Origin of the sequence: Micromonospora sp. C97, assembly GCF_018070385.1 — a bacterium.
Classification (GTDB): domain Bacteria; phylum Actinomycetota; class Actinomycetes; order Mycobacteriales; family Micromonosporaceae; genus Micromonospora; species Micromonospora parva.
In genome coordinates, this window is record NZ_JAGPXU010000013.1 from 1 (window position 1) to 57,671 (window position 57,671).

General features: G+C 71.3%; 47 protein-coding genes and 1 pseudogene. 25 read left to right on the forward strand and 23 right to left on the reverse strand.

Features of this window, described 5'->3' with window-relative positions:
• Positions 1 to 164: 164 nt before the first annotated feature.
• Positions 165 to 638, reverse strand: coding sequence for a methylmalonyl-CoA epimerase (gene mce, locus KBX26_RS18410; protein ID WP_030333235.1), 474 nt, complete (start codon positions 636 to 638; stop codon positions 165 to 167).
• Between the two features lie 62 nt (positions 639 to 700).
• Between mce and KBX26_RS18415 the strand changes: the two genes are divergently transcribed.
• From KBX26_RS18415 to KBX26_RS18445, 7 genes and pseudogenes are all read left to right on the forward strand, one after another.
• Positions 701 to 1,885: an acetyl-CoA C-acetyltransferase gene (locus KBX26_RS18415; RefSeq protein WP_030333237.1), complete on the forward strand. Its 1,185-nt coding sequence runs from the start codon at positions 701 to 703 to the stop codon at positions 1,883 to 1,885.
• Positions 1,882 to 2,886: a methylmalonyl Co-A mutase-associated GTPase MeaB gene (gene meaB / locus KBX26_RS18420; RefSeq protein WP_210865980.1), complete on the forward strand. Its 1,005-nt coding sequence runs from the start codon at positions 1,882 to 1,884 to the stop codon at positions 2,884 to 2,886. The genes KBX26_RS18415 and meaB overlap by 4 nt, the downstream gene beginning before the upstream one ends.
• A 148-nt stretch (positions 2,887 to 3,034) precedes the next feature.
• Positions 3,035 to 3,454 carry an Asp23/Gls24 family envelope stress response protein gene (locus tag KBX26_RS18425; RefSeq protein WP_030333240.1) on the forward strand — a complete coding sequence of 140 codons (420 nt, stop codon included), beginning with the start codon at positions 3,035 to 3,037 and terminating at the stop codon, positions 3,452 to 3,454.
• A gap of 162 nt (positions 3,455 to 3,616) precedes the next feature.
• Entirely contained in the window at positions 3,617 to 4,030 is a 414-nt protein-coding gene (locus KBX26_RS18430) for an Asp23/Gls24 family envelope stress response protein (RefSeq protein ID WP_030333243.1), read from the forward strand.
• Between the two features lie 122 nt (positions 4,031 to 4,152).
• Positions 4,153 to 5,841, forward strand: a complete 1,689-nt coding sequence (locus KBX26_RS18435) for a methylmalonyl-CoA mutase (protein ID WP_030333245.1) — start codon at positions 4,153 to 4,155, stop codon at positions 5,839 to 5,841.
• 192 nt (positions 5,842 to 6,033) lie between these two features.
• Entirely contained in the window at positions 6,034 to 6,957 is a 924-nt protein-coding gene (locus tag KBX26_RS18440; protein WP_030333248.1) for a tetratricopeptide repeat protein, read from the forward strand.
• Positions 6,958 to 7,023: 66 nt separating this feature from the next.
• Positions 7,024 to 8,049: pseudogene (locus KBX26_RS18445) on the forward strand (arginase family protein); the annotation flags it as partial.
• Positions 8,050 to 8,744: 695 nt separating this feature from the next.
• Here KBX26_RS18445 and KBX26_RS18450 read toward each other — a convergent pair.
• A complete protein-coding gene (locus tag KBX26_RS18450) occupies positions 8,745 to 10,709 on the reverse strand; it encodes a penicillin-binding transpeptidase domain-containing protein (RefSeq protein ID WP_210865982.1) in 1,965 nt (654 codons plus the stop codon).
• A 289-nt stretch (positions 10,710 to 10,998) separates the two neighbouring features.
• Between KBX26_RS18450 and KBX26_RS18455 the strand changes: the two genes are divergently transcribed.
• Positions 10,999 to 16,068, forward strand: a complete 5,070-nt coding sequence (locus KBX26_RS18455; protein ID WP_030333254.1) for an NAD-glutamate dehydrogenase — start codon at positions 10,999 to 11,001, stop codon at positions 16,066 to 16,068.
• Between the two features lie 74 nt (positions 16,069 to 16,142).
• Here KBX26_RS18455 and KBX26_RS18460 read toward each other — a convergent pair whose 3' ends face one another.
• Both KBX26_RS18460 and KBX26_RS18465 read right to left on the reverse strand, forming a co-directional pair.
• A complete protein-coding gene (locus tag KBX26_RS18460; protein WP_210865983.1) occupies positions 16,143 to 16,841 on the reverse strand; it encodes a class F sortase in 699 nt (232 codons plus the stop codon).
• Position 16,842: 1 nt separating this feature from the next.
• On the reverse strand, positions 16,843 to 18,075 hold the full coding sequence (locus KBX26_RS18465; RefSeq protein ID WP_210865984.1) for a hypothetical protein: 1,233 nt from the start codon (positions 18,073 to 18,075) through the stop codon (positions 16,843 to 16,845).
• Between the two features lie 592 nt (positions 18,076 to 18,667).
• Between KBX26_RS18465 and KBX26_RS18470 the strand changes: the two genes are divergently transcribed.
• Positions 18,668 to 20,446 (forward strand): glycoside hydrolase family 6 protein, encoded by a 1,779-nt coding sequence (locus KBX26_RS18470; RefSeq protein WP_210865985.1) that lies wholly within the window; start codon positions 18,668 to 18,670, stop codon positions 20,444 to 20,446.
• Between the two features lie 120 nt (positions 20,447 to 20,566).
• Here KBX26_RS18470 and KBX26_RS18475 read toward each other — a convergent pair whose 3' ends face one another.
• From KBX26_RS18475 to KBX26_RS18495, 5 genes are all read right to left on the reverse strand, one after another.
• Positions 20,567 to 20,953 carry a hypothetical protein gene (locus tag KBX26_RS18475; protein ID WP_030333260.1) on the reverse strand — a complete coding sequence of 129 codons (387 nt, stop codon included), beginning with the start codon at positions 20,951 to 20,953 and terminating at the stop codon, positions 20,567 to 20,569.
• A 118-nt stretch (positions 20,954 to 21,071) separates the two neighbouring features.
• Complete coding sequence (locus KBX26_RS18480; RefSeq protein ID WP_210865986.1) at positions 21,072 to 21,380, reverse strand: hypothetical protein; 309 nt, start codon at positions 21,378 to 21,380, stop codon at positions 21,072 to 21,074.
• 16 nt (positions 21,381 to 21,396) lie between these two features.
• Positions 21,397 to 23,055 carry a sodium:solute symporter family protein gene (locus KBX26_RS18485; RefSeq protein WP_210862199.1) on the reverse strand — a complete coding sequence of 553 codons (1,659 nt, stop codon included), beginning with the start codon at positions 23,053 to 23,055 and terminating at the stop codon, positions 21,397 to 21,399.
• Positions 23,056 to 23,252: 197 nt separating this feature from the next.
• Complete coding sequence (locus tag KBX26_RS33245; RefSeq protein ID WP_210865987.1) at positions 23,253 to 24,353, reverse strand: hypothetical protein; 1,101 nt, start codon at positions 24,351 to 24,353, stop codon at positions 23,253 to 23,255.
• Positions 24,354 to 24,364: 11 nt separating this feature from the next.
• The gene (locus KBX26_RS18495; RefSeq protein ID WP_030333264.1) at positions 24,365 to 24,958 is read right to left on the reverse strand and encodes a hypothetical protein; all 594 of its coding nucleotides are present in this window, start codon (positions 24,956 to 24,958) and stop codon (positions 24,365 to 24,367) included.
• Positions 24,959 to 25,275: 317 nt separating this feature from the next.
• On the opposite strand from KBX26_RS18495, the gene KBX26_RS18500 reads away from it, so the two are divergent.
• The 7 genes from KBX26_RS18500 to KBX26_RS18530 all read left to right on the forward strand — a co-directional run bounded on the left by KBX26_RS18500 (position 25,276) and on the right by KBX26_RS18530 (position 33,783).
• Positions 25,276 to 27,666 carry a nitrate- and nitrite sensing domain-containing protein gene (locus KBX26_RS18500; protein WP_210865988.1) on the forward strand — a complete coding sequence of 797 codons (2,391 nt, stop codon included), beginning with the start codon at positions 25,276 to 25,278 and terminating at the stop codon, positions 27,664 to 27,666.
• A complete protein-coding gene (locus tag KBX26_RS18505) occupies positions 27,666 to 28,088 on the forward strand; it encodes a roadblock/LC7 domain-containing protein (RefSeq protein ID WP_030333266.1) in 423 nt (140 codons plus the stop codon). Before KBX26_RS18500 ends, KBX26_RS18505 begins: the two co-directional genes overlap by 1 nt.
• The gene (locus KBX26_RS18510; protein ID WP_210862248.1) at positions 28,078 to 28,464 is read left to right on the forward strand and encodes a DUF742 domain-containing protein; all 387 of its coding nucleotides are present in this window, start codon (positions 28,078 to 28,080) and stop codon (positions 28,462 to 28,464) included. The genes KBX26_RS18505 and KBX26_RS18510 overlap by 11 nt, the downstream gene beginning before the upstream one ends.
• A complete protein-coding gene (locus KBX26_RS18515) occupies positions 28,445 to 29,047 on the forward strand; it encodes an ATP/GTP-binding protein (RefSeq protein ID WP_030333268.1) in 603 nt (200 codons plus the stop codon). The genes KBX26_RS18510 and KBX26_RS18515 overlap by 20 nt, the downstream gene beginning before the upstream one ends.
• 87 nt (positions 29,048 to 29,134) lie before the next feature.
• The gene (locus KBX26_RS18520) at positions 29,135 to 30,172 is read left to right on the forward strand and encodes a lactonase family protein (RefSeq protein WP_210862249.1); all 1,038 of its coding nucleotides are present in this window, start codon (positions 29,135 to 29,137) and stop codon (positions 30,170 to 30,172) included.
• Between the two features lie 157 nt (positions 30,173 to 30,329).
• Positions 30,330 to 32,084 carry a substrate-binding domain-containing protein gene (locus tag KBX26_RS18525; RefSeq protein WP_210865989.1) on the forward strand — a complete coding sequence of 585 codons (1,755 nt, stop codon included), beginning with the start codon at positions 30,330 to 30,332 and terminating at the stop codon, positions 32,082 to 32,084.
• 217 nt (positions 32,085 to 32,301) lie between these two features.
• The gene (locus tag KBX26_RS18530; protein ID WP_030333273.1) at positions 32,302 to 33,783 is read left to right on the forward strand and encodes a sugar transferase; all 1,482 of its coding nucleotides are present in this window, start codon (positions 32,302 to 32,304) and stop codon (positions 33,781 to 33,783) included.
• 7 nt (positions 33,784 to 33,790) lie between these two features.
• Here KBX26_RS18530 and KBX26_RS18535 read toward each other — a convergent pair whose 3' ends face one another.
• Positions 33,791 to 34,921: a PP2C family protein-serine/threonine phosphatase gene (locus KBX26_RS18535; RefSeq protein WP_030333275.1), complete on the reverse strand. Its 1,131-nt coding sequence runs from the start codon at positions 34,919 to 34,921 to the stop codon at positions 33,791 to 33,793.
• 58 nt (positions 34,922 to 34,979) lie between these two features.
• Here KBX26_RS18535 and KBX26_RS18540 point away from each other — a divergent pair, with 58 nt between their 5' ends.
• Positions 34,980 to 35,645: a MarR family winged helix-turn-helix transcriptional regulator gene (locus KBX26_RS18540; RefSeq protein ID WP_245233658.1), complete on the forward strand. Its 666-nt coding sequence runs from the start codon at positions 34,980 to 34,982 to the stop codon at positions 35,643 to 35,645.
• Between the two features lie 46 nt (positions 35,646 to 35,691).
• Here KBX26_RS18540 and KBX26_RS18545 read toward each other — a convergent pair whose 3' ends face one another.
• Entirely contained in the window at positions 35,692 to 37,302 is a 1,611-nt protein-coding gene (locus KBX26_RS18545) for a PP2C family protein-serine/threonine phosphatase (protein ID WP_307857849.1), read from the reverse strand.
• 120 nt (positions 37,303 to 37,422) lie between these two features.
• Entirely contained in the window at positions 37,423 to 38,661 is a 1,239-nt protein-coding gene (locus tag KBX26_RS18550) for an ROK family transcriptional regulator (protein WP_210865990.1), read from the reverse strand.
• 78 nt (positions 38,662 to 38,739) lie between these two features.
• Between KBX26_RS18550 and xylA the strand changes: the two genes are divergently transcribed.
• The 3 genes from xylA (at position 38,740) to KBX26_RS18565 (ending at position 42,891) form a co-directional block, all read left to right on the forward strand.
• On the forward strand, positions 38,740 to 39,927 hold the full coding sequence (gene xylA / locus KBX26_RS18555; RefSeq protein ID WP_030333283.1) for a xylose isomerase: 1,188 nt from the start codon (positions 38,740 to 38,742) through the stop codon (positions 39,925 to 39,927).
• A gap of 9 nt (positions 39,928 to 39,936) precedes the next feature.
• Positions 39,937 to 41,364, forward strand: a complete 1,428-nt coding sequence (xylB, locus tag KBX26_RS18560) for a xylulokinase (RefSeq protein ID WP_210865991.1) — start codon at positions 39,937 to 39,939, stop codon at positions 41,362 to 41,364.
• 93 nt (positions 41,365 to 41,457) lie between these two features.
• Positions 41,458 to 42,891, forward strand: a complete 1,434-nt coding sequence (locus KBX26_RS18565) for an MFS transporter (RefSeq protein ID WP_030333287.1) — start codon at positions 41,458 to 41,460, stop codon at positions 42,889 to 42,891.
• Between the two features lie 240 nt (positions 42,892 to 43,131).
• Here the strand turns inward: KBX26_RS18565 and KBX26_RS18570 are convergent, their stop codons facing one another.
• The 5 genes from KBX26_RS18570 to KBX26_RS18590 form a co-directional block, all read right to left on the reverse strand.
• On the reverse strand, positions 43,132 to 44,805 hold the full coding sequence (locus KBX26_RS18570) for a glycoside hydrolase family 13 protein (RefSeq protein WP_210866038.1): 1,674 nt from the start codon (positions 44,803 to 44,805) through the stop codon (positions 43,132 to 43,134).
• 30 nt (positions 44,806 to 44,835) lie between these two features.
• Positions 44,836 to 45,882, reverse strand: a complete 1,047-nt coding sequence (locus KBX26_RS18575) for a LacI family DNA-binding transcriptional regulator (RefSeq protein ID WP_030333290.1) — start codon at positions 45,880 to 45,882, stop codon at positions 44,836 to 44,838.
• Between the two features lie 66 nt (positions 45,883 to 45,948).
• Positions 45,949 to 46,917 (reverse strand): carbohydrate ABC transporter permease, encoded by a 969-nt coding sequence (locus KBX26_RS18580; RefSeq protein ID WP_210858888.1) that lies wholly within the window; start codon positions 46,915 to 46,917, stop codon positions 45,949 to 45,951.
• A 1-nt stretch (position 46,918) separates the two neighbouring features.
• Positions 46,919 to 47,965, reverse strand: coding sequence for a carbohydrate ABC transporter permease (locus KBX26_RS18585; protein ID WP_030333294.1), 1,047 nt, complete (start codon positions 47,963 to 47,965; stop codon positions 46,919 to 46,921).
• A 66-nt stretch (positions 47,966 to 48,031) separates the two neighbouring features.
• Positions 48,032 to 49,375, reverse strand: a complete 1,344-nt coding sequence (locus KBX26_RS18590; protein ID WP_030333296.1) for an ABC transporter substrate-binding protein — start codon at positions 49,373 to 49,375, stop codon at positions 48,032 to 48,034.
• Positions 49,376 to 49,625: 250 nt separating this feature from the next.
• Between KBX26_RS18590 and KBX26_RS18595 the strand changes: the two genes are divergently transcribed.
• Entirely contained in the window at positions 49,626 to 50,399 is a 774-nt protein-coding gene (locus KBX26_RS18595) for a M23 family metallopeptidase (protein ID WP_210858889.1), read from the forward strand.
• Positions 50,400 to 50,451: 52 nt separating this feature from the next.
• On the opposite strand, the gene KBX26_RS18600 is transcribed toward KBX26_RS18595, so the two are convergent.
• The 5 genes from KBX26_RS18600 to KBX26_RS18620 form a co-directional block, all read right to left on the reverse strand.
• The gene (locus KBX26_RS18600; RefSeq protein ID WP_210858890.1) at positions 50,452 to 50,946 is read right to left on the reverse strand and encodes a TspO/MBR family protein; all 495 of its coding nucleotides are present in this window, start codon (positions 50,944 to 50,946) and stop codon (positions 50,452 to 50,454) included.
• A gap of 142 nt (positions 50,947 to 51,088) precedes the next feature.
• Entirely contained in the window at positions 51,089 to 51,232 is a 144-nt protein-coding gene (locus KBX26_RS18605) for a GPGG-motif small membrane protein (protein WP_007464364.1), read from the reverse strand.
• Positions 51,223 to 51,999 carry a metallophosphoesterase gene (locus KBX26_RS18610; protein ID WP_030333302.1) on the reverse strand — a complete coding sequence of 259 codons (777 nt, stop codon included), beginning with the start codon at positions 51,997 to 51,999 and terminating at the stop codon, positions 51,223 to 51,225. Before KBX26_RS18610 ends, KBX26_RS18605 begins: the two co-directional genes overlap by 10 nt.
• Before the next feature lie 10 nt (positions 52,000 to 52,009).
• Complete coding sequence (locus KBX26_RS18615) at positions 52,010 to 52,285, reverse strand: hypothetical protein (RefSeq protein ID WP_030333304.1); 276 nt, start codon at positions 52,283 to 52,285, stop codon at positions 52,010 to 52,012.
• Positions 52,282 to 52,866: a nucleotidyltransferase family protein gene (locus KBX26_RS18620; protein ID WP_030333306.1), complete on the reverse strand. Its 585-nt coding sequence runs from the start codon at positions 52,864 to 52,866 to the stop codon at positions 52,282 to 52,284. The genes KBX26_RS18615 and KBX26_RS18620 overlap by 4 nt, the downstream gene beginning before the upstream one ends.
• A 182-nt stretch (positions 52,867 to 53,048) precedes the next feature.
• Here KBX26_RS18620 and KBX26_RS18625 point away from each other — a divergent pair, with 182 nt between their 5' ends.
• Complete coding sequence (locus KBX26_RS18625) at positions 53,049 to 53,717, forward strand: thymidylate kinase (RefSeq protein WP_156057602.1); 669 nt, start codon at positions 53,049 to 53,051, stop codon at positions 53,715 to 53,717.
• Here KBX26_RS18625 and KBX26_RS18630 read toward each other — a convergent pair.
• A complete protein-coding gene (locus KBX26_RS18630) occupies positions 53,702 to 54,394 on the reverse strand; it encodes an SDR family NAD(P)-dependent oxidoreductase (protein ID WP_210865992.1) in 693 nt (230 codons plus the stop codon). The two genes, KBX26_RS18625 and KBX26_RS18630, sit on opposite strands and share 16 nt — an antisense overlap.
• Before the next feature lie 178 nt (positions 54,395 to 54,572).
• Between KBX26_RS18630 and KBX26_RS18635 the strand changes: the two genes are divergently transcribed.
• The 3 genes from KBX26_RS18635 to KBX26_RS18645 all read left to right on the forward strand — a co-directional run bounded on the left by KBX26_RS18635 (position 54,573) and on the right by KBX26_RS18645 (position 57,516).
• A complete protein-coding gene (locus KBX26_RS18635) occupies positions 54,573 to 55,589 on the forward strand; it encodes an NAD-dependent epimerase/dehydratase family protein (protein ID WP_210865993.1) in 1,017 nt (338 codons plus the stop codon).
• A 74-nt stretch (positions 55,590 to 55,663) separates the two neighbouring features.
• A complete protein-coding gene (locus KBX26_RS18640) occupies positions 55,664 to 56,578 on the forward strand; it encodes a MurR/RpiR family transcriptional regulator (protein ID WP_030333314.1) in 915 nt (304 codons plus the stop codon).
• Positions 56,575 to 57,516 carry an N-acetylmuramic acid 6-phosphate etherase gene (locus KBX26_RS18645; RefSeq protein ID WP_081883877.1) on the forward strand — a complete coding sequence of 314 codons (942 nt, stop codon included), beginning with the start codon at positions 56,575 to 56,577 and terminating at the stop codon, positions 57,514 to 57,516. The genes KBX26_RS18640 and KBX26_RS18645 overlap by 4 nt, the downstream gene beginning before the upstream one ends.
• The last annotated feature ends 155 nt before the right edge of the window (positions 57,517 to 57,671 follow it).

Consider the following 57,671-nt stretch of genomic DNA (forward strand, 5'->3'; position numbering starts at 1 on the left):
GATCGTGCTCGATCCTTGATGTAGTGGTGTCACGGCGGTGGGAGACCACTAGATCCCTGTTGCAGCGCGATCACGGCGTGCGGCGTGCGGTGTCGCCGTGTCGCACGTGGTGCGCAGCAGTGCGGCGCGGGGTGGGGCGGCAGGGGGCGGGGCGGGGCGCAGGGCTAGTGGGCTGCGGCGGGCTCGACCAGTTCGACGAGGACGCCGCCGGCGTCCTTCGGGTGGACGAAGTTGATCCGGCTGTCCGCAGTGCCGCGCCTCGGGGCATCGTAGAGAAGCCGCATGCCGCGCTCGCGCAGTGCCGCGCAGGCCGCGTCGATGTCCACCACGGTGTACGCGACCTGCTGCACGCCCGGCCCGTTGCGGTCCAGGAACTTCGCGATCGTCGACTCCGGGGTGAGCGGGGCGAGCAACTGCACGCAGCCGCCCTCGGTGGTCGGCCCGACGGCCAGCATCGCTTCCCGGACGCCCTGCTCGGCGTTGGTCTCCACGTGTACGCAGCGCATCCCGAACGTCCGCTGGTAGAAGTCGATCGCGGCGTCCAGGTCGGCCACGGCGATCCCGACGTGGTCAATCTTGCGAAGCCCGATGTCTGTGACGTAGTCCGCACCGGGCTCGACGGGGGAGTTCTCTGCCATGGCGCTAGTCTGGCCGAACAATCGTTAAGGCGTACAGCTCGGCACCCCCCTCGGAGGCAGGCATGGCTTCGGTGATCGTCAGCGGCGCGCGGACCCCGATGGGCCGGCTGCTGGGCAACCTCAAGGACCTTCCCGCCACCAAGCTCGGCGGGATCGCCATCAAGGCGGCGCTGGAGCGGGCCGGCGTCAGCCCGGACCAGGTCCAGTACGTGATCATGGGGCAGGTGTTGCAGGCCGGCGCCGGTCAGATCCCGGCCCGGCAGGCGGCGGTCGAGGCCGGCGTACCGATGTCGGTGCCGGCGCTGACCATCAACAAGGTCTGCCTTTCCGGCCTGGACGCGATCGCCCTGGCCGACCAGCTGATCCGGGCTGGCGAGTTCGACATCGTGGTGGCCGGCGGCATGGAGTCGATGACCAACGCCCCGCACCTGCTGATGGGCCAGCGCACCGGCTACAAGTACGGCGACGTGGTGGTCAAGGACCACATGGCGCACGACGGGCTCAGCGACGCCTGGGACTGCTGCTCGATGGGCGAGTCGACCGAGCGGCTCGGCGTCAAGCACGGCATCTCCCGCACGGAGCAGGACGCCTTCGCCGCCGCCAGCCACCAGCGGGCCGCCGCCGCGCAGAAGAACGGCCACTTCGCCGACGAGATCACCCCGGTGGTCATCCCGCAGCGCAAGGGTGACCCGCTGGTGATCAGCGAGGACGAGGGCATCCGCCCGGACACCACCGTCGAGTCGCTGGCCAAGCTGCGCCCCGCCTTCGCGAAGGACGGCACCATCACCGCGGGCAGCTCGTCGCCGATCTCCGACGGCGCCGCCGCGGTGCTCGTCATGAGCAAGGCCAAGGCGAAGGAGCTGGGGCTGACCTGGCTGGCCGAGATCGGCGCGCACGGCAACGTGGCGGGCCCGGACAACTCCCTGCACTCGCAGCCGTCCAATGCGATCAACCACGCCCTGAAGAAGGGCGGCCTGAGCGTCGCGGACCTGGACCTCATCGAGATCAACGAGGCGTTCGCCCAGGTCGGCATCCAGTCCACCCGGGACCTCGGGATCAGCCCGGACAAGGTGAACGTCAACGGTGGCGCGATCGCGCTCGGCCACCCGATCGGCATGTCCGGCGCGCGTCTCGTCCTCACCCTCGCCCTGGAGCTGAAGCGCCGCGGTGGTGGCACCGGCGCGGCGGCGCTCTGCGGCGGCGGTGGGCAGGGCGACGCGCTGATCATCCACGTGCCGGGCCAGTGAGCGGAGAGGCCGAGCCCGTCCCGGCGGCGGGCAGCACGTCGGTGCGCCGTAGTCGGGACGTACCGCTGCTGGTCGAGCGGGCCCGCGCGGGTGACCCCCGCGCGGTGGCCCGCCTGATCACCCTGGTGGAGAACGGCGACGAGCTGCTCCCGGCGATCGCCGCGGCGCTGGCGCCGTACGCGGGGCAGGCGCAGGTGGTCGGGCTGACCGGTTCACCCGGGGTGGGCAAGTCGACCACCACGAACGAGCTGGTCCGGGCGCTGCGGGCGCAGGGGCACCGGGTCGGTGTGCTGGCGGTCGACCCGTCCAGCCCGTTCACGGGTGGGGCGATCCTCGGTGACCGGGTGCGGATGCAGGACCACGCCACCGATCCGGGCGTCTACATCCGGTCGATGTCCAGCCGGGGGCACCTCGGCGGGTTGGCAGCGGCGACGCCGCAGGCGGTCCGGGTGCTGGAGGGCGCCGGCTGCGACGTGGTGCTGGTGGAGACCGTCGGCGTCGGGCAGGCCGAGGTGGAGGTCGCCTCGCTGGCCGACACGACGCTGGTGCTGCTCGCCCCCGGGATGGGTGACGCGATCCAGGCGGTCAAGGCCGGCATCCTGGAGATCGCCGACGTGTTCGTGGTCAACAAGGCGGACCGGGACGGCGTCGACGCCACCGTCCGGGACATCCAGGGCATGATCGCTCTCGGTGAGCGCGGCCCGGGGCAGTGGCGGCCGCAGGTGGTCCGGTCGGTCGCCGCGCGCGGCGAGGGCATCGACGACATCGCCGCCGCCATCGACAAGCACCGGGGCTGGCTGGTCGAGCACGGCGAGCTGCGCCGCCGCCAGGAGGCGCGGGCCGCCGCCGAGATCGAGGCGATCGCGCTCGGCACCCTCCGCGCCCGGATCGGGTCCCTTCGCGACGGTACGCAGTTGTCCACTCTCGCCGCCCGGGTGGCCGAGGGCGCGACCGACCCGTACACGGCGGCGGACGAGTTGCTCGCCCAGCTCGCCCGCTGACCGGAAGGCGCGCCGGCACCGAGCGCCCGGACGCGAAGCTGGCTCCGGTTTTAGTAGGCTCGCGGCGCGTGGCCGGCGGTCGGCCGTCGCGCGGCGGGCTGACGAGACGGTCGGCCCACATCGCACCGGGACCAGGGGAGATGTGATCATGACGGACGCGGTGGAGAACGCCGGTGCGGTGTCGCCCGCGACGGGCGCGGCCCGGGGTGCCACGTCGGTTTCCGACGAGGTCGTGGAGAAGATCGCCGGTGCGGCCGCTCGTACCGTGCCCGGTGTCGCCGATCTCGGTGGTGACGTGTCCCGGTTCTTCAACAGCGTGTTGGACAAGGTCGGCCTGGACCAGGTGGGCGACGCTCGGCGGGGCGTGTCGGCCGACGTGAAGGGCGGCTCCGTCGTCATCAACGTGGTCCTGGTGATCGACGCCGGGCACGTCGTGACCGACGTGACCGAGGCGGTGCGGGCCGCGGTGATCGAGGCGGTGGAGAAGTACGGCCTCACTGTCACCCAGGTCAACGTCACTGTGGACGACATCGAGCTGAACCAGCCCGGGGCGACTGCCGGGGCCTGAGGCGTACCTGCCCGGCGGCCGGTGACGGCTGGTGGGCCGTCCGTTGACCATCCACCGGGGACAGCCCGGGGCCGCACCGTCGCAGTAGGCTCGCACCGCCCACCGTCGTCGGAGGGCAGGACGTGCCCCCAGACACGGTGGTGCGAGGAGCAGGGAGCGACTGTGGACCTGGAAGCAACGCAGAAGCTGACCAGGGCGTCGGTGCCGGCCGGTGGCACGACCCAGGTCGCGGACGAGGTGATCGAGAAGATCGCCGTCGCGGCTGCCCGCGCGGTGCCCGGCGTGGCCGACCTGGGCGGGGACGTCGCCCGGTTCTTCAACGCGGTTCTCGACCGGGTCGGGCTGGACCAGGTGGGTGACGCCCGGCGGGGTTGCTCGGCCCATGTGACAGGGGACGCCGCCGTGGTCAACCTGGTGTTGGTGATCGAGGCAGGTCGGCCGGTGCCGGAGATCACCGGTCAGGTACGCGCCCAGGTGACCGAGGCGGTCGAGGCGTACGGGCTGCGGGTGGACGAGGTCAACATCCGGGTCGACGACGTGGCGATGGGCGGGTCCGTGGGGTCGCCGACGGTCTGAGTCGGGTTGCGGCCGTCCCGTGCGGCGGGGTGTTACTTGCCGGTACGACACGACTTAGCGATCGTTCAGGTGGGGGCCTTACACTCGACGTGCAGTCGAGGACCCGAGGAGGAGCCCTGCTCATGGACGCCGACGAGATCGACGCCGGCCGGGCGCGCTGGCAGGCCCGGTACGACGCCGCGCGCAAGCGGGACGCGGACTTCACCACGCTCTCCGGGATGCCGGTGGAGCCCGTCTACGGGCCACCCGAGGGCAGCGCGTACCCGGGCTTCGAACGGATCGGCTGGCCGGGCGAGTACCCGTACACCAGGGGTCTGTATCCGACCGGCTACCGCGGGCGGACCTGGACGATCCGGCAGTTCGCCGGCTTCGGCAACGCCCAGCAGACCAACGAGCGTTACAAGATGATCCTGGGCGCCGGTGGCGGCGGCCTGTCGGTCGCGTTCGACATGCCGACGCTGATGGGCCGCGACTCGGACGACCCGCAGGCGCTCGGCGAGGTCGGCCACTGCGGCGTGGCCATCGACACCGCCACCGACATGCAGGCACTCTTCGACGGCATCGACCTGTCCGGCGTCACCACCTCGATGACCATCTCCGGCCCGGCCGTGCCGGTGTTCTGCATGTACCTGGTCGCCGCCGAGCGGCAGGGCGCCGATCTGTCCAAGCTGGACGGCACCCTGCAGACGGACATCTTCAAGGAGTACATCGCGCAGAAGGAGTGGCTCTTCGACCCGGAGCCGCACCTGCGCCTGATCGGCGACCTGATGGAGTACTGCGCCCGGGAGATCCCGCGCTACAAGCCGCTGTCGGTTTCCGGCTACCACATCCGCGAGGCCGGCTCGACCGCCGCGCAGGAGTTGGCGTACACCCTGGCGGACGGCTTCGGCTACGTCGAGCTGGGTCTGTCGCGCGGGCTGGACGTGAACGTCTTCGCCCCGGGGCTGAGCTTCTTCTTCGATTCGCACCTCGACTTCTTCGAGGAGATCGCCAAGTTCCGGGCCGCCCGCCGGATCTGGGCCCGCTGGCTGCGTGACGTGTACGGCGCGACCAGTGAGAAGGCCCTGTGGCTGCGGTTCCACACGCAGACCGCCGGGGTGTCGCTGACCGCCCAGCAGCCGGTCAACAACGTGGTACGCACCGCCGTCGAGGCGCTCGCGGCGGTGCTCGGCGGCACGAACTCGCTGCACACCAACGCGCTGGACGAGACCCTGGCGCTGCCCACCGACGAGTCCGCCGAGATCGCCCTGCGTACCCAGCAGGTGCTGATGGAGGAGACCGGTGTGGTCAACGTGGCCGACCCGCTCGGCGGCTCCTGGTACGTCGAGGCGCTGACCGACAAGATCGAGGCCGAGGCGGAGGAGATCTTCGCCCGGATCCGGCAGCTCGGCGGGGACGGGCCGCACCAGATCGGTCCGATGACCTCGGGCATCCTGCGCGGCATCGAGGACGGCTGGTTCACCGGGCACATCGCCGAGTCGGCCTTCGTCTACCAGCAGGCCCTCGAAAAGGGCGACAAGAAGATCGTCGGGGTCAACTGCCACACCGGCACCGTCGCCAAGGAGCTGGAGATCCTGCGCATCTCGCACGAGGTGGAGCTGGAGCAGCGTCGGGTGCTCGCCGAGCGCAAGAGCGCGCGGGACGAGTCGGCGGTCCGCGCGGCGGTGACCCGGATGATCGAGGCGAGCCGTACCGACGAGAACATGATCCCCGCCATGCTCGACGCGGTCCGCGCCGAGGCGACGTTGGGCGAGATCTGCGACGCCCTGCGCGCCGAGTGGGGCACCTACCGAGAGCCAGCACGCTTCTAACCCTCCCTCCCTCCCTCACCCGCGTCGATCTTGCGGTTTCGGTGCCGTCATAAGGCGTGAATGTGGCGTATCGGCGACAGAATGTGCAAGATCGCGGGGGTGAGGGCGGGGTGCGGGTGGGGGCGTGAGAGTTGCAACGTCGGGGTTGCGGGTGAGCTGAGATCGGGGGCTCACGTGCGAGACTAGGTAACCATGAGCGACCCACGGATCACCTCGTCGATCTTCACCCGCGGCGCGGTCGACCTCAGCACGCTGCGTGGCCCCGCACCAGCAGGTACCCGCCCCGGCACGCCCCCTCAGGGCGGCCCGTCCAACGGCACACCCGGTGCGCCCTCCGCTGGCGGTGACACCGCCATCGTGGACGTCACCGAGGCGACCATCCAGTCCGACGTGCTCGAACGCTCGATGACCACGCCCGTCGTCGTGTTCTTCGGCGCGGCCGGCTTCCCGGAGAGCGACGAGTTCGCCCCGGTCCTGGAGCGGCTGAACGCCGAGGGTGGCGGCGCCTGGGTGCTGGCCCGGGTCGACGTGCAGGAAAATCCCCGAATCGCCCAGATGTTCCGGGTGCAGGGCATTCCCATGGTCTACGCGGTCGTCGGTGGTCAGCCGGTCGACGCCTTCTCCGGAGTGGTGCCCGAGCCGCAGTTGCGGCAGTGGATCCAGGCCGTGCTCAAGGCCGGCGGCGTGACAGTCGCCGAGCCGGAGGACCCGCGCCTCGACGAGGCCGACGACGCGTTGATGAGCGGCGATCTGGACGCCGCCGAGCAGGCGTACCGCAAGATCCTCGCCGACGCCCCGGCGGACGCCGCCGCCACCGCGGGACTGGCCCAGGTCGGGGTGGCCCGGCGGGTGGCCGGCGCCGACCCGTCCGCCGCGCTGGCCGCCGCCGAGAGCGCCCCCGACGATGTCGCCGCCCAACTGCTGGCCGCCGACATCGAGGTGCTCAGCGGCCTGGCCGAGCAGGCGTACGCGCGGCTCGTCGCCCTGGTCCGGCGCACCGCCGGTGAGGATCGTGAGACGGCCCGCCAGCACCTGGTCTCGCTCTTCTCGATCGCCGGCCCGGACGACCCGGCGGTCGCCTCGGCGCGTCGGGCCCTCGCCAGCGCCCTGTTCTGAGTTCGTAGCACGCCAGCGCGGGCCGGCGTTCCGGCCGGCCCGCCCGACCACCGAGGACGGGAGCTCATGATGCGCCGGATCGCCGTCCTCGACGCGCCGACAAATCTCGGTCTACGGCCGCCGACGCCCACGTCGGTCCCGGGTTGCGCCAAGGCGCCCGGGGCGCTGCGCGACCACGACCTGCTGGCCCGGCTCCGGGCCCGCGACGCCGGCTGCGTCACCCCCGCCCGGTACGACCCGGGCGACTGGCGGCCCGGCGACGGGGTGTGTCACGCCCGCGAGATCGCCGACTACTCGCTGGCCCTCGCCGAACGCATCGGCTCGATCATCGACCGGGGCGAGTTCCCGGTGGTGCTGGGCGGCGACTGCTCCGTGCTGCTCGGCTCGGCCCTGGCCATGCACCGCCTCGGTGAGGCCGTCGGCGGGCGGATCGGGTTGGTCTTCGTCGACGGGCACTCCGACTTCCGGCACCCCGGCAACGCTTCCTACGTCGGTGCCGCCGCCGGTGAGGACCTGGCCCTGGTCACTGGGCGGGGGCAGGCGGACCTGGCCGCGCTGGAGGGTCGTCGGCCCTACTTCCGCGACATCGACGTGGTGGTGCTCGGCATCCGCGCCCAGGACGAGTACCGGCTCGACCTCCAGGCCGCCGGGATCACCACCCGACCGGTGCCGGCACTGCGGGCCGAAGGCGCCGCCCGGACGGCCCAGTGGGCGCACGAGCAGCTCGCCGACTGCGCGGGCTACTGGGTGCACATCGACGTGGACGTGCTCGACCCGGCGGTGATGCCCGCCGTGGACGCCCCCGACCCGGGTGGGATCGCCTTCGCCGAACTGGAGATCCTGCTCGCCGGCCTGGTCGACACCCCGCACTGCCTCGGCGTGGAGCTGACCGTCTTCGACCCGGACTACGACCCGGACGGCTCGTACGCGGCCGAGATCGTCAACACGGTGGTCGCCGGTCTGGCGCCGGTGACAGCCCCGGAAGCGGTGCCGCCCCGACTGCTGTCGGCCCGGCCGACGCCCAGCCCTCGGCGCACCAGCGACCGGGTGGAGCGGGTTGGCGGCATGGAGCGGCGGGACGGTGCCGAGCGGCTTGGCGGCGTGGCGCGGCTGGATGATGCCAAGCGGCTTGATGGCGTGGCGCGGCTGGATGGTGACGGACGGTCCGGTGCAGCGGGGCGGCTGGACGGTGCTGCGCGGCTGGACGGGCTTGACGCCGTGGATCTTGCCGGCGGCGATGGCCCCGGTGGGGGACTGGCTGATGCCGACCGCGACGGCGCTGTCGATTCGGCGCAACCGGGCCTGCTCGGGCACCCGAAGGCCGAGCCGTCGGGAGTAGTGCCGGCGATGATCCCGGCTGCGGTCGAGCGCGAGCCGGTCGGCCCGCCCGCATCGGCGGGTCCGGGCCTGCTCCGGCGACCCGCTCAGCCCGCCGAGGACGCTCCGCGTCCGAGCTCAGCTACCGAGAACAGCGAAGATCTGCACAAAGCCGATACTGCTTGACCCGAACGCGGGTCGTGGGCGGATGATCGACTCGGGTTTCTTGAAGTTGGGGCATCCGGCCGCGCCGGATAGCGCGCTTTCCTGAAACCCGAGTGGATCAAGGCTGGCGGGCCCGCCCGAAGGCACGGTGTCCGGGCGCTTCGCCGCCCCGGGGCTTGGTCGGCTCTGCGCCGCGCCCGCAGGCGTGGTCGGCCTTGCGTCGCGCCCCGAGGCTTGGTCGGCTCTGCGCCGCGCCCGCAGGCGTGGTCGGCCTTGCGTCGCGCCCCGGGGCGTGGCGGTCCGGGTCAGTTGGTGGGCAGGGCGCGGAGGAAGCGCTCGGCGATCGGGACGGCCGAAGCGGTGCTGGCCCCGCCCTTCTCCACGAAGACGGCGAACGCCACGTCACCCCGCCAGCCGACGAACCAGGCGTGGGTGTGGGCCGGGTTGTCGTCGTACTCGGCGGTGCCGGTCTTGCCGTACACCTCGCCCGGCACATCCTTGAGCGCGCTGCCGGTGCCGGTGGTGACCACCTCGCGCATCATCGTGCGCAGCGCCGCGACGGACTCTGACTTGAGTTGCTCACCCGCCGGAGCCGGCTTGGCCGGCGCCGGGTCGATCAGCAGCTTCGGTTGCTCGAAGTGGCCGCGGGCGACGGCGGCGGTGGCGCCGGCCATGGCCAGCGGGCTGACCAACGTGGTGCCCTGCCCGAACGACGCCGCGGCCTGCTCGGCCGGGCTGCCGCCCGTGGAGACCTTGCCGGTGAAGGCGTCCGTGCCGAGGTCCCACTGACCCTCCAGGCCCAGCGTGCGGCCGGCGGCGGCCAGCCCGTCGCCGCCGAGCTTCGGCGCCAGCGCGGCGAACGCCGTGTTGCAGGACTTGGCGAAGTCGGTGCGGAACGGCACCGAGCCCAGCTCGAAGTTGTCGGAGTTCTTGAAGGACCGACCGTCAACGGTGAAGGTCTTCGGGCAGGCCACCGGACCGTCCAGGGTGACCGCGCCCCGGTCCAGCAGGCCCAGCGTGCTGACCATCTTGAACGTGGAACCCGGCGGCACCTGGGCGTTGAAGGCCAGGTTCTCCCCGGCCGGGCCGGGGCCGTTCGCCGCGGCGAGCACGGCACCGTCGCTGACCCGGAGCGCCACCAGGGCGGACCGGCGTGCTTCGCCGCGCAGCGCCCCGTCGGCCGCGTTCTGGACGGCGACGTCCAACGTGGTCTTCAGCGCCTGCCCGGGCTGCGGCTCCCGGCGGAACAGTTCGGTGCCGGTGGGTTCGAGTTTGCCGCCCTCAGCCGGACGCTCGACCATCACTGTCAGCCCGGGGCCGCCGCGCAGTCGTTCGTCGTAGCGGCCCTGCAGCCCGCCGTGCCCCACCAGGTCGCCGACGACGTACCGGTCGGGGTGCGCGGCGATATCGTCGGCCTGCGCCGGGTCGACGGTGCCGAGCAGCGCGCGGGCGAACTCGCGGGTGGGCGCCAGGTCGATCTTGTCGGAGATGAACTTGGTGCCGGGCAGGTCGTAGATCCGGGGCTTGATCTGCCGGTACGCCTCCTCGCGAAGCGACACCACCTCGACGAAGGCACCCGGCTCCGCCTCGGCCACCCGGTTGGGCAGGTCGGTCAGGTCGACGCCGGGGACCAGCGCCGGACGGATGGCCTTGAAGGCCGCGTCGAGGTCCTTGACGAGCTTCTTGATGTCGGCGACCCCGTTGGGCTGCACACCCACCCGGACCACCGGGCGCGGGGTAACGAGCGGCTGCCCGGCATTGTCCAGCACGGCGGCGCGGGCACCGGTGTCGCGGCGCAGCGCCAACCGGTCACCCTTGGCGAGCCGCTCGTGCACCACGGTCGGCTCCCAGATCACCTGCCACTGGTCGTCACCGCCGTGGGCGAGCCGCACCTCCCGGTCGTACGCCCAGCGGGTCTGGCCGGGCAGGGTCCACTCCACCTGCACCGTCGTGGTGGCGATGTCCTTCGTGATCTTCGGCTCGCCGCGTCGCGTCAGGGTGGGCGGGGTGGCCGCCAGCTCGCCGGAGAGGTCCTTGATCTCGCGGGCCACGTCGGCCGACGGCAGTTTCGAGCCCAGCGGGTCGATCATGCCGACCGACTGGAGGTCGCCGCTGCGCCAGCCCGCGAGGAAGGCGTCAACGGTGCGCTGCGGCCCGTCGTCACCGGAGCAACCGACCAGGACGCCCGCCGCGAGCAGCGCCGTGCTGACCGCAGTGGCCAGGCGGCGAGCGTGGTTCGGCCGGTGGGGCCGGGGGTACGACAAGGTCATGAAGCTGGTCCTTCCGATCTCGGACTGCCCTCGCACGGTAGTACGTGAACGACGTCCCCAACGTCCCCCAGGTGTTCGGCCGCGCTCAAAGATGGGCCGCACCCGTGTGATGAACATCGCGTGGCGGGGTATCCCGCAGCCGGCCAACCTCGGACCCGCAACGGGTGAAAGGACAAAGTCCCGATCCGGACGTCTGGCCAGTGGTCCGCCGACGAAGGCGCAGAACGGCAGGGCCTAGGCTGGGCGGCAGAGTGACCCACAACGCGGTGGGTCGAGGGGAGTGGCACCGATGGACCGGCGTCCGGCGATCAAACCGGAACCCGACCTCCGGCAGGATGACTCCGGCCGGGACGATGACAGCTTCGATTCGGCGACCGACGGGGACGGCTACGGCCGGCTCGACACGGGCGTCACCGGGCTGACCGGGTCGAGCATCGACACCATCTACGATCTGGGCCTGCCGACCGAGGCGTTGGCCGACGACGTGGAGGACGCGGAGCTCGACGAACCCGTTCCCAACGCGGAGCGCCTGGTGGCCCAGGCCGTCGCGCTCGCGGGGGACGATCACGACGCGGCGACACTTGTCGGCCGTTTCTGGCGGTTCGCCCCGGACGAGGAGCTGGTCGGCTTCACGGCGGAGGAAATGCTCGACGCGGCCCGGGCGCACCGGGACCTCGCCCAGCAACGGGTGCCCGGCGAGTTGAAGCTGCGGATCCACGAACCGCACGCGGACCAGCACCACACGGTCGTCGAGATCGTCACGGACGACATGCCGTTCCTGGTCGACTCGGTGACGGCGCTGCTCAACTCGTACCACCTCGACGTGCACCTGCTGGTGCACCCGCTGGTGGTGGTGCGGCGCGAGCCGCTCGGCCGGCTCACCGAGGTCTCCGCCGATGTGGAGCCGGACGACGCGATCGCCGGTGACATCATCGAGAGCTGGATGCGGATCGAGATCGACCCGGTCCGGGACGCGGCCGAGCGGGACCGGTTGCGCCGCGAGTTGCAGCGGGTGCTCACCGACGTGCGGGAGGCGGTGGAGGACTGGCCGAAGATGCGTCAGCGGGCCCTCGCGCTCGCCGACGAGCTGGCCTCGGCCCGTACCTCCGACAACCGCCCACCGGTGCCGGAGAAGGACATCACCGACTCGGTGGAGCTGCTGCGGTGGCTCGCCCACGACCACTTCACCTTCCTCGGCTACCGCGAGTACCGGCTGGTGGACGCCGACGGCGGCGATACCGACAGCAAGGCGTTGGAGGCGGTGCTCGGCACCGGTCTGGGCATCCTGCGCTCCGATTCGCCGGAGGCGCGGTCGCTGTCCTCGATGACGCCCGAGGCGCACGAGAAGGTGCTGGAAAAGCGCCTGCTCATCATCACCAAGGCCAACTCCCGGGCCACCGTGCACCGCTCGGCGTACCTGGACTACATCGGCTTCAAGATCTTCAACTCCGCCGGTGACGTGATCGGTGAGCGGCGTTTCCTGGGCCTGTTCTCGACCGCCGCCTACCGGACCAGCGTCCGTGAGCTGCCGGTGGTGCGCCGCAAGGTGGCCGAGGTGCTGGACCGCTCCGGCCTGAGCCAGCGCAGCCACTCGGGCAAGGATCTGATCCAGATCCTGGAGACGTACCCGCGCGACGAGCTGTTCCAGATCAAGACCGACGATCTGTACCACGCGGTGATCGGCGTGCTGCGGATGGCCGGTCGCCGGCAGCTGCGGGTGTTCCTGCGTCGCGACGCGTACGGGAGGTTCATCTCCTGCCTGATCTACCTGCCCCGGGACCGGTTCACCACCCAGAACCGGCTGCGCATGCAGGACATCCTGCTGCGCGAGCTGAACGGTGTCGGGGTGGACTACACCACCCGGGTCACCGAGTCGATGCTGGCGCGGGTGCACTTCATCGTCCGTACCGACCCGACGCGGCCGCCCGGCGACATCGACGCCGACCTGCTGGCCGAGGAGTTGGCCGACGCCACCCGACTGTGGGACGACGACTACCGGTTGGTGCTGGAGCGCAAGCTCGGCGACGAACAGGCCAAGCACCTGTTCACCCGGTACGCCGACGCGTTCCCCGAGGGCTACAAGGACGGGCACACGCCGTACGAGGCGATGAAGGACCTGGCGAAGCTGGAGCTGTTGGAGGAGCCCGGCCAGCTGGAGATGCACCTGTTCCGCAAGCAGTTGGCGCCCCGGCCGGGCACCCGGGTGCCGGGTGCCGACCTGGCCGAGGCGATGGACGTCCGGTTCAAGGTCTACCGGTACGGCGAGCCGATGATGCTCTCCGCCGTGCTCCCGGTGCTGCACTCGCTCGGTGTGCGGGTGGTCGACGAGCACCCGTACGAGGTGGACCGGATCGACGGTCGCGTCTACCTGTACGACTTCGGGCTCATGCTGCCCGAGGGGCATCAGGAACTGGCCGAGGTGCGCCCGCACGTGGAGAACGCCTTCGCAGCGGCCTGGCGCGGCGAGGCCGAGGTGGACCGGTTCAACGAGCTGGTGCTGCGCGGCGGGCTGACCTGGCGGCAGGTGGTGGTGCTACGGGCGTACGCGAAGTACCTGCGGCAGGCCGGCACGGTCTTCTCGCAGGACTACATGGAGCAGACCTTCATCGCGTACCCGAAGCTCGCCGCGTTGCTGGTGGAGCTCTTCGAGACCCGGTTCGCGCCGGGGGAGCAGACCACCGAGCAGCGCCGGCAGCGCAGCGGTGAGCTGGTGGAGACGATCCGGGGCGCGCTGGACGACGTGGCGAGCCTCGACCAGGATCGGATCCTGCGCTCGTACCTGACGCTGATCGAGGCGACCCTGCGGACCAGCTTCTACCAGAAGCGCGCCGACGGGCGGCCGAAGGCGTACGTGGCGTTCAAGCTCGACCCGCAGGCCATTCCGGACCTGCCCGCGCCGCGACCGAAGTTCGAGATCTTCGTCTACTCGCCGCGGTTCGAGGGTGTGCACCTGCGGTTCGGGCCGGTGGCCCGGGGCGGGTTGCGCTGGTCCGACCGTCGGGAGGACTTCCGGACCGAGGTGCTGGGCCTGGTCAAGGCGCAGATGGTGAAGAACACGGTGATCGTGCCGGTGGGCGCCAAGGGCGGCTTCGTGTTGAAGCAGAAGCCGGGTGACCGGGACGAGGCGGTCGCCTGCTACCAGGAGTTCGTCGGCGCGATGCTGGACGTCACCGACAACATCGTCAGCGGGCAGATCGTGCCGCCCGAGGACGTGGTCCGGCACGACGAGGACGACCCGTACCTGGTGGTGGCGGCCGACAAGGGCACCGCCACGTTCTCGGACATCGCCAACGAGATCTCCAAGAACCACAACTTCTGGATGGGCGACGCGTTCGCGTCCGGTGGTTCCGCCGGCTACGACCACAAGAAGATGGGCATCACCGCCCGGGGCGCCTGGGAGTCGGTCAAGCGGCACTTCCGGGAGCTGGGCCTGGACACTCAGACCCAGGACTTCACAGTGGTCGGCGTCGGCGACATGTCCGGTGACGTGTTCGGCAACGGGATGCTGCTCTCCGAGCACATCCGGCTGGTGGCCGCCTTCGACCACCGGCACATCTTCCTCGACCCGGCCCCGGACGCCGCCACCTCGTACGCGGAGCGTCGGCGGCTGTTCGACCTGCCCCGGTCGTCCTGGGAGGACTACAACACGGAGCTGATCTCGGAGGGTGGTGGCATCTTCCCGCGTACCGCGAAGTCCATCCCGATCACGCCGCAGGTCCGGGCGGTGATCGGCCTGGACGACGACGTCACGCAGATGTCGCCGCAGGACCTGATGAAGGCGATCCTCACCGCCCCGGTGGACCTGTTCTGGAACGGCGGCATCGGCACCTACGTCAAGGCCTCCAGCCAGACCAACGCCGAGGTGGGCGACAAGTCCAACGACGCGATCCGGGTGGACGGGCGCAACCTGCGCTGCCGGGTGGCGGGCGAGGGCGGCAACCTGGGCTGGACCCAGCTCGGCCGGATCGAGTACGCGTTGACCGGTGGCCGGATCTACACGGACTTCATCGACAACGCGGCCGGGGTGGACACCTCCGACCATGAGGTGAACATCAAGATCCTGCTCAACACGGCGGTGGCCGACGGCGAGCTGACCACTGCCGAGCGGGACGAGCTGCTGGCCGGGATGACCGACGAGGTTGCCGAGCTGGTGCTGCGGGACAACTACGACCAGGCGCGGGCGATCAACAACGCCCAGGCCCAGGCCGCCTCGCTGCTCCCGGTGCACCGTCGGATGATCAACGAGTTGGAGCGGTCGGGCGGGTTGGACCGGGCCCTGGAGGCGCTGCCGCCGGACGAGGAACTGGCGGTCCGCAGCGAGTCCGGGCTGACCGCGCCGGAGTTCGCGGTGCTGCTCGCGTACGTGAAGATCGTTTTGGAGCGGGAGATCCTCACCGAGGGTCTGGCCGACGAGGAGTGGACGACCGACGTCCTGGTCAACTACTTCCCGACGCCGATGCGCGAGCGGTTCGCCGACCGGATGGGCCGGCACCGGCTGCGCCGGGACATCGTCACCACAGTGCTGGTCAACGAGGCGATCAACCGGGGTGGCATCTCGTTCATCTTCCGGGTGGTCGAGGAGACGGCGGCCAGCGCGGCGGATGTGATCCGGGCGTACGTGGTGGTCAGCGAGGTGTTCGGCCTGCGCGACCTGTGGGACGCGGTCGAGGCGCTGGACAACAAGGTGGCGCCGGAGCTGCAGACCAGCGTCTACCTGGACACCCGCCGGCTGCTCGACCGGGCGGTACGGTGGCTGGTCTCCAACCGGCGCTCGCCGATCGACGTGCCGGCCGAGATCGCCCGACTGCGGGACGGGGTCACCCGGCTGCTGCCCGGGCTGGAGGAGCTGTTCTACGGCAACGAGCGCCAGGGCATCGCCGCCCACATGGACTCGATGACCGAGCGTGGGCTGCCCCGCGAACTGGCGGAGCGGGCGACCCGGCTGATGTACAGCTTCGGCCTGATGGACGTGGTGGAGACCGCGAACGCCAGCGGGCGGGACGTCAGCGAGGTGGCCTCGGTCTACTTCGTGCTGTCCGACCTGTTCCGGGTGGACTCGCTGCTGTCGAAGATCTCCCTGCTGCCGCGGGAGGACCGCTGGCAGACGCTGGCCCGGATGGCGCTGCGGTACGACCTGTACGCCGCGTTGGCCGCGCTCACCGCGGAGGTGCTCGACTCCACCCCGGGTGACCTGCCGCCGCACGAGCGGGTGCAGCAGTGGGAGCAGTCGAACGCCACGTCCATCCACCGGGCCCGACGGGCGATGGGAGAGTTCGACGAGTCGCGGGCGGATCTCGCCGCGCTGTCGGTGCTGCTGCGTCAGATCCGCACCCTGGTGCGGACCTCCGCCGCCGCCTGAGTCAGGTACGCCGGACGCGGTCCGGCCGGTCGGGAACCCCCGACCGGCCGGACCGCGTTTCGCTTCGTCGTTGGTCACGCCGCCAGGGTGGCGAAGACGACGATGTTGTCGGGGTAGCTCTTCGCGGCCTGGTCGAACTGGCCGCCGCAGGTGACCACCCGCAGGCCGGGCCGGTCGCTCGGTCCGTACACCAGCTCGGTGGGGAAGGCCGTCTTCGGGTACGACGTCACCGAGTCGACAGTGAAGCTGGCCGGAACGCCGTCGGCGCGGCGCACGGTGATGGTGTCGCCGGGGGTGAGAGCGCCGAGGTCGAAGAAGACGGCCGGGCCGAGCACCGCCGAGTCCACGTGCCCGACGATGACAGCGTTACCCGTCTCGCCCGGGCTCGCGCCCGGCTCGTACCACCCGGCCTGGTCGGCCTTGTCCAACGGCGGAACCTGGACGGTGCCGTCCGGGTTGGTGCCCAACGACATGATCGTCGCGTCGACACCGATCCGGGGGATCTCGATGCTGGTCGGCGCCGACCGGGCCAGCCCTGCCGGCGCGTCCCCGATCGGCTGCCCGTCGACCGGCGGGGCGTCGTCGGCGGTGCTCGCCGGCCCGGTGGTCTGCGGGGCGGCCTGGGCCAACGGCTGCGGCGGTCGGGGGGCGGGTGTGTCCTTCAGACTGGCGCCGATCATGCCGGCGCCGATCATGGCCATGGTGACGACGACGGCCGTGCCGGCGGCACGCCACGGTTTCCCGCGACGGCCGCCGGCCGGTGTCGTCGTCACGTCAGACGAGCGAACCATCGGTCCGCCGACGACGCATCAGCACGATCCCGCCCAGCGCGGCAGCGCCGAGCAGGCCCGCCCCACCAGTGGCCAGACCCCGGTCGGTGCCGGTGCTGACGCCGCCGTCACCGCCGTCGACACCGCCGTGCGGCAGCACGACCAGCTCGCCCTCGCCGCAGGAGCCCTTGAGCTCGTAGCGACCCGGCTTGGCGTCCTTGTCGACAGTGGCTTCGCCGTAGTAGACGAACTCGCGCTCCTTCTTCCAGTCACGCTCGTCCGAGCCGCGCTCGTCCTTGCCGTAACCGCCGCGCTCGTCCGAGCCGTACTCGGAGCCGTGCTCGTCCTTGGACTCCCAGCCCTTGTCCGAGCCGTACTCGGAGCCGTGCTCGTCCTTGGACTCCCAGCCCTTGTCCGAGCCGTACTCGGAGCCGTGCTCGTCCTTGGACTCCCAGCCCTTGTCCGAGCCGTATTCCGAGCCGTGCTCGTCCTTGGACTCCCAGCCCTTGTCCGAGCCGTATTCCGAGCCGTGCTCGTCCTTGGACTCCCAGCCCTTGTCCGAGCCGTACTCGGAGCCGTGCTCGTCCTTGGACTCCCAGCCCTTGTCCGAGCCGTACTCGGAGCCGTGCTCGTCCTTCGACTCCCAGTCCTTCTTGTCACGGCTGTCTTCGGCGTCCTGGCCGTGCTCCTCGCCCTTCCAGTCCTTGCCGTTCTCGTCGCCGTAAGCGTCGGCGGCAGCGCCGGCACCCTGGCCGCCCTTGTCGTCCTTGCCCTTGTCGTCCTTGCCGTTCTCGTCCTTGCCGTTCTCGTCCTTGCCGTTCTCGTCCTTGCCCTCGTGGTCCTTGCCCTTGTCGTCCTTGCCGTGTTCGTCCTTGCCGTTCTCGTCCTTGCCCTCGTGGTCCTTGCCGTTCTCGTCCTTGCCGTGTTCGTCCTTGCCCTTGTCGTGGTCGGAGGAGTTCTCCCCCTCGCGCCAGTCGCGGTCCTCACCCCGGTCCTCACGCGCCGGCTTGAGCTTGACCTTGCCGGTGACCTTGGACCACACGTACGCGTGCTCCTGGCGATCCGGGCAGATCTCGAGGAGCTTGACCTCGTCGCCGGCCTTCACGACGTGCGGCTTGGCGTAGACCTTGCCATCGTCGTGGCCGTCGGCGAACGCGATCCCCGGTGCGAACACCAGGAGCGACGCGCCGCCGAGCGCGGCGCCCGCAACGACCTTCCCGAGCATCTTCTTAGCCATGACCTGCGTCACTCCATCCCTGTTGTCCTGAGCCCGGCGACAACCGAGCTAAGACCGACGTTAGACGGTTTCATGACTTATGAAGTGAAAGATTCGCGTTTTGACCTTTGTTCCGGTAAGAGGTGAAGGAGTGGTACGCGGCTTTCGGCGCGCTGAGTGTGGTGTCAGGCGGGCCGTGACCCGGTAGGCGCGCTCGCGGCGTTCGGAGCACGTCGTGCTCGCCCCGCCCAGTCATCCGGTACCGGCGGCTGCGGCCGCACCGTGCCGCTAAGGCGCGGTCGGGGGGTATCGTCCGGAACGGCTCCGGCGACGCATCGAGCCATTGCCATGGAAGCGCTCCCATGCAAGAATCGGCGAACGCGGTTCAGAGAGCCACACCGTGCAGGCAGGCAGTCGAGGGCACCCGTTCATCGGGCGACATGCCGCCGCCGATCGACCGGCCGCATCGGGTCGGGCACCACCACCATCGCCCGTCCGGGTCGGGCGCCCCCGAAGAATCCCGTTGGCGCCGACGGTCGTCCGTGCAGGACGCCCATCGGGCCGTCCCGCCGGGCCGTACCTGGGCCCGGTCTCGCCCAAGGAGATCAGTGGCATGAATGTGTGGAGAAGGCTAACCGGCCCACGCCGGGCCCTCGCGCTCGCCGGCGCGGGTGCCCTGGTCGCCGGTGGGCTCGTAACGATTCCGGTCACCGCGGCGCAGGCCGCGACGCAGTGCGATATCGCGTACACGAGCAACGACTGGCAGGGCGGCTTCACCGCGAACATCACCATCAAGAACGTCGGTGACCCGCTGAACGGCTGGACGCTGGGCTGGACCTTCCCCAACTCCAGCCAGCGGGTGCAGCAGGGCTGGTCGGCCACGTTCACCCAGTCCGGCAGCCAGGTCACCGCCCGGAGCCTGTCCTACAACGGCACCCTGGCCACCGGCGCGTCGACGAGCATCGGCTTCAACGGCGCGTGGAGCGGCAGCAACCCGAAGCCGACCTCGTTCACCCTGAACGGCGTGGTCTGCAACGGTGGCACCACCCCGCCGACCACGCCCCCGCCGACCGACCCGCCGCCCACTGACCCGCCGCCGACCGACCCGCCGCCCACCACCAACCCGCCACCCGGCACCAAGGTCGACAACCCCTACGTCGGGGTGCGCGGTTACGTGAACCCGGAGTGGAAGGCCAAGGCGGACGCCGAGCCCGGCGGAAGCCGGGTCTCCAACAACCCCACCGCCGTCTGGCTGGACCGGATCGCCGCGATCAACGGCACGCCGGACAGCAGCTCCAACGGTGCCTTCGGGGTGAAGGACCACCTGGACGAGGCGCTGCGCCAGGGCGCCGGCTACATCCAGTTCGTGATCTACAACCTGCCCGGCCGGGACTGCTCCGCGCTCGCCTCCAACGGTGAGCTGGGCCCGGACGAGCTGCCCAAGTACAAGGCCCAGTACATCGACCCGATCGCCGCGATCCAGGGCGACTCGAAGTACAGCAGCCTGCGGATCATCAACATCATCGAGATCGACTCGCTGCCGAACCTGGTGACCAACACCTCCGGCCAGCCTGGCGGCACGGTCATGTGTGACACGGTCAAGGCCAACGGTGCCTACGTCAACGGTGTCGGCTACGCCCTCGCCAAGCTGGGCTCGATCGGCAACGTTTACAACTACATCGACGCCGGTCACCACGGCTGGCTCGGCTGGGACTCCAACTTCGGCCCGAGCGCCGAGATCCTGAAGACCGCCGCGGTCGCCTCCGGCAGCACGGTCAACAACGTGCACGGGTTCATCACGAACACCGCGAACTACTCGGCGCTGCAGGAGCCGTACTTCAAGGTCACCGACAACGTGAACGGCCAGACGGTGCGGCAGTCCAAGTGGGTCGACTGGAACTTCTACGTCGACGAGCTGTCGTTCGCCCAGGCGTTCCGGACCAAGCTGGTCTCGCTGGGCTTCAACTCGAACATCGGCATGCTGATCGACACCTCCCGCAACGGATGGGGTGGCTCCGCGCGGCCCACCGGACCGGGTGCCATGACGAGCGTCGACACCTACGTCAACGGTGGCCGGGTCGACCGACGCCTGCACCTCGGCAACTGGTGCAACCAGGCCGGTGCCGGTCTTGGTGAGCGGCCGCGGGCCAACCCGGCGACGGGGATCGACGCCTACGTCTGGGTGAAGCCGCCGGGTGAGTCGGACGGCTCCAGCAAGGAGATCCCGAACAACGAGGGCAAGGGCTTCGACCGGATGTGCGACCCGACGTACGGCGGCAACGCCCGCAACGGCAACAACCCGTCCGGGGCGCTGGGCGACGCGCCGATCTCCGGTGCGTGGTTCTCCGCCCAGTTCCAGGAGCTCATGCGCAACGCCTACCCGGCGCTCTGATCGGGTAGCTCACGCACCAACCCGCTGCCAGTGGTTGGTGAGGCACTGTTGGCAGCAGGTTCCCCCCGGGTCCCCGGCCCGACCGTCACAGGTCGGGTCGGGGACCCCCCCTCGCCCCGGTCAGGGCACCGTGCGTTCGATCGCCGCCCGACCCTGCTCAGCCAGGTCACGGCGGGCCCTGTCCAGGTTCTCCGGCGTCAGGTCCTGGCCGCGGGCCATCACCAGGTCCTCCGGCTCCCACTGCTGTTCGCCGCCGGTGCGGATGTTGTCCCCGCCAGCGCCGGTGCCCGTCCCGGTCGCCCCGGTGCCGGCAGCGTACGGATCGCCGATCAGATCGTCGGTGTCCGGTGCCAGATCGTCTGGTCGGTTGCGGGGTTCGGCGAAGCTCGGCGTGTCCCGGTCGGGGCCACCTCCGGTCCGCAGTTGCGGCACGGTGGCGTCATCATCCACCGCCGAGGCCACCTCGGGGCTGTCCTCCAACGGCGGTTGGCGATCGCGATCGGTCATCGTGCTGCCTCCTGTGTCCGACACGGTGCCTGATTTCCTCACGTACCCCTTCGTGTCGCGCTCATGCCGGGCAGCCCGGCCGTCAGGCGCCGGGCTGGTGCTCGGTGGGGGCGGCGGGTCAGGCCTCGGGCTGGTGCTCGTTGGGGGTCGGCGGCTCCGCCGGGCGCAGCCACTGCCAGAGCAGCATGAGCAGGCCGAAGACGAGCATCGCCAGCCCGGCCCACAGGTTGATCCGGACGCCCTCTGCCTTGTCGATCTCGGCCCGGCTGTCGAAGATGCCGATCAGCGTCACGATGATCCCGTACGCGACGAAGAGACCACCGATCACCCGGCGGATGTCGAACAGCCGGGCCGCGGCGGAGCGCCGCTGCTCCTCCTGCGTCTCGTCGATCAGCGGGTCCTGTGCCGGCTGGCCGTCGTTGCTCATCTGCCGACCCCTTTCCTCAGAAGACCGGGATGTAGAAGAGGGCGGCCAGCGCGACCGCGATCAGACCGAGCAGCACCGGGGAGCGGTACCAGACGGCGTCCCCGGCGAGCACGTCGCCCTTCAGGTCGACGCCGCCCATGCCGTACACCAGCCCGCGCAGTTCCTCGTCGCGCTTGGGCGAGGTGAGCGGGGTGATGATCGCCGCGACCACCACCGCGGTGACGAACGCCAGACCGGCGCCCCAGAAGCTCTCCTCCAGGTCGGAGTTGAAATCGACCACACCGCCCTTGTAGAGCAGGTAGAGGCTCAGCGACACCAGGGTGCCCAGCAGCAGTGACCAGAAGCCGGCCAGGGCGGTCATCCGCTTCCAGAACATGCCGATGATGAAGGTGGCGAACAGCGGCGCGTTGAAGACGGAGAAGAGCGCCTGGATGTAGTTCATGATGTTGCTGAAACCGGCCGCGATGAACGCGGTGCCGATCCCGATCACCACGGCGGCGACCGTCGCCCACCGGCCGACCCGCAGGTAGTACTCGTCCGAGCGGTCCCGGCGGATGTACGCCTGCCAGATGTCGTAGGTGAAGACGGTGTTGAAGCCGCTCACGTTGGCCGCCATGCCCGCCATGAACGAGGCGAGCAGGCCGGTGACCGCCACCCCGAGCACGCCGTTGGGGAGCAGGTCGCGCATCAGCAGCGGGATGGCGTTGTTGTACTGGAGGTCGCCGCTCTCCGCGCCGAGGCCCTTCACGGTGACCAGGGCCACCAGGCCGGGGATGACCGTGACCAGGGGAATGAACAGCTTCGGGTATGCGGCGATGATCGGCGTACGCCGGGCGGCGCTCATGTTCTTCGCCGAAAGGGCACGCTGCACCTCGGCGAAGTTCGTCGTCCAGTAGCCGAACGAGAGCACGAAGCCGAGGCCGAAGACGATGCCGATCCAGTGCGCGCCGAGCGGGTTGGCCGTGCTGCCGGTGTCCTGCCACGCGTGCAGGCCCGCCTCTCCGAGTTTGGTGTCGGCGACCGCGTCCATGAGGCCGTTCCACCCGCCGACCTTGACCAGGCCGATCACCGTGACCGGAATGAGGCCGGCGAGGATGACGAAGAACTGGAGCACCTCGTTGTAGATCGCCCCGGACAGGCCGCCGATGGTGATGTACGCCAGGACGATCGCCGCCCCGACCACGATCGCCGTCCAGAGCGGCCAGCCGAGCAGCGCCTGCATGACGAGGGCCAGCGCGTAGAGGTTCACGCCGGCGATCAGCACCTGGGCGACGGCGAAGCTGAGCGCGTTGAGCAGGTGGGTGGGGCGGTTGAATCGCAGCCGCAGGTATTCCGGGACGCTGCGGACCTTGGAGCCGTAGTAGAAGGGCATCATCACGATGCCCAGGAAGACCATCGCCGGGACCGCGCCGATCCAGTAGTAGTGGACCGTCATAACGCCGTACTGGGCCCCGTTCGCGGCCATTCCGATGATCTCCAACGCGCCCAGGTTCGCCGAGACGAAGGCGAGACCGGTCACCCAGGCCGGCAGGGAGCGGCCGGAGAGGAAGAAGTCGACGCTGGTCCGGATGGCCCGTCGGGCGGCGAAGCCGACCCCGAGGACGGTGACGAAGTACAGCGCCAGAATCAGGTAGTCCAGGCCGTTCATGTTGAGCCGGAGACCGTCGCCGTCCATCCCGCCACCCCTCGTCCCGACGTCCGCGCTGGTTGCCGCGCGCCCTATTACCCCGCCTGCGCGGTTTCACGCCTGGAGGTGGGAACCGTCCTGTTCCACCCCGGTCGGGCGGTCTGGGGGCGCCCGGGCGCCGACCAGCGCGCGCAAGAGGGCGCCCCGGCCGTCAGGGCCGGGGCGCCGCCTGTCTGCGGGGTGGGTCAGCGACCGAGGACGCGGTCCAGGAAGTCCCGGTAGTTGCGGACCGCCATGCGCAGCTGCTCGGTGTCGGCCGAGCCGGCGTCCTGCCACCCGCCCAGCGTGGTCTTCTGCGCGGCCAGTGCCGAGGAGAGGGCCTGGATGGCCTCCTCCACCAGCGACTGCGCCTCGCCGGCAGCCGCCTTCGGGTCGTCGACGAAACGCAGCTGCACGTCCCGCCAACGGTCCCGGAAGCTCTGCGCGGTGTCCGGTTCGAGGAGCGTGGCCGGCCCGGCCGCGACAGTCGACCCGGCGGGTCGGGATGTTCCGGCGGCCGCCAGCGTGGGGCTGGTGTCGTCGCCGGGGACCGGTTCGCCGTCCGCGTCCGGGTCGACCATCTCCGGTGTGGCGCTGCCGTAGCCGGCCGCGCCCGCCGCGGCGGCCTCCCGATCGCCGGTCAGATCGCCGCGTCGCTCGGGGTCGCCGTTCGTGCTCCCCGGCGGGACGACGGTCCGCGCTGACGTGTCCGCGTCGGCGCGGTCGTCGACGTCGCTGCGGTTGTCGACGTCGGTGCTGTCGACGTCGACGTCCGAGTCGCGGCGGTGCAGCTCGGCGGTCGGGTCGGCGCGCAGACCCTCCCGCTCGCCATCCTCGGCGCCGTCGCCCGGCTGGGCGGTCCGCTCGGCCCGGGGGTCCGGCTGGTCCTGCGGGCGCGGGCTGGCCAGCGCGGAGGCGGCCACCGCGTCGGCGACAGTGGTGGCGCCGAACGTGGTCGGCAGCGGCCCCGGCTCGTGGAAACCGCCCTCGTCGGTGGACCGGTCGTCGCGTCGGTGGCGTGGGTCGGAGTCGTCGGTCAGCTCGTCGTCGGCCGGGTCGTACGCGCCATCCCGGTCGGTGTCGTCGGCCCGGTCGGTGTCGTCGGCCCGGTCGGTGTCGTCGGCCCGGTCGGTGTCGTCGGTCCGGTCGTGGACGGTGCTTTGGTCGTCGAAGGTGCCCCGGTCGTCGAGGGCGTCCTCAGGGACGTCGGAGCGGCCGGACCGGTCGCCGGCCGGGGGTACCGGCACGGGCGCGGACCGCACGGCCTCCGGGTGGTCGTTGCTCACCTGCTGCTCTTCCTGGCGCATCGGTGGCCTCCTCAGCGGCTCGTGGTGTCGTGGTCCGGGTGGTGGCGCTGCTCGGGCGTCTGCTGGCCGACCGGCTCCTCGCCCAGCAGGTCGGCGAAGAGTGCGCGGTAGTGCACAACCGCCTGCCGCAGCTCCTCGGTGTTGGCCTCGCCCCGGGAGTTGCGCAGGTGGATCTCGTGCGCGTCCCGGTAGTTGGTGAGGGTGCGGGCGTGCTCGACGGAGAGGTGGGCGATCTGGTCGGAGAAGTCACCGGTCGGGTAGCCCTGCTCCTCGATGAGCCGGGTGACCAGTTCGTCCGCGTCGCCCACGGTCTCGCCGGGGGAGTCGATGAAGCGGACCTGAAGTTCCTCCCAGGCGGCGGCGTACCGGGCCCGGGACTCCGGGGTGAGTGGGGTGAGCGTGAGCTCGGCATGCCGGCGTTCCCGGTCGCGCAGTTCGCGCTCGGCGGCGGACCGGCTGTCCTGCTCCGCCACCACCCGGTCGTACTCCGGGCCGAACCGGTTGCGGAGCGCGCGACGGTTGGTGAGCGAGCGGGCGGCCACGGCCAGCACCGCGACGATCACCAGCACGACGAGCACGATGACGACTATCTGCGTGGACGACATGGGCTCCTCCTTCGTCATCTGGTATTCCCTCCGCGCAGTGATCGCCAATCCCGATCCGAGACACTTTCCTGACGAGGCTCCAACTGCCCCACCTGCCAGAATCTGACTCGTTCCAGAAAAGTGGGATTCGGACCACGCCCGCGCACATCCCGGAGCGTCGATGTCGGCGCGACAGGCGGTAGTGCAACAGCTCTCGATTACGTATCCTGCCCAAGGCGCCCGCGCCGGTGCCCGACGAACGGCCGGGCGCGCAGCCGGCCGGAGCGTTGCCCGGCGGTGCCGGCGCCCCTCCTGCCACCCTGTACGGGCGAGGTCTGATGAAAACCCGCGACTGGCCGATCCGCTCGAAGCTGACCGCGTTGGTCGTCGCGCCGGTGACCGCGCTCCTGGCGTTGTGGATCTTCGCGACCTCCCTGACCTTCGGTCCCGCCCTGAACCTGCTCTCCGCCCGCACCCTCCTGTACGACCTGGGTCGCCCCGGCGAGGCGGTGGTCACCGAGCTGCAACGGGAACGCCGGCTCTCGGTGGTGCAGCTCGCCGGCGACGCCGAGCTGCCCGCCCTCGCCGAGCAGCGCGGGCGCACCGACCGGGCGGTCGCCGAGCTGCGCCGCCGGGTGGACGGCGAACCCCTGCGCGACGCCGCTGACGACCTGCTGGAAACCCGGATCGACCAGCTCATCACCGCCCTGGCAGCGCTGCCCAGCGGGCGGACGTTCATCGACGACCGCAAGGTGGACCGGGCCGGCGCGCTCAACCTGTACAGCGGCATGGTCTCCGCGGCCTTCCAGGCGTTCGCCGGCATGGCGACCCTGACCGACCCGGGAATCAACCGGCAGGCCCTGGCGCTCACCGCGCTGGGCCGCTCCCGGGAGCTGCTCGGCCAGAGCGACGCGCTGCTGGCCGGCGCGCTGACCGCCGGACGGTTCGCCGAGGGGGAGCACACCCAGCTCGTCCAGGCCATCGGCAACCAACGGTGGCTCACCGAGAGCGCCGTGGCCGACCTGCCCGAGAGCAGCCGGGTCGCGTACCAACGACTGACCGAGGGCGAGGCGTTCACCCGGCTGCGCGCCATGCAGGACGCGCTGGTCGTACCCAGCCGGTCCGGCCGACCGGCGGTCGACGCGGCGGCCTGGCAGGCCAGCCAGGACGCGGTGCAGCAGCAGCTGCGGGACTTCGAGCTGTCCGAGGCGGACGCCCTCACCGACCGTTCGGTGCCGATGGCGGTCCGCATCCTGGTGCGGCTGGCCGCCGCCGGGGTGCTCGGGCTCGTCGCCGTGGTCGTCTCGGTGCTGGTGGCGCTGCGGGTCGGCCGCACCCTGGTCCGGCGGCTCAGCGGCGTCCGCACCGCCGCGCTGGAGCTGGCCGAGCACCGGCTGCCCGACGTGGTGACCCGGCTGCGCCGTGGCGAGCAGGTCGACGTCGCCCGGGAGGCGCCGCCGCTGGAGTACGGCCACGACGAGATCGGCGAGGTCGGGCGCGCCTTCACCGAGGTGCAGCGCACCGCCGTGCAGGCCGCTGTGGACGAGGTCACCCTGCGGCGCGGGCTCAACGAGGTCTTCCTCAACATCGCCCGACGCAGCCAGAGCCTGGTGCACCGTCAGCTGCACCTGCTGGACCGGATGGAGCGGCGCAGCGAGGACCCGGACGAGCTGGCCGAGTTGTTCCAGGTCGACCACCTGGCCACCCGGCTCCGCCGGCACGCCGAGGACCTGGTCATCCTCGCCGGCTCCGCCCCCGGCCGCGGTTGGCGCAACCCGGTCGCGATGGTCGACCTGATCCGTGGCGCGATCTCCGAGGTCGAGGCGTACGAACGGGTGGACATCACCAACGTGCAACCGGCCGGCGTGCTGGGGCGGGCCGTCGGCGATGTCATCCACCTCCTCGCCGAGCTGGTCGAGAACGCCACCGCCTTCTCTCCGCCGGACACCCGGGTCACCGTCACCGGGGCGCAGGTGGCCAACGGGTACGCCCTGGAGATCACCGACCAGGGGCTGGGCATGTCCGACACGGCGCTGGAGACCGCCAACACCCGGCTGGCCAGCTCGCCGGAGTTCGACCCGGCGCAGAGCGCCCGACTCGGCCTGTTCGTGGTGGCCCGGCTGGCGGCCCGGCACGGCGTACGGGTGCGGTTGCGGCCGTCGGGGGAGGGTGGCGTGACCGCCGTGGTGCTGCTCCCCGGCGACCTGATCACCACCGAACCGCCGGCCGGCCCCGACCCGGCCACGCTCGGCGCCGCGTCGGCCGACCCGGGCCGGCGACTGGTGCGGACGGCACGCCGGGGCGCGGTGACCCGACCCCGTACCCGCCCACCGACGGCCCCGACCGGCAGCACGGCCCCGCCGGCCCCGCCCGCCGGCGCGCCGACCTCGGTCACCGCGCCGGCCAGCACGCCCGACGAGGGGCCGGCGACCTCCGACGAGCCGGACGACGAGCTGGACGGGCTGCCCCGCCGGGTGCGCCGCCGGACCCCCGCCGCCCAACCCCGGTCGACAGTCGGCGACACGCCGTCACCCCGCTCGCCCGAGGAGGTCCGCCAGGTGATGGCGGCGCTGCAGGCCGGCACGGCGCGCGGCCGTGCCACCGCCGTCACCCCGACGGCACCGCCGTCAACGGGCCCGACGACGCCGACCGGCAGCGCGGTCCCGACGGCACCCACCGACCCGCCGACGAGCCCCGAACCACCGACCGCGACTGAGAGGGACGCCTAGTGCGGCATTCGACGAAGCAGAGCGCCGGCCTCGACTGGTTGCTCGACGAACTGGTGCAACGGGTACCGGCCGCCCGGGAGGCGGTGGTGCTCTCCGCCGACGGCCTGCTGCTCGGCTGCTCGGCCGAGTTGGAACGCTCCGACGCCGAGCACCTCTGTGCGCTCGCCGCCGGGTTCTCCAGCCTGGCCCGCGGCGCCAGCCGGCACGTGGACGGCGGCCCGGTGCGACAGACGGTGGTGGAGATGGAGGCCGCGTACCTCTTCGTCACCACCGCCGGGCAGGGCGCCTGCCTGGCCGTGGTGAGCGACGCCGACGCGGACATCGGGCTGGTCGCGTACGAGATGGCGATGCTGGTGATCCGGGTGGGGGAGAGCCTCGCCGCACCGGCCCGATCGGCAGCGGACGCCGGAGATGCGGACTGAGCCGCCCGGGCCGCAGCACGAGTGGCTGGACGGTGACGCCGGCCCGGTGATGCGCCCGTACACGCTCACCCGGGGCCGGGTACGCTCCGCCGTCGACAATTTCAACCTGGTCGCGTTCGTGGTGGCGGCGGACGTCGACCCGGCGGGTCAGGCGCACCTGCTGCCCGAGCATCGACGGCTCGTCGCGTTGGCCAGCCGGCCGGTGTCGGTGGCCGAACTGGCGGCCGAGTTGGACCTCGCTGTCGGCGTGGTCCGGGTACTGCTCGGTGATCTCCTCGCCGAAGGCCTGGTCGCGGTGCACGAGCCGCCGAAAGCCGGCATCCTTCCCGACGACGACATCCTCAAGGCGGTGGTCAGTGGACTCCGTGCGCTGTGACCAGGTGGGCACCAGCACCACCATCCCGCTGGCACTGAAGATCCTCATCGCGGGAGGCTTCGGGGCCGGCAAGACGACCTTGGTGAGCGCCCTGAGCGAGGTCCGTCCGTTGCAGACCGAGGAGGTGCTGACCGGGGCCGGGATCGGCACCGACGACATCTCCGGCGTGGAGGGCAAGTCCACCACCACGGTGGCGATGGACTTCGGCCGGATCACCATCAACGACGACCTGCAGGTCTACCTGTTCGGCACGCCGGGTCAGGACCGGTTCTGGTTCCTCTGGGACGAGCTGGCCTTCGGCGCGCTCGGCGCGGTGGTGCTCGCCGACACCCGGCGACTGGCCGACTGCTTCCCCTCCATCGACTACTTCGAGCAGCGCGGCATCCCGTTCGTGGTGGGCGTGAACTGTTTCGACGGCTCCCGCCGGTTCAACCTGGAGACCGTACGCCGAGCGCTCGACCTGGACCCGGAGGTGCCGATGGTGCTCTGCGACGCCCGGGACCGGCAGTCCGGGAAGATGGTGTTGATCTCTCTGGTGGAGCACGTGGCCCGGCAGCGCGGTGAGCCGGTGCCGGCCGCCTGAGAACCGGGCCGGAAAGCGGGTTAACGGGCGGGCAACGCGGGCACGCTCTGGTTGGATCAACGGAGGATGCCGGCGGAGGAGTGGTACGTGAGCGGTCAGGGTGAGGTCGTCCACATCGGCTGTTACACCGCGCAGAGCGGTGGACGGGGCAGCGGCATCGTCGCCGCACGTCGCGACCCGACGACCGGGGCGCTGACCCCGCTCGGCACGGTGGCGGTCACCCCGTCCCCGTCCTTCCTGGCGCGGCACCCCACCCAGCCGGTGCTCTACGCGGTCAACGAGCTGACCGACGGGGAGGTCAGCGCCTGGCAGGTCGGTGCGGACGGCGCGCTGGACCCGCTCGGCAGCCGGTCGACCGCCGGGGCCGAGCCCTGCCACCTGGCGGTGCTGCCCGGCGGCGATCACCTGCTGGCGGCCAACTACGGCAGCGGCAGCATCGCGGTCTTCCCACTCGACCCGCGGGGCGTGCCCGGCGACCGCACCGACCTGGTGGTGCACGAGGGCCACGGCCCCGACCCGGAGCGCCAGGACCACGCCCACGCCCACATGGTCTCGCCGGGACCGGGCCGGGGGCCGATCCTCGCCGTGGATCTCGGCACCGACTCCGTCTACCGGTACGACCTGGACGCGGCGACCGGACGACTGGTGCCGCGTGCGCCGCGGATGCGGACCGCGCCCGGAACCGGTCCCCGGCACCTGGCCCGGCACCCGGACGGACGGCGCTGCTACCTCGTCGGTGAGCTGGACGCCTCGGTCACCGCGTACGAGCTGACCGACGACGGCGCGTTGCACCAACGCGGGCGGGTCGAGGCGAGCGAGCGGGCCGGCCACGTCCAACCGTCGGAGGTCGCTGTCACCCCGGACGGCCGTTTCCTCCACGTCGCCAACCGTGGGGCGGGGACCGTGGCGGTCTTCACCCTGGCCGGGGACTTGCCCGAGCTGGTGGCCGAAGTGGACACCGGTGGCGAGTGGCCCCGGCACTTCGCCCTGATCGGGGAGCACCTCTACGTCGCCGACGAGCGGGCGGACATGGTGCGGGTGTTCCGGCGCGACGCCGAAACCGGCGTCCCGGAGGCGGTCGGCGAGCCGGTTCCGGTGCCGAGTCCGACGTGCGTTTTGCCCTGAACGATGGTTTAGAGACGTGAGCGCCGCACTCGTTTGGCAACGCCACGAGGCTGCTACGTCACTCTGTGTTGCAAAAGAGAGGTCAACTGTTTCTCCTGCGTAACTTTAGTCCGAACGGATGTGGCAGAGACGGCACCTAGTACGCAAGATGGTCACCGTGTCAGCAGGCCGCCATCGCATGCGTTCGAAACTCCACCTAGCCGCCGCCGCCGCAACGGTCGGGGTGCTCGTCGTCACGACGGGCGCGTGGTTCGGCTATCGGGAGTTGATCCAGCCCAGCTGCTCGGGGGAGATCCGGCTCGCCGTGGCGGTCGCCTCCGAACTCGCGCCAGCGGTGGACGCGGCGGCGTCCCAGTGGGTGAAGGACGGCGCGGCGGTAGGCCCGACCTGCATTCGGGTCGACGTTTCCGCGTCCGACCCGGTCGACGTCGCGGCCGTGGTGGCGGCCAAGCACGGCGCGGTGCTCGCCGGCGTGGGGCAGGCCAGCGGCACCGCCGTCAGCCCCGACGTCTGGGTGCCCGACTCCTCGACCTGGCTGCTGCGGTTGAAGAAGGACGCGACGGCGTTCGCTCCGACCAACGGCGCGTCCATCGCGCGCAGCCCGATCGTCGTCGCGATGCCCGAGCCGATCGCCACCCGGCTCGGCTGGCCGGACAAGAAGTTCAACTGGACCGACCTGCTCAAGCAGGTCAACAGCAGCACGCCGCTGCGGACCGGGATCGTCGAGCCGACCCGCGACGCGGCGGGCCTGTCCGGACTGCTCTCGCTGACCGCCGCCGCCAGCGCGGCCGGCGGCGACGCCCAGCGCAACACCGTCGGCGCGCTGCGCGCACTGGCCACCGGCCGCTCCTCGCTCCGCAACGACCTGCTGGCCCGTTTCCCCACTGCCAACGACTCCACGTCCATCGCCAGTGGTCTCGGTGCGGCAGCCCTGTCCGAAGAAGACGTGATCGCGTACAACAGCAAGAAGCCGCCGGTGCCGCTCGCCGCGCTCTACATGGAGCCGGCGCCGATGCCGCTGGACTACCCGTACGCGGTGCTGCCCGGCATCGAGCCGAGCAAGGCGTCGGCGGCCAAGGTGCTGTTCGAACTGCTCACCAGCCCGACCTTCCGTAACCGGCTCGCCGCGCAGTCGCTGCGTGCGCCGGACGGCAACTGGGGCGAGGGTTTCAAGGCGCCGCAGGGTGCGCCGAGCCCGGCCGGCGGCGCGCCCACCGCACCGGCGAACGGCGGCACCGCAGCGGGTGGCCTGGACCCGGCCGCCATCCAGCGGGTCGTCTCCAGCTGGTCGATCGCCACCCAGTCCGGTCGGATGCTCGCCGTCATCGACGTCTCCGGCTCGATGAAGGAGCCGGTGCCCTCCGCCAACAACCGCAGCCGGGAGGAGGTCACTGTCGACGCGGCCCGTCGTGGCCTCAGCCTCTTCGACGACTCCTGGTCGATCGGTCTGTGGACCTTCTCCACCCAGCTCGTCGGCAACCGGGACTACCGGGAGCTGGTCCCGATCGGCCCGCTCTCCGGCCAGCGCGGCCAGTTGGAGGGCGCGCTCGCGACCATCAAGCCCTCCAGCGGCGACACCGGCCTCTACGACACGATGTTTGCCGCGTACCAGGCGGTCCAGGAAAACTGGCAGCCCGGCCGGGTCAACTCGATCGTGCTGTTCACCGACGGCAAGAACGAGGACGACAACGGTCTCAACCAGCAGCAGCTGCTCGGCAAGCTCAAGCAGGCCGCCGACCCGGAGCGGCCGGTCCAGGTCATCATGATCGGTATCGGTGAGGGCGTCAGCAAGGCGGAGCTGGAGTCGATCACCAAGGTGACCGGTGGCGACGTCTTCGTCACCAAGGATCCGAGCGAGATCGGCAGCATCTTCCTCAGCGCCATCGCGCGGCGCCCGCCAGCACCCCGCTGATCCGACGCTCAGCGGTCGAGGAGCCTGCCACACCCGTCGATCCGGTGTGGCAGGCCCCTTTTCGGCCCGCCAGTTGTTGAAGAAAAGTGACGGCAATACGTCGGAAGCAATCGGCAGTCATAGTTGTCAGGGCAGGATGTCGACTGTTCCGGCATGGTCGGTCCGCCTCCGGTCCGACCCGTTGGCCGGGGCCATCCTGTACAGAGTGGGAGGGCCGGTGAGCGTGGCGACACTGTTGACCCCCGCCACGTCGGCGGAGCCCGATGGTCAACGCACCGGGCTGCTGGCACGAGCCGACGAACGGTCCTACGTCCGGGTGCTGGTGGTGCTGGACACCACCATCCTCATCATCGCGTTGCTGATCGGGTACGTCACCCGTTTCGGTGAGGGCGAGCCGACCGGCTCGGAGATCCCGTACGTGCTGGTCGCCCCCGGGTTGGTGCTGGCCTGGCTGATCTCGCTCAAGGCCCTCGGCTGCTACGACGACCGGGTGATCGGCTACGGGGCGGACGAGTACCGGCGGGTCAGCTCCGCCAGCCTGCGCCTGGCCGGGGCGATCGCCATCATCGGCTACATCGCCGACGTCGGAGTCTCCCGGGGCTTCCTGGGCATCTCCTTCGCGGTGGGCACGGTCGGGCTGGAGGTGGCCCGGTTCGCCGCCCGCAAGCGGCTGCACCGGGCCCGCTCGCTCGGCGCGGGCTGGTCCCGGAAGGTGCTGGTGGTCGGCGACACCGCCCACGTGTTGGAGTTGGTCCACACGTTGCGTCGCGAGCCGTACGCCGGTTACCAGGTGGTGGGCGCCTGCATCCCGGACGCGCTGCTCGCGCCGGTGGCGCAGCGGCTGGGTGACGTGCCGGTGGTGGGGTCGTTCCGGGGCATCCCGGAGGCCGCCACCGCGATCGGCGCGGACACTGTCGCGGTGACCGCCTCGGGTGAGCTGACCGCGACCCGGCTGCGTCGCCTCGGCTGGCAGTTGGAGGGGACCGGCGTCGACCTGGTCGTGGCACCCGCGCTGACCGACGTCGCCGGCCCGCGGATCCACACCCGCCCGGTCGCCGGACTGCCGCTGATCCACGTCGAGGCGCCCGAGTTCCGCGGCGTTCGCAAACTGGTGAAGGGTTTCGTCGACAGGTCCGTCTCGTCGCTGGCGCTGGCGGTGCTGCTGCCGCTCATCGCGTTCATCGCCCTGGCCATCAAACTGGACAGCCGGGGTCCGGTGCTGTTCCGGCAGGTCCGGGTCGGTCGGGGCGGGCAGGAGTTCGGCGTGTTCAAGTTCCGCACCATGGTGGTGAACGCGGACGCGCTGCTCGCCGAGTTGGCCGCCCGCAACGAGACCGACGGCCTGATGTTCAAGATGCGCCACGACCCCCGGGTGACCCGCGTCGGCCGGCTGCTGCGCAAATGGTCACTGGACGAGCTGCCGCAACTGGTCAACGTGCTGCTGGGGCAGATGAGCCTGGTCGGGCCGCGCCCGCCGCTGCCCTCGGAGGTGGCCCGCTACGACGGTGACGTGGCCCGGCGGCTGCTGGTCAAGCCCGGCATGACCGGCCTGTGGCAGGTCAGTGGCCGCTCCGACCTGAGCTGGGAGGACGGCATCCGGCTCGACCTCTACTACGTGGAGAACTGGTCCCTCACCGCCGACCTCACCATTCTCTGGAAGACCTTCGGCGCGGTGCTGAACGGCCGCGGAGCGTACTGACCACAGGTCACGGCTGCGGGCCGGTCCAGTCCAGGCAGACGACCACCGCGTCGTCGACCAGGTCACCGGCCACGAACGCGCGCAGATCACCGATCAGCGACCGGACCGCGTCCAGCGGTGCCATCGGCCCGGTCCGCCGTAGGAACCGGTCCAGTGCCGTCTCGCCGTAGCGCATGTGCTGACCGGTGGCCTCCACCACCCCGTCGCTGACCACGAAGACCCGGTCGCCGAGTTCCAGGGGGAACTTCTGCTCGTGGTAGTCGGTCGCCTCGAACATGCCCAGCGGGAACTGCGCCTCCAGCGGCTGCTCGCTGACCTCGCCGCCGCGGAGCAGGACCAGTCGGGGCGACCCGGCGTCCACCACTGTCATCATCCCGGAGCGCAGGTCCAGCTCCATCAGCAACGCCGACAGGTGCTGCTCGCCCCGGTACAGGTCGTAGATGGCCTGATCGGCGAGGGCGGCCTGGTCGGCCAGGCTCAGCCCGGCCCGTCGCGCGTTGCGCAGCGCGTGGGTGGCCAGCGAGGTGAGCAGGGAGGCAGCCACGCCCTCACCGGTGCCGTTGATGGTGGACAACCAGAGCCGCTCCCCGTCGTCAGACCAGTCGAAGCCGTCGCCGCGCACGGCGTACGCCGGCTCCAACTGCCCGGCCAGGCTGAACGAGGGACGGATCCGGCTGCGGCCGGGAAGCAGCTCCCACTGCATCTCGGCGGCCAGGGTGAGGCGTTGGGTGCGCCGAGCCGCCCGGTAGACGTCGGTGCCGGCGGAGACCGCCGCCACCTCGTGCGCGAGCGCGGTGGCGACCTCGGCCAGCGCGTTGACGACCTCCTGGTCGTCCGGCACGGGCGACAGGCGCAGCACCCCTCGGCGCTCGCCGCGCATTGTGACCGGCATCCAGGCGACGCCGTCGGTCAGTAGCGGCGACTGGTGGTCGAAGGCGCGCCAGGCGGGGTGCCCGGGGCTCGTGATCGAGTCACCGTCGGTGAGTGGCAGCAACTCCGCGAGCCGGTAGTCGACCTGGTACAGCTCAACGTCGGTGATCCCGTACGACCCGGCGAGCACGTCCCCGATTCCACCGACGAGCCGGTCAGCTGGTGTCTCGTTCAGGGCACGTCGTGCCCGATCGACCGGTTTGCTCATCGTCACTCCCTCGCTGAAAGCTCGACCACCAGTGGGTTCGGAGTACTCTCGGGCCACCATGGCCGAACTGAACCGTCCGACGGACCCCGAGACGAGTATGGCTGCCGCGCTGGACGCGGCGGCCGCTGCCCTGCTCGGGATCTGGGAATCTGCCCGGGAGGGGACCGCCAACCGGGTCTCCGGTGCCCAACTACGGGCAGTGATGGTGGTGGAGCAGGCCGACGGGATCAACCTGCGTCGGCTCGCCACCCGACTCGACATGCTGCTCAGCTCCGCCAGCCGCCTCTGCGACCGGCTGGTCGCCGCCGGCATGCTGGAGCGCGAGCCGGGCCGCTTCGACCGGCGGGAGATCTCGCTGCACCTCACCCCGGAGGCCCGCCGGCTCCTCGCCGAGCTACGGGCCAACCGCCGGGCCCAACTCGACGCCGTGCTGACCGGGATGAGCCGGGAGGGCCGCGACGCGCTGCTGCGCGGAATGCGGGAGTTCGACGAGACCGCGCGTCGCCAGCAGGAGCAGCGGCCGGCGACGCCCGGGGAGCCGCCGGGCCCGGGGGACTGGCCGGACGGCCCGGACCAGCCCGGTGGGCGGTCGGGGGACTGGTCGGTCGATTCGGCGCGGCAGACCCGTGGGTTGTGGGCGGGCGCCGCTGGCGGTCCGGATCCGACGGCCGGCAGCACCCGGGAGTGGCCGGCCGGCGACCCGCCGGTGGCACGTACCGCCTGACCAGGCCGGTCGGTCGCCGTCGGTCAGGCCGGTCGGTCGCCGTCGGTCAGGCCGGCGTCGACGCGCCCACGGCCAGCATCGCGATGTCGTCGTGGGCCTGCCCGTCCAGCCAGTCGTCGACCTCCCGCAGCACCCGGTCGATCAGCGCGGCCGGTGGCTGCCCGGCCGCCGCCACGAGCGCGGCCCGCAGCCGGGCCTCACCGAACATCGCCGTGTCGCGCGGTCCGCGCGCCTCGGTCACCCCATCGGTGTACGCGAGCAACACGTCGCCGGGATCGAGGTGCACCCTCGCCTCGGCGAACCGGGCGGCGGTCAGCGCCCCCACCGGCATGCCACCGACCGGGACGGTGGTGACAGTGCCGTCGGCGGTGACCAGCAGTGGCGCCGGGTGCCCTCCGCCGGCGATCCGGATGTCCAGTCCGGTGGGCCCGCGGTCCAGGGAACCGAGCAGCACTGTGGTGAACTGGCTGCGACGCGCGGCGTCCGGCGCGTCGAACAGCGCCTGGTTGAGCAGGCGGATCAGCTCCAGGGGGCGTCGCTCGACGAGCCGCAGCGTCTGCAACGACTGGCGGACCCGGCCGGTCAGCACGGCGGCGCCCACGCCCTTGCCGCACACGTCGCCGAGCGCGAACAGGGCGCCCTCGGGGTGCGGGAACACCTCGTAGAAGTCCCCGCCGATGCGCAGGGTGTCGCCAGCTGCCCGGTAGCCGCCGGCCATCGTCACGCCGGGCACGGCGGGCAGCTCGGGCGGGAGCAGACTGCTCTGCAGCACCTGGGCCAGGTGGGCCTGCTCACTGTGCAGGTCGGCGGTGGCCAGCGCGGCACCCGCGCGGGCGGCGAACTCCCGGGCCAGCTCCACGTCGCGTGGTTCGAAACCGGCCCGCCCGGGCCGACGGATGAGCAGCAGGGCGCCGGTCGACTCGCTGGCGTTCAGCAGGGGGCTGGCCAGCACCGCCCCCGGGGGGCCGAACCCGGGCGGCAGCAGGTCGGCCAGGTCGGTGAGCGGGGCGTCCGGCCAGCGGCCCGGCTCGGCGCGGTCGCCGGCCAGCGCCTCGGCGAGACCGGGCACGGCGCTGGCCAGCGCGGGACCGGCCAGCCCGGTGACCGGGGCCGGATCACCGTCGGCGTACCGGATCCACCTGGCGTGTGGCTCGGCTGGCGCTGTCGGTCGGGGCAGTGCCACGGCGACGTCGGCCAGGTAGGGGACGGCGAGTGTGGTGGCGAACAGGAGGACCTGGTCCCGGTGCAGGGCCAGCGCCAGCCGGCTGCCGGCCCGGGCGAGGAACGCGGTGCGGGAGCGTTCGGCGAGCAGGGCGTCGGCGCGGGCGTGCTCCTCGGTGACGTCGCGGACATACCACGCCCACCGGGAGCCGGCGAGTTGGCGCCGGACGCCACGCAGTCGCCGGCCGTGGTGGTCGGCGTCGAAGCGGTCGGCGCCGGTGACGACCGCCCGGGCCAGGGCCGCCACCGGGCAGTCGGCCAGCCCGGTGCCGGCCTCGATCTCCGGGAGCAGCTCGGCCGCCATGGCGTTGACCAGGGTGACCAGGCCGGTCCGGTCCGTCGTCAGCACGGCCTCGGCGAGCCCGTCGAGCAGCTCGCGGGCCAACCGGTCGTCGGCCGGCAGCGGGGTGCCGCCGGGTTGCCGGGTCGTGGTCACCGCCGGACGCCAGCTCGCGTCTGGCGACGTGTGCGCATGCTGCTTCTCGACTCCTCACCGGGGATCGTTGCCTGAGTGCAAGGGTACCGATCCGTGCCGACGGGGGCGCGGGGGCGGCGATCAGCCGGAGCGGGCCAGCCAGCCGGCGGGCTGGGCGATGATCCGGCGGGCCACCGAGCCGGCGGCCCCCACCGCTGCGGCTTCCGCACCGAGCGTCGACGGCCGGACCGTTACCGGCGACCAGGCGGCGGTGAGCACCCGGGCGTCGATCTCGGCGAGGACCGGGGGGCACAACCAGGGTGCGAGCGCGGCGTAACCGCCACCGAGCACCACGGTGTCCAGGTCGAGCAGGTTGACGACGCCGGCCACCGCGACGCCGAGCGCCGTTCCGGCCTCGTGCAGCGCCCGCAGCGCGTCGCCGTCACCGGCCTCGGCCAACTCGGCCAACCGGGCGGTCGCGGTGTCCGCGGGAAGCTCCGCCCGGGCCAGCCCGGCGGCGGACACGATCGCCTCCTGGCCGGCGTACTGCTCCAGGCAGCCCTGCCCGCCGCAGCGGCACGGACGGCCCTCGGGGTGGACCGGGAGGTGCCCGATCTCACCGCTCCACCCGCGTACGCCGCGGAACAGCGCGCCGTCCAGCACGATGCCGGCGCCGATGCCCACCTCCCCGGAGATGTGCAGGAAGCTGGACGGGCCGGGTGGTTGCGAGTGCAGCTCGCCGAGCGCGGCGAGGTTGGCCTCGTTGTCCACCGTCAACGCGGGGACCCCGGGCACCTGCTCGACCAGCGGAGGGTGCTCGGCGAGCAGCGCGGGCACCGGCACGTCGGACCATCCGAGGTTCGGCGCGAGCCGGACCAGCCCGTCGTCGTCCACCAGGCCGGGCACCGCGAGCGCGGCCCCGACCAGGGTGAGGCCCTGGTGGGCGGCGTCGTCGCGGGCTGCCCCGGCCATCTCGACCAGGTGGGCCAGGGCGTCGGCGGGGGCCACCGGACGCAGGTCGGCCCGGTGCACGGTGCGGTGCCGCACCTGGCCGGTGAGGTCCACCACGCAGACCGCCAGGTAGTCGACGTTGACCTCGAGGCCGAGCCCGGCCGGCCCCTGTTCGGCCAGGACCAGCCCGCGCGCCGGCCGGCCGGCGCCCGAGCGGGGCGCGGGGTCGGACTCACTGACCAGCCGACCGCCGAGCAGGTCCTCGACGACAGCGGAGACGGTGGCTCTGGTCAGGCCGGTGGCGGTCGCCAGGTCGGCTCGGGAGGGGGGTCGGTCGGCCGCGGCGATCCGACCGAGGACCAGGGCGAGGTTGAGCTCGCGCAGACTGCCCTGACGGACTGCGCCGGCCGGGGCGTGGGTGAGGCTCACCCCTTGACAGTGCCATAGGGTGGGCAAATAATTCAATCGCTGAACAAATACCTGACACCACCACCCCGGAGGTCGCTCATGGCACCCCGTCCCACCCCCGCCGACAAGTTCTCCTTCGGGCTCTGGACCGTGGGCTGGCAGGCCCGCGACCCGTTCGGTGACGCCACCCGCCCCGAGCTGGACGCGGTCGAGGCCGTGCACCGGCTCGCCGAGCTGGGCGCGTACGGCATCACCTTCCACGACGACGACCTGATCCCGTTCGGCGCCGACGCGGCTTCCCGTGACCAGCACATCGCCCGGTTCCGCAAGGCCCTCGACGAGACCGGCCTGGTGGTGCCGATGGTCACCACCAACCTCTTCACCCACCCGATCTTCAAGGACGGCGGCTTCACCAGCAACGACCGCGACGTCCGCCGCTTCGCGCTGCGCAAGGTGCTGCGCCAGGTCGACCTGGCCGCCGAGCTGGGTGCGGGCACCTTCGTCATGTGGGGTGGCCGCGAGGGCTCCGAGTACGACCTCGCCAAGGACGTCCAGGCCGCCCTGGACCGCTACCGCGAGGCCGTCAACCTGCTCACCCAGTACGTCATCGACAAGGGCTACAACCTGCGGTTCGCGCTGGAGCCCAAGCCCAACGAGCCGCGCGGCGACATCCTGCTGCCCACCATCGGGCACGCGCTCGGCTTCATCTCCCAGTTGGAGCACCCGGAGATGGTCGGCCTCAACCCGGAGGTCGGGCACGAGCAGATGGCCGGGCTCAACTACGCCCACGGCATCGCCCAGGCGCTCTGGCAGGGCAAGCTGTTCCACCTGGACCTGAACGGCCAGCGCGGCATCAAGTACGACCAGGACCTGGTCTTCGGCCACGGTGACCTGATGAACGCGTTCGCCCTGGTGGACCTCCTGGAGAACGGTGGCCCGAACGGTGGGCCGACCTACGACGGTCCCCGGCACTTCGACTACAAGCCGTCGCGTACCGAGGACATGGACGGCGTGTGGGCGTCCGCGGCGGCCAACATGAGCACGTACCTGCTGCTCAAGGAGCGCGCGGCGGCGTTCCGTGCCGACCCCGAGGTGATCGAGGCGCTCGCCGCCAGCAAGGTCGGCGAGCTGAGCACGCCGACGCTCGGCGACGGCGAGGGCTACGAGGAGTTCCTGGCCGACCGGTCCGCGTTCGAGGATGTCGACGTGGACGCTGTCGCCGCCCGGGGCTTCGCCTTCGTCCGGCTCAACCAGCTCGCCGTCGAGCACCTGCTCGGCGCCCGCTGAGGCCCCGCCATGCCGTTGGTCGCAGGCGTTGACTCGTCCACCCAGTCCTGCAAGGTGGTGATCCGGGACGCGGAGACCGGTGCCCTGCTCCGGCAGGGCCGGGCACCGCACCCGGACGGCACGGAGGTCGACCCGGAAGCCTGGTGGCAGGCGCTGCGCAGCGCCGCCGACCAGGCCGGCGGGTTCGCCGACGTGGCGGCGATCTCCGTCGCCGGCCAGCAGCACGGCATGGTGTGTCTCGACGAGGACGGCCGGGTGGTCCGCCCGGCGCTGCTGTGGAACGACACCCGATCCGCCGACGCCGCCGCCGACCTCATCGAGGAGGCCGGCGGCAGCGCGGCCGGGCGCCGGTTCTGGGCCGAGGCGACCGGCAGCGTTCCGGTGGCCAGCTTCACCCTGACCAAACTGCGGTGGTTGGCCAGGCACGAGCCGGAGCTGGCGGCCCGGGTGGCCGCCGTCTGCCTGCCGCACGACTGGTTGACCTGGCGGCTGGCCGGCGCACCGGGGTTGGGCGCGCTGCGTACCGACCGGGGCGACGCCAGCGGCACCAGCTACTGGTCGCCGGCCACCGATGACTACCGACTGGACCTGCTGGAGCAGGGCTTCGGTCGGCGGTTGGTGGTGCCCGAGGTGCTCGGTCCGGCGGAGTCGGCGGGAAAGCTCGCCGACGACCTGGGCGGGTCGGGTGGGGCGCTGCTCGGTGCGGGCACCGGGGACAACGCCGCTGCCGCGCTCGGTGTCGGTGCCGGGCCGGGTGACGTGATCGTCTCGATCGGCACCTCCGGCACCGTGTTCAGCGTCGCGGACGTGCCGGCGGGCGACGAGAGCGGCGCGGTGGCGGGCTTCGCCGACGCGTCAGGTCGTTTCCTGCCGCTGGTCGCCACGCTCAACGCCGCCCGGGTGCTGGACGCCGCCGCCGCGATGCTCGGCGTCAACCTCGACGAGCTGGCCCAGCTGGCGCTCTCCGCCCCCGCCGGGGCGGACGGGCTGGTCATGGTGCCGTACCTGGAAGGTGAGCGGACGCCGAACCGGCCGCTCGCCACCGGCGCGGTGCACGGGCTGACCCTGCGCACCTCGACCCCGGCGCACCTGGCGCGGGCCGCCGTGGAGGGCATGCTCTGCGCGCTCGCCGACGGCCTGGACGCGTTGATCGCGCAGGGTGCCGTCGCCCGCCGGGTCATCCTGATCGGCGGCGGAGCCCGGTCGGCCGCGGTCCGTCAGATCGCCCCGCAGGTCTTCGGCTGCCCGGTCGTCGTCCCGCCGGCCGGCGAGTACGTCGCCGACGGGGCCGCCCGACAGGCCGCCTGGGTCGCCCTGGGCGGTGCCGCGCCGCCGACCTGGGCGGTCGAGGGCACCGAGGAGTACGCGGCAGCGGCCGTTCCCGCCGTCCGCGACCAGTACGCCGCGGCCCGCGGGTTGGTGCTCGACCGACGCTGAGCGTCGCGATCTGTGCGGGTGGCCGCCGGTCGACGGTGACCGGCGGCCACCCGCGTGACGCGCGCCCGCACGGAGTCTGGTTGGCTGCCGGTCATGACGGTGACCAGTGGCGGGCCCGGCCTGCGCGCGCACGGTCGGGGCGGTGGGCCGGCGCACCGCTTGTACAGCGTCGTGGTGTTCGTGCTGCTCGCCTCGCTGGACAACGTGGCGATCGGGCTGGTCCCCCCGCTGTACGGCCCGATCTCCGACGCGTTCGACGTGTCCGGGCGGCTGCTCGGCGTGGTCACCGCGGTCAGCTTCCTGGTCAGCTCGGTCGCGGCCGTCGGCTGGGCGTACGTCGGGGACCGCACCAACCGCAAGCCGCTGCTCATGGTGGGCACGTTGCTCTGGGCGGCGGGCACCGGCGGTAGCGCGCTCGCCGGCGGTTACCTGACGTTCCTGTCCGCGCAGCTGGTCGCGGCGGTCGGCCTCGGCGCGGTCGGCTCGGTGGGCTTCTCCGTGGTCACCGACCTGATCTCGCCGACCCGGCGCGGGTTGGTGATGAGCTTCTGGGGCCTCTCCCAGGGCATCGGCACCCTCGCCGGCACGCTCGTCGGCGGGCTGCTCGGGGCGGCCGACTGGCGGCGGCCGTTCCTGCTGTTGACCGGCGTCGGCCTGGTCGCCACCCTCGCCTACTTCTTCACGTACGACATCCGACGGGGCCAGAGCGAGCCGGAACTGGCCGGCAGGCTCGACGCCGGTGCCGAGTACGACTACCGGATCAGCCGCGCCGACCTGCCGCGCATCCTGGCCCGGCGGACCAACCGGTGGCTGATCCTGCAGGGGCTGACCGCGCAGGCCGCGTTCGGCTCGTTGGTCTGGCTGCCGGTGCTCTTCGCCGAACGGGCCGAGGCCCAGGGCTACTCGACGTCCACGGCGGTGGTGGTGGGCAGCGTGTTCGCCACCCTGTTCCAGCTCGGCGGGGTGCTGTCCATCGTGGGTGGGTTGATCGGCGACGCGGTGCAGCGGCGGACACCGCGGGGGCGCGCACTCGTCGCCTCGGTCGGCATCCTCGCCGCGCTGCCGTTCTACCTGGTGTTGTTCTTCGTCCCGGTGACCATCGACGTGCCGGACGGCGCGAGCGGCGGCGCGGTGGTCGGCGCGGTGCTGGCCAGTGTGTTCACCGAGCCGTCGGTCGGGCTGAGCCTGCTCACCGCGATCGTGGCGCTCGCGTTGACCTCGGCCAACTCGCCGAACTGGTTCGCGTTGATCGCCGACGTCAACCCGCCGGAGCACCGGGGCACTGTCTACAGCCTGGGCAACCTCGTCAACGGTGTCGGTCGCGCGGCCGGCAACGGGCTGGTCGGGGTGGCCTTCCAGGCGCTGCGAACGGCATTCCCGCCACCGTTGAACTTCGCCGTCGGGTTGGCCGCGTTCCAGCTTTTCTTCATCCCGACCGGTGTCATGTACTGGCTCGCCTCGCGGACCTCACCGGCGGACATCGACAACGTGCACGACCTGCTCCACAACCGAGCCGACCGCCTCTGACACCCCAGCACCCCGCCCCGCGCACCTGACTCCGCGCGCCAACCTGAAGATCGCGCTACTTCCTGGTTTTAGTCGCCTCCTGGCGGACGGAGGCCACTAGATCGTGGAAGTAGCGCGATCTTGAGGTTGGCGAGGTGCAGGCGGGCGTGAATCGTTTACGACATCAGCTCCAAAGCGGGCCGTCGCGCACCGAGCGGCCCGCCCGCACCGCGTGGCCGGGGCGGGCCGGTCGGCGCGAGATCAGCCGCGCAGCCAGACGGTCACGTCGGTCGGGACCGCGCCGTCGTCGTCCAGCGCCGCGCTGGCGACGAGCACCTCGGCGCCGGCCGGCACCGGTACCGGGGCGGCACCGAAGTTGGTCAGCACGGTCAGCTCACCGTTGCGGAAGCTCAGCACCTCGTCGCCGGAGGACAACCACTCCAGGGTGCCGCGGCCCAGCTCGTGGGCACGGCGCAACCGCAGCGCCGTGCGGTACAGCTCGTACGTCGAGCCGGGCACGTCGCGCTGGCGGTCCAGCGCGTACTCCGCCCAGAGCGCGGGCTGCGGCAACCAGCTGGCGTCGGTCGGCCCGAAGCCGTACGACGGGGCGTCGGCCTCCCACGGGATCGGCACCCGGCAGCCGTCCCGGCCGCGCTGGGTGTGCCCGCTGCGCGCCCAGGTCGGGTCCTGCCGGGCCTCGTCGGGCATCGTGGTGTGTTCGGGCAGCCCCAGCTCCTCGCCCTGGTAGAGGTACGCCGAGCCGGGCAGCGCGAGCATCAGCACGGTGGCCGCCCGGGCCCGGCGCAGACCGAGTGCGGCGTCGGGTTGCGGGTCACCGATACCGATGCCGTTGGGGCGTACGGTGCCGACCGGCAGGCCGAGCCGGGAGGCGTGCCGCACCACGTCGTGGTTGGACAGCACCCAGGTGGTCGGCGCGCCGACCGAGTCGGTCGCCTCGAGCGAGCGGGTGATCACCGCGTACTGGGCCGGTGCGGTCCACGCCGCGAGCAGGTATTCGAAGTTGAACGCCTGGTGCATCTCGTCCGGGCGGACGTAGCGGGCCAACCGCTCGGCCGGTTCCACCCAGGCCTCGGCGACCAGCACCCGCTCGCCGGGGTAGCTGTCCAGAACCTGCCGCCACTGCCGGTAGATCTCGTGCACACCGTCCTGGTCCCACATCGGCGGGCGGGGCTTGTCGATCTCGTTGCCGGAGAGGATCTCCTGGGGCTCCTGCCAGTCGGCCAGGTCGGCCTGCTTGATGAGGCCGTGCGCCACGTCGACGCGGAAGCCGTCCACCCCGCGGTCCAGCCAGAACCGCAGCACGTCGAGGAACTCCGCGTGCACCTCCGGGTTGTCCCAGTTGAGGTCCGGCTGCCCGGTGTCGAACAGGTGCAGGTACCACTGGCCGGGCTGCCCGTCGGCGTCGACAGTGCGGGTCCAGGCCGGACCACCGAAGACGCTCTGCCAGTCGTTCGGCGGCTGGTCGCCGTCCGGGCCTCGGCCGTCCCGGAAGATGTACCGGGACCGTTCCGGGCTGCCGGGCGCGGCCGGCAGCGCGGCCTGGAACCAGCGATGCGCCGACGAGGTGTGGTTCGGCACCAGGTCGACGATCACCCGCAGGTTGCGGGAACGGGCCTCGGCGATCAGCTTGTCCGCGTCGGCGAGGGTGCCGAACAGCGGGTCGATGTCGCGGTAGTCGGCCACGTCGTAGCCGGCGTCGGCCTGCGGCGACGGGTAGAAGGGAGAGAGCCACACCGCATCCACGCCCAGCTCGACCAGGTGGTCGAGGCGGGCGGTGATGCCGGGCAGGTCACCGATTCCGTCCCCGTCCGAGTCGGCGAACGAGCGGGGGTAGATCTGGTAGATGGCGGCCTCGGTCCACCAGCCGGTGGCCGGTTGGTCGGAGGAGGTCTGCTGCGTCGGGTCGGTGTTCAGGGTCGTCTCCCGTGTTGCGGTGTGTTGATTTCAATGTGCCCGGGGCGGCGCTGTCGAATCCCGCACCACCAACCGGGTGGGCAGGACCACCGGAGTGTCGCAACCGGTGCCCCGTTGACTGACGACAGGGTTCGGCGGTCGGGCCCCGAGCGGGTCGAGCAGCATCTGTGCGGCGAGCCGGCCCTGCTCGGCGGCGGGCTGGGCGACGGTGCTGAGCCCGAGCACACCGGCCAGGTAGTGGTCGTCGATACCGACCACGCTGACGTCCTGCGGCACCCGCAGCCCGACGTCGCGCAGGGCGGTCATCGCGCCCATCGCCATCTCGTCGCAGGCGGCGACGATCGCTGTCGGCGGCTCGCCGCGGGCCAGCAGTTCGGCGGTGGCCCGGTTGCCGCCGTCGATGGTGAAGGTGGACTCGATGTCCAGGGTCGGGTCGGGTCGCAGGCCGGCGGAGCGCAGCGCCGCCTGGTAACCCCGCCGTCGGTCGAGGTGGGTGGTGAAGGCCAACTCGTCGTCCGGGTCGCCGGAGATGTGGGCGATCCGGTGGTGGCCGAGGTCGATCAGATGCTTGGTGGCGACCCGCGCGGCGGCCACGTCGTCGATGCGTACGCACGGCCAGTTGGGCACCCTGCTGCCCGAGCTGATGGTGACTCCGGGCAGGTCCAGCGTGGCCAGCGCGGTCAGGTCGGCCGGACGCAGGGGCGTGGCGACCAGCATGATGGCGTCCACCCGCTTGTGCAGGTTGGCCGTCCGCAGGACCCGCTGGCGGACCTGTTCCCGGCCGCCCAGGTTGTAGAGCAGCAGGTCGTAGCCGGACTGGTGGAGGTATTCCTCGACCGCTTCGACGACGGTGCTGAAGAACCACCGGGTGATGCGGGGAACGACCACCGCGACAGTGCCGGTGCGACCACCGGCGAGCCGGGACGCGCTCGGTGAGACCTCGTAGTCGAGCTGTTCGGCGGCGGCCAGTACCCGGCGCCGGGTGGCGGCCGAGACCGTCGGCAGCCCCCGCAGGGCCCGTGAGACGGTGGCCGTGGAGACCCCGGCCAGTCGGGCCACATCATCGATCCTCGTCACGGTTACCCCCGCTCGGTGCCCGGTGCCCGCCGCCGCCCGAGGGGCCAGGCGACGGCGGGCGCGCGGTCAGCCCTTGACGCTGCCGGCGAGCAGACCTCGCACGAAGAAGCGCTGCAGGGACAGGAACACGATGAGCGGTACGACGATCGACACGAACGCACCGGCGGTCAGCCGCTGCCACTCGTTGCCCCGGGTGCCGGCCATCTCGGCGAGCTTGACGGTGAGCGGGGCGGTCTCGTTGCCGCCACCGGCGAAGATCAGCGCGACCAGCAGGTCGTTCCAGACCCAGAGGAACTGGAAGATGCCGAAAGCCGCCAGCGCGGGGGTGATCAGCGGCAGCACGATGGTGCGGAAGATCTTCGGGTGGGTGGCCCCGTCGACCCGGGCCGCCTCCATCAGGTCCCCGGGCAGCTGCGAGATGAAGTTGTGCAGCAGGAAGACGGCGAACGGCAGCGCGAAGCAGGTATGCGCGAACCACACCTGGGCGAACTTCTGTTCGTCGACCAGGTCCCACGCCGGCATCAGGGTGACGCCGCCGAGGCTGACGCCGGTGGAGAAGAACTTCAGCAACGGCACCAGGGCCATCTGCAACGGCACGATCTGCAACGCGAAGATCGCGATGTAGACCCAGTCCCGGCCGCGGAAGTTGATCCACGCGAGCGCGTACGCGGCGAGGCACGCGAAGGCGAGCGGGAAGAGCACCGACGGGATGGTGATCGCCAGCGAGTTGATGAAGGAACCGGCGAGCTGCCCGGAGGACGCTGACCGCCCGAACAGGACCTGCTCGTAGTTCTCGAAGGTGAACTGCGGGTTGGTGAAGGCCGTCCACCAGCCGGTGGTCTTGATCTCGTCCTCCGGGCGGAGGGAGGAGACGAGCAGGCCGAAGGTCGGGATGGTCCAGAGCACCGCGATGACGATCGAGACGAGCGTCGCGGTGCGGCTGTTCAACCGCTTGCGGACCCGGCCGGCCGCGGTGGTCGGGGTGCCGTCGGTCTTCTGGGTGCCGACGGCGACGGTGGGCGTTGCGGTTGTCATCTCAGCCCTCCCGCTGCTGACGGAGGTTGCGGATCTGGTAGATCACGACCGGGATGACCAGGATGAAGAGGAAGACCGCGAGCGCGGAGCCCTGCCCGTTCTGGCCGTACCGGAACGCCTGGTTGTACATCTCGCTGGCGATCACGCTGGTGTCGTAGTTGCCGTTGGTCGAGGTCCGGACGATGTCGAAGACCTTGAGCGTGGCGATCGTGAGCGTCACGACCACGACGATCAGCGCCGGCCGGATGCTCGGCATGGTGATCCGCCAGAACATCTGCCACGGGCTGACGCCGTCGAGCCGGGCGGCCTCCACGATGTCACCGGGGATCGCCTTGATCGCGGCGGAGAGCACCACCATGGCGAAGCCGGCCTGGATCCAGACCATGATGACGATCAGCAACAGCGTGTTCAGCGGCGATTCCAGCAACCACTGCTTCGGCTCGCCGCCGAGGCTGACGACGATCTGGTTGAGCAGACCGATCTGGTCGCCCTCGCCCCGATAGGCGTAGACGAACTTCCAGATGATGCTGGCGCCGACGAAGGAGATGGCCATCGGCAGGAAGATCAGTGACTTGGCGACCGCCTCGAACCGGGCCTTGTCGACAAGTACGGCGTAGATCAGGCCGAACCCGGTCGCCACCAACGGGACCAGGACCACCCAGACCAGGGTGTTGATCAGAACCCGGACGATCGAGTCGTCGGAGAACATCCAGCTGTAGTTGCGCAGTCCGACCCAGTTGGTGCTGCTTCCATCCATCAGGGAGAGCAGCGTGGTGCGAATGGCCGGCACGACCAACCCGACCGTGAGCAGTAGCAGCGTCGGCAGCAGGAAGAAGAGCGCGAAGAGTCCCTCCCCCTGCTTGCGTCGGCGGGGGAGCGGGGCGCCGCTGGCGGACGCGGCGACGAGCTGCGCCTCCCGACGGCGGGCGAACCAGGCCGGCACCACGTCGAGAAGCAGGAGCAGACCGCCCACCACCGCGACGAAAGCGATCAGCCCGTACATCAGCATGAGGAACTTCGGCTGCTCCTCAGCGAAGTCGAACTCCATCGACCCTCCCAGGTCCAGCTCCGGCGGTGGGCCGGCCCCCAGGTGCCGACCGGCCCACCGCTCAGATCACTTCCAGCTGCTCTCGATGCCCTGGAGCACCGACGCGGTGTCCTTGCCGTTGATCCACTCGACCATGCCCTTCCAGAACGTCCCCGCGCCGACCGCGGCCGGCATCAGGTCGGATCCGTCGAAGCGGAAGACGCCGGTCTTGTCCTGCAGGATCTGGACGGAGAGCTTGTCGATCGGGCTGGCGACGTTGGCGATGTCCAGCTTGTTGTTCGCCGTGACCCAGTTGCCGAGCTTCGCGCGGCTGTTGACGTACTCGGCCGAGGCGAGGTAGGTCTGCACCGCCTGCACCTCGGGGCGGTCGGCGAAGCCGACGACGAACTCGCCCGCGCCGAGCACCGGCTTGCCCTTGGCCGTGTCGATGGCCGGGAAGTAGAACGCGAAGGCGTCGCCGTCCTCGGCCACCTTGGTGCCCTCGGGGAACTGGTTGGCGTAGAACGACGCCTGGCGGTGCATGGCGCACTTGCCGGTGGTGACCGGCAGGCCGGCCTCACCGAAGGCGGTGGTGCCGATGCTCTTCACCCCGCCGAAGCCGCCGTTCATGTACTTCTCGTTCTTCAGGATCGTGCCGGCCCGGTTGACGGCGTCGACGATCCGCGGGTCGTTGAACGGGATGGCGTGGGTGGTCCACTGGTCGTAGACCTCGGGGCCCTGCGTACGCAGGATGACGTCCTCGATCCAGTCGGTGGCCGGCCAGCCGGTGGCGTCACCGGACTCGATGCCGGCGCACCACGGCTTGATGCCGCTCGCCGCGATCGTGTCGCTGAGCTTGATCATGTCGTCCCAGCTGGTGGGGACGGTCCAGCCCTTCTCCTTGAAGAGCTTCGGCGAGTACCACACGAAGGACTTCACGTTGGCGCCGAGCGGCACACCGTAGAGGGTGCCGTTGACGGTGCCGTACTTCAGCCAGTCGGCCGGCATGTTCTGCTCGGCCATCGTCTTGGTGTCGGCACCGAGGGACTTCAGCTTGCTGGCGTCGGCGAACCGCTTGACCAGGCCCGGCTGGGGCACGAAGGCCAGGTCGGGCGCGTTGCCGCCGTCGACCCGGACCGGGAGCTGCGCCTCGAACTCGGCGTTGCCCTCGTAGTCGATCTCGATGCCGGTGCAGTCCTCGAACGTCTTCCAGGAGTTCCTGAGCAGATCGGCCTCGGCGTCACGGATGGACGCGTAGATGGAGACCTTCTTGCCGTCGTGGCCGTCGTACTTGTCGTATGCGGCGCACTCCGCGGAGCCCGCGTTGCTGCTCTTCTTGTCGTCGCCGGTACCGCAGGCGGTGGCGCTGAGCGCCAGCCCGAGTACGCCGGCGATCACGAAGGCCTGGCGTGGTCTGGTGAAGACCGCCATGCCGTCCTCCTTCCTAGCCGGCGCGGTCTCGCTGGTGACCCGTCGCCGGTCCGATTGGGCGTGCACACATGTAAGCGCTTGCATCCGGCTGGGTCCACCCCCTGCCAGACACGACCGAGTAACAATCCGGAAACCTGCCGGCTGCCTGGTGGGCGCGCTCCCGGGGCACGCTTCGGACTCTTTCGAAGAGTGACGATATCTGTCAGGCTGATGCCTACGCATCGAAGGTTTTCGACATAGGAGGAGCTGTATGCGAAAGCGGTGGATCAGCCTGCTGGTGACGGGTCTCTTGGTCGGGGGAGCGCTGGCGCCGGCGACGCCCGCGCTGGCCGCGCCGACCTTCAGGGTGCCCTTCCCGTGCGGGCAGACCTGGTCCGGGCAGACCCGGTCGGATCACAGCCCGGCGTACGCCATCGACTTCAACCGCACCGACGACGCCGGCGACCCGGTGGTCGCCAGCGCCCCCGGCACCGTCGACCGGGTCACCGACCTCGGCGGCACCAGCTACGGCAAATACGTCCGAATCAACCACGGGGGCGGTTACAGCACCTACTACGCGCACCTCAGCGGCTTCAACGTCTCGGTCGGGCAGACGGTCGGGTACGGCAAGGTGGTCGGCTGGGTCGGCAGCACCGGGGGATCGACCGGCCCGCACCTGCACTACGAGCAGCGCCTCAACGGTGCCGACATCCAGGTCCGCTTCAACGGCAGCCTCGCGCTCTACTGGGGCACCAAGAGCTACACCAGTGGCAACGGGTGCTCGTCGGGCAGCGGCAACGGCACCGTCGACACCAGCGGCACGCCGCTGACCGTTCGCTCCGGTCCCGGCACCGGGTACGCCTCGGTGGGCACCGTCGCCGATGGCACCCGGGTGACCATCGCCTGCCAGACCAGTGGCACGAGCGTCACCGGCACCTACGGCACCAGCACGATCTGGGACCGCATCGGCGCCGGGCGGTTCATCGCCGACGCGTACGTCTACACCGGTTACGACGGTTACATCCCGAACGTCCCTCGCTGCTGAGGCAGCGGACGGCCGGTCTCCGGCGGGCGAGCGCCCGCCGGAGATCCGCCGGTCAGGCGTTCAGCCGCCAGATCGACAGGTTCAACGCGGCGGCGAAGGTGACCCACGCCCAGTAGGGCAGCATCAGCGCGGTGGCGACCCGGGAGACCCGGGTGAACAGCAGCACGGTGAGGCCGATCGCCAACCACATCAGCACGATCTCGGCGAACGCCAGTCCGTACTGCCCCGCGCCGAAGAACAGCGGGGTCCAGATGGCGTTGAGGACCAGTTGGGCGGTCCAGGCCCAGAGTGCGGGGGAGAAGCCGACCCGTCGCCACACCAGCCAGCCGGCCACCGCGATCAGTGCGTACAGCAGCGACCAGACCGGGCCGAACAGCCACGAGGGCGGCGCCCAGTCGGGCTGCCGCAGGCTCGCGTACTCGTCGGTGGTGCCCTGCACGCCCAGCCCGCCGATGGCGGCGGCGATGAAGACCGCCACCCCGAAGCCGACGAGGGCCCACCACTGGCGGCGGCCGGAGGTCCTCGGGGCGTTCTGAGATGTCTCCATAGTCAAGATGTTTCCGCGGATCGGCGGTGGCAAACCGCCGGACACGAAAGCGCCGGGATCGCTGCGACCGGTGCCTCTGTCGGGAGGACGAAGCTCCGGTCGCGGCGACCCCGGCGGGTCCCGGTGTTACCGATGATGAGCGCTAATTGAAGATGCTGACACCACCCGGGCCGACCAACAGCCCGACGACGATGAGGACGATGCCCCACAGGATCTGCCGGCGGAACAGCGCGAGGATGCCGGCGACCACGAGTACGACTGCGAGAATCCAGAGAATCAGCTCCATGACCTCTGACTACCCGACTGGCCGATCGGGGAAACCTGGTCGGTGTCGAGTTGATCGCCAACGTGGAAGACGCTGTACGCCTGCTTGATCACCGGGTGTGCGACGTTGCGGACGCGTACCCCACCGGGGGTCGTGCCGCGCTCGGTCCCGGCGTGCGCGTGCCCGTGCACGGCCAGTGCCGTGGGCGCCGAGTCGATCGCCTGCCCCAGCTGGTACGACCCGAGGAACGGGTAGATCTCCAACGGTTCACCGGCCAGTGTGTCCGGCACCGGCGAGTAGTGGGTGAGCGCCACCAGCATGTCGCAGTCCAACGAGCGCAGCGCCGCACCGAGCCGGTCCGCGCTGTCGGTGGTGGTGCGGACGAACGCCTTCATCTCCGGCTCGCCGAAGTCACTCGCGCACCGGCCGGCGAACCCGCCGCCGAAGCCCTTCACGCCGGCGATGCCGAGACGACCACCAGCGCAGTCCAGCACGACGCCGTTGCCCTCCAGCACGGTGATGCCCGCGTCCTCCAGTACCTTGACCACCTGCGGCACCTGGTCACACTGGTGGTCGTGGTTACCCAGCACGGTCACCACCGGCACTGCCAACCCACCGAACTCCGTTGCCACGCAGCGCGCCTCGGCCTCGGTGCCGTGCCGGGTCAGGTCCCCGGCCAGCAGCAGCACGTCGGCACACTCCGGCAGCTCCTCCAACGCCGGTCGGAACCGACCGACGACGTCCTCGTCCAGATGCACGTCGCCCACGGCGGCGATCCGGATCACCATGGAACCTCCCTCAGGGCAGTTGCTCGATCTCCGTGGGCGCCTGCGCGCGGATCACCCCGATGTCGCTGGTGACCGGCACGTCCGGAAAGCGCTCCGACACCAGACGCAGGATCTCCTCCCGCCGGTGCGGGCTCTCCACCTCGCCGTAGAGCACGAGGGCGCGTTCCCGCCGGATGACGGTGATCCCCTGTTCGGCGACGGCGGGGTCCTCGACGAGCAACCGTTGGATCTCCGCTTCGACGTACTCGTCCGGTGGCCCGGTGTCGATGTCGCGATGGTGGGTCACGATGTCCCCTCTCCTGGTTGGGTGCCGGCGGCCGGCACCACCTCCAGCCGGTCCAGCAGCACCAGGAACGCCTCGGCGTACGGCGAGTGCTGCGTCTCCTTGCGTACCCGTTCCCAGTCGATCTGCTCCCGCAGCGAGCGGGCCAGCGGCAGGCCGCGGGCGAAGTCGCAGTAGTGCTGGGAGAAGCTGAGCAGTTTGTGCACCATCAGCTGGGTGGCGGACAGCACCGGCATGTGAATCGCGTCCACCGGCCGGATGACGGTGTCGGCGAACGTCTCCTCGGTCACCGGCGTCTCGATCGGCCGGTGGATCAGGTCCACCATCCGGCCGTCGTCGAAGACCTTGACCAGCCAGTCCTCCGGTGGGCGCTCGGCGACGAAACCGGCGGCCACCAGGGCCTGCAGCGCCTGTTCCACGTCCACTTCCCGGATCAGGAAGTCGACGTCGTGATCGCTGGAGTGGCCTCCGTGGGCGTAGACGGCAAAGCTGCCGCCCAGGGCGAACGGAATCTCGGACTGCTTGAGCACGGCGGCGACCTTCTTGAGGGTGTGCACAAGACTCTCGTCCCCGCGCTCAGCCATCTGGTTCCTCCGTCGTCGTGTTGGTGGACCGGCGGTTGGATTTCAAAGTCCGGTACCCGGCATTCCGGTCGGCCACACCTGCCGGTGTCGCGGTCGGGTGTCAACAGGGATGAAGCATGACAAACCTCGCGGGGCGGGTGCGTCGGTCGGATAATCTGTGGAGAGTGGCCAGATCATCGGGGATGCGACGACGCAAGGCCCGGTTGCGCACTGTCGCCCTGATCGGCATCGACGGTTCCGGCAAGACCACCCAGGCGCACCGGCTGGCCGACGCGCTGACCGCCGCCGGGCGCCCCGCCAGGTACCGGCGCAACGCCAGTGGCCGGCGCTGGCTCGCCCGGCTCGCCCACCGACTCGGCCGGCCCGACGCGCAACGGCTCGTCGGGCGCGACGGCGTGCTGGCCGTGGAGTCGGTGCTGCGCTGGCTCGCCATCGCGATCGCCCTGATCAGCTGTCTGCTCACCGGCCGGACGGCGGTGATGGACCGCTACTCGGCCTGCCAGTACGCGAGCATCCGGGCGCACGGCGGGCAGCGCTGGGAGCGGCTCGCCCGGGCCGGCTACCGGTTGTTCCCGACGCCGCAGGTGACCTTCCTGCTCTCCGTCGACCCGGCGGAGGCATACCGGCGCATCGAGGAACGCGGCACCGATCACGAGACGATGGGGTGGCTGACCGCCGCCGACACCGCCTACCGGGCGCTGCCCGAGTACCCCACCTTCGTGGTGGTGGACGCGGGCCGCCCGGCCGAGGAGGTGACCGAGCAGATCCAGGCGCACCTGGAGACCTGGCTGCCGTCGTCCGCGCCGGCCGGGGACGACCTGGGGTCGGTGGCGGCTCAGGCCCGCCCGTAGACCGGAACGGTGGCGCCGCTGGTAGGGGCGGACTCGTCCGACGCGAGGAACCGGATCACCGGCGCGATCTCGGCCGGGGTCACCCAGCGGGAGTGGTCGGCGTTGGGCTGCGCGGCCCGGTTCGCCGGGGTGTCGATGACGCTGGGCAGCACGGTGTTGCACCGCACGTGCTGCGACCGGTACTCCACCGCCACCGCGTTGGCGAAGGCCAGCACCGCCGCCTTGGCCGTCGAGTAGCCGGCCGCGCCGCGGAACGGGGCGATCGCCGCGCGGGCCGAGACGCAGACCACCGCGCCGCCGCCGGACGCCACCAGGTGCGGCAGCGCGGCCCGGGTGACCAGGTAGGTCGGCCGCAGGTTGACGGTGAGCATCCGTTCGAACTCCTCGACCGGGGTCTCGTGCACCAGCCCGCCGCTGGCGTACCCCCCGACCAGGTTGACCACCGCGCGCAGCGGCGCCGCCGGTTCGCCGAGCGTGGCCTCGACCGCCCGCGCCGCACCCGCCGGGTCGGCCAGGTCCGCGACCACCGGGACCACCCCCGCTGCCGCCGGCTCCGATCCGGGCCGGGCTTCCCGCTGCGGTACGACCACCCGCCAGCCCGCCTCGACGAACGCGGTGACGACCGCCCCGCCGAGCCCGCCGGGACCTCCGGTCACCACCACGCTGCGCTCCGCCATACCCCCCACGCTAGCCCCCATCCACCCCCACCCCACGCTCCCGCCCCCGCCACCCCTGCGTCGATCATGAAGTTGTTGCCGTGACACGCCGGGCCTGAGTGGCAACAACTTCACGATCACCGTCTGCCGTGGGCAGAGGGGTTGGGCTGGTCGGGTGTTGGGGGCGCAGGATCGCTGCATGCGGATCCTCATCCTGGGTGGCACCCAGTTCCTCGGCCGGGCGACGGCCCGGCTCGCCGTCGAGCAGGGCCACGAGGTGACCTGCGCGGCAAGGGGAGTGTCCGGTGTCGTGCCGGCCGGCGCGCGGTTCGTCCCGGTCGACCGCGATGATCCGCAGGCGCTCGTCCCGCTGGCCGACGCGGGCTTCGACGCCGTGATCGACGTGACCCGCCAGATCAGTCACGCCCGGCACGCGCTCGCCGCGCTCGCCGACCACGTCGGCCACTGGTCGTTCGTGTCCACGATCTCGGTGTACGCGGACAACACCACCCCGGGCCAGAGCGTCGCGGACGCGCCCGTGCTGCCGGCCGCCCCGGCGGACGTGGACGGTCCGGTCGGCCCGGATCACCGCTGGTACGGCGAGTGCAAGGTGAGCATCGAGGAGCTGGTCCGGGAGCGGATGGGGGTGGACCGTTCGTTCATCTGCCGGCCCGGGTTGATCGTCGGCGCCGAGGACCCGAGCGACCGTTTCCCGTACTGGGTGCGGCGGCTGTCGGCCGGTGGTGAGGTGCTGGCCCCCGGAGCGCCGACCGACCGGGTGCAGTTCGTGGACGTCGCCGACCTGGCGGGTTGGTTGCTGCACGCCGCCGGCACCCGCCTCGGTGGCACGTACGACGGCATCGGACCGGCGATGACCCGGGCGGACCTGCTGGCCGGGGTCGCGGCCGGGCTGGACCTGGCAGAACCCGCCCTGACCTGGGTCGATCAGGAGTTCCTGATCTCCCACGACGTCCGCGAGTGGTCGGGGGAGCGGGCGCTGCCGCTGTGGGTGCGACTGCCGGAGTACGGCGGCCTGATGGACCGCGACGCCCGACCCTCTCTGCACGCCGGGTTGGCGGTCCGTCCGCTGCCGGACACCGTTCGGGCGACCGCGTCCTGGATGGCAGCGCATCCGGCCGCCGTACGGCAGGGTGGTCTCGACCCGGCGGATGAGGCGGTGGTCCTGGGGGAGTGGCAGGCTGTGCGGGACCGGTGATCCCGGCTGCCGACACTTTTCCCTACCGGACAGTCATAGTTGACGCTCACGCCTGGTGAAAGTAAGTTTCACCCGTGGCGAAGAGTCCGAAGATTTCTGCGAGTCACGAGCCCGGTGGACTGATCGTCCACATCAGTGGGTTGCTGCCATCGCTGTCGCCCGCCGAGCAGCGGGTCGCCCGGCTGGTCGTCTCCGACCCGGCGGCCGCCGCCCGGCGGACAATCACCGACCTCGCCACCGCAGCCGAGACGTCGGAGGCGACCGTCATCCGGTTCTGCCGTTCGGTGGGCATGGACGGTTACCCCCAGCTGCGCATCCGCCTCGCCGCCGAGGCCGCCCGGCGGATCGAGCCACCGGACGCCCGCGTGGTCGGCGGTGACATCCCGCCCGGCGCCGACCTCGCCCAGATCATCGCCACCATCGCGTTCAACGACGCCCGCGCCGTCGAGGAGACCGCCGAGCAACTCGACCCTGCCGTCTGCGAGCAGGTGGTCGAGGCGATCAGCGGCGCCGGTCGGATCGACATCTACGGCGCCGGCGCCAGCGGCTTCGTCGCCTCGGACTTCCAGCAGAAGCTGCACCGCATCGGGCGGATCGCCTTCTACTTCCCGGACGTGCACACCGCGCTGACCTCGGCCGCCCTCCTGGGCCGGGGCGACGTGGCGATCGGCATCTCGCACACCGGCACCACCTCCGACGTGATCGAGGTGCTGGAGCAGGCCCGCACGCGCGGTGCCGCGACAGTGGCCCTGACCAACTTCCCGCGCTCGCCGATCGCCGACGTGGCGGACTTCGTGTTGACCACGGCGGCCCGGGAGACCACCTACCGCTCCGGCGCGACGGCCAGCCGACTGGCCCAGCTCACCGTGGTCGACTGCCTCTTCGTCGGGGTGGCCGCCCGCAACCGTGCCCGGGCCCGCAAGGCCCTGGAGGCGACCGCCGAGGCGGTCCAGTCGCACCGGGTGGGTGCCAACCGGAGGCGGGCATGACGGCCGGTGCGGAGATGCCCGCACCGCCCGCTCGCCCGACGGTCCGGGTGGGTGCTCCGACCGAACGGCGTAACCCGCTCAGCGTCGACCTGGACCTGATGTCGACCCGGGACGTGCTCACCGTGATCAACGACGCGGACCGGCGGGTGCCCGCCGCTGTCGCCGCGGTGCTCGACGAGATCGCCACCACCGTCGACCTGGCGGTCGAGGCGCTTCGCGGCGGTCACCGGGTGCACTACTTCGGTGCCGGCACCTCCGGCCGACTGGGCGTGATCGACGCGGCCGAGCTGGCCCCCACCTTCAACTCGCCCCGGCACTGGTTCTGCGCACACCTCGCGGGCGGCCCGGACGCCATGTGGCGGGCCGTGGAGGACGCCGAGGACGATGACCGGGGCGGCGCGGTCGAAGCGGCCAGTTGTGTCCGCGCCGGGGACCTGGTGGTTGGTCTGGCGGCCAGCGGACGCACCCCGTACGTCCTCGGGGCGCTCGCCGCAGCCGGCGCCATCGACGCCTCCACGGTGCTGCTCTGCGCCAATCCGGAGGCGGAGGCTGCCCGGTCGGTCGACGTGTTCATCGGGGTGGACACCGGACCCGAGGTGGTCACCGGGTCGACCCGGATGAAGGCGGGCACCGCGCAGAAGTTGGTGCTCAACACGTTCTCGACCGCCGTCATGGTGCGCCTGGGGCGGGTCTACTCGAACCTCATGATCGACATGGTGGCCACCAACGCGAAACTCCGCGGACGAATGATCTCAATTCTGGTCGAGGCCACCGGCTGCTCGGAGGAGATCTCCCGGCGGGCCCTCACCGAGGCCGACGGTGACCTGAAGACGGCGCTCGTCTCCCTCGTGTCCGGCGCCGAGATCGACGCCGCCCGGGCCGCGTTGGCCCGCTCGGCGGACCAGGTGCGCGGCGCTCTCGCCCTGCTCGCCTCCTAGCGCCGCCCACCCCCGGGAAGCGAACGGGGCTTCGGATTGTTCATCTGGCCCGGGGGTAATAACACCCCCGTGGATGAACCGACCGGTTCACCGGTGCGTATCTGGCAGTGAGCAGGATCGCATCGTGGTGGTGACCCGGGTCGCTGTCCCCCGCG

Coding starts and splice junctions, on each gene's coding strand:
- mce (WP_030333235.1), bottom strand. CDS start 638: ATGGCAGAGAACTCCCCCGTCGAGCCCGGTGCGGACTACGTCACAGAC.
- KBX26_RS18415 (WP_030333237.1), top strand. CDS start 701: ATGGCTTCGGTGATCGTCAGCGGCGCGCGGACCCCGATGGGCCGGCTG.
- KBX26_RS18425 (WP_030333240.1), top strand. CDS start 3,035: ATGACGGACGCGGTGGAGAACGCCGGTGCGGTGTCGCCCGCGACGGGC.
- KBX26_RS18435 (WP_030333245.1), top strand. CDS start 4,153: ATGGACGCCGACGAGATCGACGCCGGCCGGGCGCGCTGGCAGGCCCGG.
- KBX26_RS18440 (WP_030333248.1), top strand. CDS start 6,034: ATGAGCGACCCACGGATCACCTCGTCGATCTTCACCCGCGGCGCGGTC.
- KBX26_RS18450 (WP_210865982.1), bottom strand. CDS start 10,709: ATGACCTTGTCGTACCCCCGGCCCCACCGGCCGAACCACGCTCGCCGC.
- KBX26_RS18455 (WP_030333254.1), top strand. CDS start 10,999: ATGGACCGGCGTCCGGCGATCAAACCGGAACCCGACCTCCGGCAGGAT.
- KBX26_RS18465 (WP_210865984.1), bottom strand. CDS start 18,075: ATGGCTAAGAAGATGCTCGGGAAGGTCGTTGCGGGCGCCGCGCTCGGC.
- KBX26_RS18470 (WP_210865985.1), top strand. CDS start 18,668: ATGAATGTGTGGAGAAGGCTAACCGGCCCACGCCGGGCCCTCGCGCTC.
- KBX26_RS18475 (WP_030333260.1), bottom strand. CDS start 20,953: ATGACCGATCGCGATCGCCAACCGCCGTTGGAGGACAGCCCCGAGGTG.
- KBX26_RS18480 (WP_210865986.1), bottom strand. CDS start 21,380: ATGAGCAACGACGGCCAGCCGGCACAGGACCCGCTGATCGACGAGACG.
- KBX26_RS18485 (WP_210862199.1), bottom strand. CDS start 23,055: ATGGACGGCGACGGTCTCCGGCTCAACATGAACGGCCTGGACTACCTG.
- KBX26_RS33245 (WP_210865987.1), bottom strand. CDS start 24,353: ATGCGCCAGGAAGAGCAGCAGGTGAGCAACGACCACCCGGAGGCCGTG.
- KBX26_RS18495 (WP_030333264.1), bottom strand. CDS start 24,958: ATGTCGTCCACGCAGATAGTCGTCATCGTGCTCGTCGTGCTGGTGATC.
- KBX26_RS18500 (WP_210865988.1), top strand. CDS start 25,276: ATGAAAACCCGCGACTGGCCGATCCGCTCGAAGCTGACCGCGTTGGTC.
- KBX26_RS18510 (WP_210862248.1), top strand. CDS start 28,078: ATGCGGACTGAGCCGCCCGGGCCGCAGCACGAGTGGCTGGACGGTGAC.
- KBX26_RS18535 (WP_030333275.1), bottom strand. CDS start 34,921: ATGAGCAAACCGGTCGATCGGGCACGACGTGCCCTGAACGAGACACCA.
- KBX26_RS18540 (WP_245233658.1), top strand. CDS start 34,980: ATGGCCGAACTGAACCGTCCGACGGACCCCGAGACGAGTATGGCTGCC.
- xylA (WP_030333283.1), top strand. CDS start 38,740: ATGGCACCCCGTCCCACCCCCGCCGACAAGTTCTCCTTCGGGCTCTGG.
- xylB (WP_210865991.1), top strand. CDS start 39,937: ATGCCGTTGGTCGCAGGCGTTGACTCGTCCACCCAGTCCTGCAAGGTG.
- KBX26_RS18565 (WP_030333287.1), top strand. CDS start 41,458: ATGACGGTGACCAGTGGCGGGCCCGGCCTGCGCGCGCACGGTCGGGGC.
- KBX26_RS18580 (WP_210858888.1), bottom strand. CDS start 46,917: ATGACAACCGCAACGCCCACCGTCGCCGTCGGCACCCAGAAGACCGAC.
- KBX26_RS18585 (WP_030333294.1), bottom strand. CDS start 47,965: ATGGAGTTCGACTTCGCTGAGGAGCAGCCGAAGTTCCTCATGCTGATG.
- KBX26_RS18590 (WP_030333296.1), bottom strand. CDS start 49,375: ATGGCGGTCTTCACCAGACCACGCCAGGCCTTCGTGATCGCCGGCGTA.
- KBX26_RS18595 (WP_210858889.1), top strand. CDS start 49,626: ATGCGAAAGCGGTGGATCAGCCTGCTGGTGACGGGTCTCTTGGTCGGG.
- KBX26_RS18600 (WP_210858890.1), bottom strand. CDS start 50,946: ATGGAGACATCTCAGAACGCCCCGAGGACCTCCGGCCGCCGCCAGTGG.
- KBX26_RS18605 (WP_007464364.1), bottom strand. CDS start 51,232: ATGGAGCTGATTCTCTGGATTCTCGCAGTCGTACTCGTGGTCGCCGGC.
- KBX26_RS18610 (WP_030333302.1), bottom strand. CDS start 51,999: ATGGTGATCCGGATCGCCGCCGTGGGCGACGTGCATCTGGACGAGGAC.
- KBX26_RS18620 (WP_030333306.1), bottom strand. CDS start 52,866: ATGGCTGAGCGCGGGGACGAGAGTCTTGTGCACACCCTCAAGAAGGTC.
- KBX26_RS18625 (WP_156057602.1), top strand. CDS start 53,049: ATGCGACGACGCAAGGCCCGGTTGCGCACTGTCGCCCTGATCGGCATC.
- KBX26_RS18630 (WP_210865992.1), bottom strand. CDS start 54,394: ATGGCGGAGCGCAGCGTGGTGGTGACCGGAGGTCCCGGCGGGCTCGGC.
- KBX26_RS18635 (WP_210865993.1), top strand. CDS start 54,573: ATGCGGATCCTCATCCTGGGTGGCACCCAGTTCCTCGGCCGGGCGACG.
- KBX26_RS18645 (WP_081883877.1), top strand. CDS start 56,575: ATGACGGCCGGTGCGGAGATGCCCGCACCGCCCGCTCGCCCGACGGTC.